Genomic DNA, 52,856 nt, shown 5'->3' with positions numbered 1-52,856 from the left:
CGCGGGTTCGCCGTGTAGACCGACGTCCCGGAGAACCCGGTGGCGTCGACCTTGCTCTCGATGGTGGTGACGATGGTGTCCCGCGTCGTCTCGGTGACGCCCGTGCGGACGTTGTCGGGTTCGTAGCCGAGGTCGGTGAGCGCGGCCTCCACCTCGCTCGTGGAGGCGTTCGAGTACACTTCCACCACGTCGGTCCCTTCGCGGGCGCGGACGCTGTCGCGTTCGAGCCCCAGCGCCGACGAGACGTTCGCCTCGATGGCGTCCTCGTTGGCTTGGGTCACGTCGACGCCCTCGGCGGTGACGCCGACGACGGACGCCCGCAGGCGGACGCCACCAGAGAGTTCGAGACCGTACTGGAGGTTCGTCGGGGAGGACGCCTCGTTCCCGCCGCCGCTGTCGCCCGCGCTCGCGCCGATACCGGGCGCGAACAGCGCGACCGAACTCGCGAGCAGGAGGACGACGAGGAAGCCGACCCGCCAGTTCTCGCGGAACCAGCTCATCGTTTCACCCCCTCGAACTTGTACCAGCGAAGCAGTGTGACGTTCAACATGTACGTGTTCATCAGGTCAGTCGCGAGGCCGAGGACGAGCACGATGGCGATGGACGTGAGCAGTTGGATGCCGAAGAAGTAGGAGACGGCGGCCATCACGGTCATCGCGGAGATGGAGGTCAACGTCATCGTGACACCGGTGCGCATCGCGCGGTGGACGCTCTCCCAGAAGCCGCCGGAGCGCCGGAGGACGTGGTTGTTCAGGAGGATGTCGGAGTCGACGCTGTAACCGATGAGCATCAGGAGGGCGGCGACGGTGCCCAGCGAGAGTTGGATGCCGAAGAGGTTCATCAGCGCGACGGGCACGACGATGTCGCTGAACGCCGAGAGGACCACGGCGATACTCGGCACGAACGACCGGAACAGGAGGAAGACGACGATGCTCATGCCGACGAAGCCGCCCACGACGCCGAGTACGGCGAGTTGCTGGGTGGAGCCGCCGAACGTCGCGGACGTGGTCTGTGACTGCACGATTGTGATGTCGGCGTCGGCGTCGTCGCGGACGTCGGGCACGTTCTCGGACTGGAAGGTGACGATGTACGTGCCGCCGCCGGTACCGACACTGCGAATCGAAGACGGGTCGGAGACGAACGCGTCGGCGACGGCCGACTGGGACGCACTCGAGTCGACGACAGCCTCCGAACCGCCTGTGAACTCGATGCCGAGAGCGACCGGCGACCCCGTGAGGGCGAACGTCGCGCCGATGACGGCGAGCGCGACGACCAGCACCGCCAGCGGGGGGGCGACGAGTTCCCGCATGGAGTACTGGCTGAGGTCGACCTCCGGGACCTCGAATTTGGGCATGGGTGCCGGTCGGGAGCGCGCGAGGATAAGGCTTCTTATACCTGTTCGCCGGCGTTCGAGAACCGGTCAGGGACGCGCCGACGGACGCCCTCGGGGACGACGGCGACCAGTCGCGTGGCGACCGTCGGGAGGTACTTGCGGACGGCGGCGTACCCCGCGGAGACGGCGAGCGCGGCGGCGACGACGCGGTGAGTCGGCGGCCCGAGCGCGAGCGCGGCGGGGACGCCGAGGACGGCGGCGACGGCGACGTCCTCGGGCGCGCCGTCGTACCGGACGAGACGCCGGGGACGAATCCAGCGCCCGTGGAAGTGGCTGTAGACGGCGCGTTCGCTGGTGGCGCGCCACGGTTCGAGTTCGAGGCCGCCGCCGAGCGCGTCGCCGGCGGCGTGGAGCGCGGCGGCGGCGAGGAAGACGGCGGCGCCGACGGTCAGCGCGCTCGGGGAGACGACGGCGAGCGCAGCGGCGAGCGCGGCGGCGACGCCGTAGTAGACGGGGAAGTGGAGGGTGCGGCGGTGTCCTGCGTAGAGGTCGAGGTCGGGGAAGACGCCGCCGGCGAGCCCCGCCGCGGCGATGGTCGGCGCGTGTTCGGGTGCGACAGGTGCGACAAGCGCCGCGAGCGCGAGGCCCGCGAGCGCGTGCGTCGTCGCCATCATGGATGAGGGGGTAGGCCGCGGGCCTATTTCAGTTTGTCGTCGCCTATGGGACAGAATTCCGCCCCGGCGGCCGGGACGCCGCGGCGGATTTACGAGGCTGCCGCGTCAACGACACGTATGGACGAGTCGGTGTCCCGGAACCTCGTGCGCGCCCTCCAGGCCGGCATCGCGGCGACGCTCGTCTTCGGCCTCGCCACGCAGAACGTGAGCGTCGTCGTCAACGCCGCGCTCGGCCTCCTCGTCACGTTCGTGCCGGCGGTCGTCAGGCGCGACTTCAGCCTCCGGCTCTCGCCCGGCGTGTCGGTGTGGGTCGGGGCCGCCGTCTTCCTCCACACCGTCGGGATGACCGGGCCCTACCACACGGTCTGGTGGTACGACCACCTCACGCACGCGTTCTCCGCGGCGCTCGTCGCCGCCGCCGGGTACACGACGGCGCGCGCGCTGGACTACCACCGCGAGGACCTCTACTTCCCGCGACCGTTCCTCGCGGTGTTCATCCTGCTCGTGACGATGGCGTTCGGCGTGCTCTGGGAGGTCGTGGAGTTCGTCGGACGGGAGGCGGCGTTCGCCACGAACCTCGACCCCGTGCTCGTGCAGTACGGCATCGACGACACGCTCCTCGACTTGGTGTTCGACGCCGTCGGCGCGGTGCTGGTGGCGACCGTCGGTGCGCGCCACCTGCGGCCCGACGTGGCGGCGCTCACGGCGTGGCTGGACAGCGCCGACGACTAACCGGCGGCAGACCTATCCAGTTCTCGCGCGTACCTCCGGGTATGACCGAACGCGTCACGCTCTCGTTCCCGGCGGACGTGAGCGACTGGGGTCGCGACCAACTCACGACGAACCACATGAAGGCGTACCTCCGGAAGACGAAGGGGCCGGCCCGCGAGGGCGACGTGTGGGACGTGTTCCTCGACGTCGGCTGTTGTGGCGACAGCCCGGACGTGCCGCTGCGCGTCGAAGCAGTGGAGGGAGACGGCGAACTCACCGAGGAGACCGAAATCGAGTTCGTCGAGCGGGAGGCCTGCGGCGTGCAGTCCGGCTGGGAGGTCCAGAGCGAGGCCGGGCCGTCGTAGTCAGGGGAGATACCGGACGCTCAGGAAGTCCTCGCCGTACCGAATCTCGACGCGAGCGATGCCGATGCGGGCGGCGCGAGCGACGGTCGCGGAGTCCTCGCGCACGTCGTCGACCGCGTCCTCGACGCCGTCGGCGGGCACCGCGAGCACGTGGACTTCGCCGACGCCGGCGCGCTCCGTCGTCGCGAGGTCGCCTTCCGGCAGGTCCTCGGCCATCTCGACGGCCTGCGGGGTCGGCGACTCGTCGCTCACTTCGACCGGAATCTCCTTGCGCTCCTCGACCTCGACGACGCTGTACGTGACGCCCATCGGCGGGTCCGGCGACACGGTCGCCTCCAGCACGTCGCCCTTCTCGACGCCGGGGTTCTCGGAGAGCGTGTGTACCTGTGCGTCCGACACGTCGGAGAGAATCGCGGAGCCGTCGCCGGCCTCCGTCACGAGGAACGTGGCGGTCTTCTCGTCGGTCATCGCCGCCGCCTACGCTCGCTCGCTGTTTCCGTGTTTCGACCCGAAGCGGCGGTGGGCGGCGTAGACGGCGACCGCGCCGACCAGCGGGACGACCGGCGACGCCACCGCGGGCAGTTCGTAGAGGAGTTCGACGACCGGCGCGAACAGCCCGGAGGGCGGCGGGCGGGCGACGACCTCGCCGTTCGTCTCGAACGTCGGCGGCATCGACGCCACGACGCCGAGGTACACCGACAGCACGAACAGGTAGCCCGCCGCCGCGAGGCCGGGGTCGTAGCGCTCGCCGACCGGCGTCTCGCGGCGGTGGCGGCGCGCCACCAACAGCACGGGCGCGACCAGCGGGATGAAGACGAACAGCCCCACGACGACGTAGAACGTCCGGGAGAGCGTCAGCGACCCGCCGCGCGCGCCCGCCGTGTTCCCGATGAGCACGAACAGCGCGCCCGCCATCAGGAACGCGAACAGCGCGCCGAGGACGCCGCTGACGACGACGTAACTCCGGAACAGCCGGGAGTCGGACTGCCGGAACGCGTACGGGAACGCCGTGAGCAGCCCCGAGTAACTGTCGAACCGTCCCATCGTCGGAGACTCGGCGCGCACGGAGCAAAAGCGCGGCGACTCGCTTCCGGGTCACGCCCGCCAGCCCGCGACGCCACCGGCGGCGAGGGCCTGGGCTGGAACGAAGGCGACGACGGCGAGGAAGACGCCCGCGGAGAGGCTCTCGACAGGAAGGGAGGGGACGAGTGCGAGGTCGCGCGCGAGCAGGACGACGGCGGCGAATCCGAGAATCACGAAGCCGCGCCCGCGGAAGCCGATGGCGTCGAACCACGCGCCGGCGCGTTCGCCGAGCGCGGACCGCGCGAGCGGGCCGAGCGCGAGGAGTGTCGCGGCGAACGCGAGGCCTGCGGCCGGCAGAGAGAGCGCTTCGACGCGCCGGAGCGTCGCGACGAGGAGCCACGCCGAGAGCACGCCCGCCGCCACGTCCATCCACGTCGCCGGTCGGTCGGGGAGCAGTCGCGTCACGGGCGAGTGTGCGTCCGGCGACGCCAAGAGTCTGTCCGCGGGAGACCAACCACGCTTAAGCGCTCGCGCGTCCCGGTCGTTGGCATGTACGTAGACGTGGGGAACGCGCTCGCTTCGGCCGCGAATCCGGGCGTCCCCGAGGACGCCCTCGAACGCTTAGACGACCGCGTGGCCGACGCGCACGACCGCATCGCCGCCGGGATGGACGCCGACGAGTTCGGGTACGCCGCGCTCAATCTCCCCGAGACCGCCGACGCCGACGCAATCGAGGCGGCGGTCGAACCGTTCGCGGACAGCGAGACGCTGCTGACGGTGGGCATCGGCGGGAGCGCGCTCGGCGCCGCGACGCTCACCGAGGCCGTCGGCGGCGACATCGACGCCCACGTCCTCGACAACGTCGACCCCGAACACGTCGAGGACCTGCTCGCGGACGTCGACCTCTCGGAGACCGCGGTCCACGTCGTCTCGCGGTCGGGGACGACGGCTGAGACGCTCGCGAACTTCCTCGTCGTGCGCGAGGCGATGGCCGAGGCGGGCGTCGACTGGACCGACCGCACGTTCGTCACGACCGGTCCCGAGGGGAACCTCCGGGACCTCGCGGACGAACACGACCTGCCCGCGCTCGACGTGCCCGAGGGCGTCCCCGGGCGCTTCTCCGCCCTCTCGACCGTCGCGCTCCCCGCCGCCGCGCTCGCCGGCGCGGACGTCCACGAGATTCTCGCCGGCGGCCGCGACGGCATGGACGCACTCGCCGGGTCGCTGTTCGACTGCCCCGCGTACGCCTACGGCGCGACGGCGTACGCCCTCGACGTGCGCGGCGCCGGCGTGAACGCGATGATGCCGTACGCCGAGGGGTTGGAGACGTTCGCCGAGTGGTTCGCGCAACTGTGGGCCGAGAGCCTCGGCAAGGACGGCCTCGGGCAGACGCCCGCCCGCGCGCTCGGCGCGACCGACCAGCACAGCCAACTCCAACTCTACCGCGCCGGCCCCCGCGACAAACTCGTGACGCTCGTCCGCCCCCGCGAGCGCGCCGACCGCGGGATTCCCGACAGCGACCTCGACGGCCTCGACTACCTCGCCGGGAACACGCTCGGCGGCCTGCTCGACGCCGAGTTCGAGGCGACCGAAGCCAGCCTCGCGGAGTCCGGCGTCCCGAGCGTTCGCGTCGAGATTCCCCGCCTCGACGAGCGCGCGCTCGGCCGTCTCCTCTTCGACTTCGAGGCCGCCTGCGTGCTCGCCGGCGAACTGTACGGCGTCGAGACGTTCACGCAGCCCGCCGTCGAGTGGGGGAAAGACGCCGCACGCGGCCTGCTCCGGGGCGACGAGGCGCTCCCCGAGAAGACCGAACTCGGCGTCGGCGACGCGAACGACAGCACCTAAGCCCGCTCGCCCCTCATCCCCGGGCGTGAACGACCGGTACGCGCAGACCGTCGGCTTCGTCGTCGCGGGCGTCGGCCTCGCCGCCGCGTTCCTCGACTGGACGCCCGCGCCAGCGCTCGCCGCGCAGGCCGCGGGCGGGTTCGCGGGCGCCGCGCTCCTCGCGTTCGCGGCGCGCCGCCACGGCTCCGGGCCGGCGTGGCTCGACTACGCCGCGACCGCCGCCAGCGCCGGCCTCGCGCTCGCCGCGGCCGCCGGCATTCTCGACGTCTCCGGCGCACTTTCGGCCGGCCCGCTCGTCGCGCTGTTCGCCGGACTCGGCGCCGTCGCGGCGGGCGCCGCCGCCGTCGCTGGCGTCGAGAAATCGGGGGTGAGAGCGCGCGAGCGACGCACGGTCGTCGCAGTCGTCGCGTCGCTCGCGGCGCTCGTGTTCGGCGGCCTGCTCGCCAGCGTCGCCGTCGCGTTCCTCCCCGAGGACCCGCTCGTCACCGTGCCAGTGAACACCGCCGTCGCGAGCGCCGGCTACGGCATCGCGGGCGTCGCGTTCGTGCAGTGGTTCGACGGGGGCATCGACGTCAGCAAGCCCGGACGGCGCGACGTGGCGGTCGCGGGCGTCGGCGTCGTCGCCATCTTCGCGTTGCACCTCGCGATGAACGCCGTCGTCACCGTGTTCTCGCTCCCGCAGAGCACCCACGGCCTCGTCGAGACGGCGAAAGCCCACCCCGGCATCCTCCCGCCGCTCGCCGTCGTCTCGCTTTTGTTCATCGGGCCGGGCGAGGAACTGCTCGCGCGAAACGGCGTCCAGAAGTACCTCTACGGGTCGTACTCGCGGTACGCCGCGGTCGCCGCCGCGTCGCTCGTGTTCACGGGGAGTCACGTGCTCGCGTACACCGCGACGGGCGTGCCGCCGGGCGCCGTGCTCGTCACGCTCTCCCGCGTGTTCGTCGTCTCGCTGGTGCTCGGCGTCACCTACGAACGCACCGACGACCTGTTCGCGCCGGTCGTCGTCCACGGCGTCTACGACGCCGTCCAGTTCATGCTCGCGTACGCCGCGTTCTCGTGAGCGTCTGACGCGGGGCTGACTAAGTATTACGTCCCCGGTCCGCGAATGGAAGGGGTATGCCCCAGAAGTACTCCGTCGTCTGCGAGGACTCGCTGGCGGCGGACATCGACGAGTTGGCCCGCGAGTACGGGCTCTCGGAGCAGGAGGTCCTGCGACAACTCATCGAGAACGGGCTGGAGTGCGTGGACTAACGGGGGTTCTTCCGCGACAGGTCGCTGCCACAGACCGGGCACCGGGGTTTCGACTCGTCGAACTCCCGGCCACAGCCCGCACACTGGAAGCGCCAGTCTCGGCGCTCCGAGATGCCGTCCTGCGCGATGACTTCGACGTCGACGCCGAGTTCGTCGGCGACGTTCTGCATCGCGTAGTCGTCGGTGACGAGCGTCCCGCCGAGTTCGCGGGCGGCCGCCAGCAGGCGGCGGTCCGTCTCGGACAGTTCGCGGTCGTCGCCCGTGCGCTCGGCGGCGTACCGGACCGCCCGCAGCGACTCGTTGCCGGGGACGTGGACCTGCATGCCGCCGCCGGACGCCGCGTCGAACCGGAACGCCGCGGAGTCGGTGAGTTCCTCGCGGACCTCGGGCACCGACGCCGTCGGGCCGTCGGCGTCGTAGTCGTGGATGAACGCCGACGAGTCGAGGACGCGCACTATCGCTGGACGACGATGTAGTCCTTCACGGCCTGCACGCGGTTGACCGGGACGCGATACCGGCCGTTCTCGTCGGTGGGGAAGTCGATTGCGACCGTCGACTCCTCGTGTTGCTCCACGAGGAGGTCCTGGAGTTTCCCGGACTTCAGGTCCATCGTGATGTTGTACAGCATCCCGAGTTCCGTGCCGTCGGACCCCATCACGGCCTTCCCGGAGAGGTTCTCGGCGAGGATGTCGGCCATACCCGGTGTGACTCTCGGGATTCACATAAACCCCGCGGGGTCGTCGGACGGGCGCGTGACGAACTCCGGTGGGATTTGGGAGAATCCTCTTGTGAGGGCTCGCCCACCTCGAACTATGCATCGACGCGCACTGCTCGCCGCCGGCGCGACCGGACTCGCCGCCGCACTCGCCGGGTGTGCTGGCGACGGCGCGGACGACGAGGCGACCACGGCGACGGAAACGACGACGACGGCCGAATCGACCACCACGGCATCGACGACGGAGCCGACGACGACAACGGTGGGCTCCGGCGGCGACGAAACCGAGACGACGGTCGTCACCGTCGCACCGGGCGGTGACTTCGAGTTCGCGCCACGGACGGTCACCGTCGACGCCGGGGCGACCGTTCGCTGGGAGTGGGACGGCGGCGGTCACAACGTCCGACCGGCGGGCCAACCGGCGGACGCCGACTGGACGGGGACGGCGGGCGACGACGGCGAGACGTACGGGAGCGAACACGTCTACGAGCACACGTTCGACGTTCCGGGGCAGTACGACTACTACTGTGCGCCCCACCGTTCTATCGGGATGCGGGGCACCGTCGTCGTGGAGTAGTCGCGGCGTGACGATGGAATTAAACCACGTGGCCCGCTCTGTTCGGGTAACAACCGTTCTCTCGGAGGATTACATCTATGCCCGACGAATCCGAATCCCCCGGGGACCTCCGCACGCCAATCGTGGCGGTTCTCGGTCACGTCGACCACGGGAAGACCAGCCTACTCGACGAAATCCGCGGCTCCGCGGTCATCGACGGCGAAGCCGGCGCCATCACCCAGCACATCGGCGCGACCGCCGTGCCCCTGGACGTGGTGTCCGAAGTCGCCGGAAGCCTCGTCGACCCCACGGAGTTCGACCTGCCCGGCCTGCTGTTCATCGACACGCCCGGCCACCACTCCTTCTCGACGCTCCGGTCGCGGGGCGGCGCGCTCGCCGACATCGCCGTCCTCGTCGTGGACGTCAACGACGGCTTCCAGCCCCAGACCGAGGAGGCCATCCGCATCCTGAAGGACACCGGGACGCCGTTCGTCGTCGCCGCGAACAAAGTCGACACCATCCCCGGCTGGAACCCCACGGAGAATGCGCCCATCAAGCAGACCTACGAGGCCCAGACCGACCGCGTGCGCTCTCAACTCGACGAGAAACTGTACGAACTCATCGGCGAACTCTCTGGCGCGGGGTTCTCCTCTGACCTCTACTGGCGCGTGCAGGACTTCCAGGCGAACATCGGCGTCATCCCCGTGTCGGCGATGACCGGCGAGGGCGTCCCCGACCTGCTCACCGTGTTGATGGGGCTCGCCCAGCGCTACATGAAATCGGAGATGGAGGTGAACATCGACGGGCCGGGCGCCGGCACCGTCCTCGAAGTCAAAGACGAGCAGGGCTTCGGGAAGACCCTCGACGTGATTCTGTACGACGGCACCGTCCGCAAGGGCGACACCATCGTCGTCGGCGCGAAGAACCAACCCATCGTCACGGAGGTTCGGGCGCTCCTGAAACCGCGCGAACTCGCGGAGATTCGCACCGAGAAGCGCTTCGAGGACGTGCCCGAGATGCAGGCCGCCGCCGGCCTGAAAATCGCGGCGCCCGACCTCGACGACGCGATGGCGGGCGCGCCGGTGCGCGTCGTCGGCGACCGCGACGTGGCGACGGTCGTCGAGGAGGTCGAGGCCGAACTCGCGGAGGTCGCCGTCGAGACGGCCGAGGAGGGCGTCGTCGTGAAGGCCGACACGCTCGGCAGCCTCGAAGCGCTCGCGAACGCGATGCAGGAAGCCGAGATTCCCGTGATGTCCGCGGAAGTCGGGGACATCGCGCCCCGGGACGTGGCGATGGCGACGACCGCCGACGACGACAAACACCGCACCATCCTCGGGTTCAACGTCGACGTGCTCGCGGACGCCGAGCGCAAGGCCGACGAGGAGAACGTCCGCCTGTTCGACAGCGACGTCATCTACCAACTCGTCGAGGACTACGAGACGTTCGTGGAGGAACGCGAGCGCGAACAACAGCAAGCCATCTTCGAGAACATCGTGCGCCCGGCGCGCTTCCGCATCCTCAAGGACCACGTGTTCCGGCAGAACGACCCCGCAGTCGTCGGCGTGGAGGTCGTCTCCGGCACCCTCAAGCGCAACACGCCGGTCGGCCTCGTGGAGGGCAACGACCTCGACCGCGTCGGCGTCGTCAAAGGGATTCAAGACCAGGGCGAGGACGTGGACGAGGCCCGCGCGGGCAACCGCGTCAGCGTCTCCATCGACGGCCCGACGGTCGGCCGCGACATCGAGGAGGGCGACGAGCTCTGGGTCGACCTCCCCGAGAAACACGCGAAAGTCCTCGAACAGGAACTCTCCGACGAGATTCCCGCCGACGAGCGCGAGGCACTGAAAGCGTACCTCGAAATCATGCGGAAACGCGACCCCTTCTGGGGGAAGTGACCGTCACGGACGAACGACGGCGTACGACGTCTTCCTCACGCCGCTAACCACGGCAACCGGCTACGAACGAAAGAACTAGCGCGCCGTCTTCGGCACGTCGTCGCCGAGCGCGTGCTTGACTTGGAGCGCTGCGCTCGCCGCGAGGCCGCGAGCGACCTCCTCGCGGTCCTCGGAGGGGATGAGGTCGTCGTCGGAGACGTCCTCGAACTCCGGGGAAAACCCGGCGCTCACGGGACTGCCGACCGGCGGCCGGACGGCGACCGTGACCTGCACGCCCGCGGTCGACGACGAGATTTCGGAGCCGACGACGTACTCGTCCGGGAGGAAGTCCCGAGTCCGCGCCGCGATCTGGTTGATGCTGTGCTTGAGCGCGCGGCGCTGTGTCCCGGTGAGTTCCGGTTCCGGGTCCGACGGTTCCGACCCACTGTACGGCGAGTTCCCGTGCATGCCCAGCCGATTAGTGGCCACCACGTAAAGGCCTTACACTGTGGGAAGCGCTCGCACTCAGAGAATCGACTCGCTGTCGCCGTAGGCGGCGACCACCACGGCGGCGGCGTACTCGCCGGGGTCGGCGTCGGCGCTCGCGGTACGAACCGACACGTCCGCGGGCGTCCAGTCGCGAAGGTCCATCCCGGCGTCGATGCCGGCGCGCACGCGCGCCTCGACGTCCTCGGCCGCCGTCTCGTCGGCGACCTCGTAGAACAGGCCCGGACCGGCGTCGCTTTTCCCCCACGCCAGCGCCGCGCTCACGCGAGAGGGGCCGGCGGCGTTCGCGTGCGCCTGCACGACGGTCAAGCGATTGCCGGCCGGCCCCAGGTCGGGTGCGGTGCCGACCGCCTCGACGTCGGCGTCCGCGGGAATCACCGACGAGACGGAGACGAGGTTGTAGTTGTGGAGGTTCGCGGCCGCGAGCGCGGCGTCGTACGCCGACATCTCGGTCGGGCCGGTGCCGGTTCCCCACGCCACTCGAATGGTCATACCCGGAGTAGCCCGCTCACCGAAAAGAGCCTTCGCTATTGGATGTAACTCGGGTAACTCGCGCCGAACTCCTCGTCGTCGCCCTCCGCGACGAGTTTCTCGTAGGCGTCGTCGAAGTCCTCGCGCCGGACCTCGCGGCGGTCGTCCCGAATCGCGAACATCCCCGCCTCAGTCGTGAGGCTCGCCAACTGCGCGCCCGAGAAGCCGTCCGTGTCCCGCGCGAGGTCCGTGAAGTCCACGCTCTCCGCGACGTTCATCTCGGCGGCGTGGATTTCGAGGATGCGCTCGCGGGCCTCCTCGACCGGGTTCGGCACCTCGATGAGGCGGTCGAAGCGGCCCGGGCGGAGAATCGCGGAGTCCAGCATGTCGAAGCGGTTGGTGGCGGCGATGATGCGCACGTCGCCGCGCTCGTCGAAGCCGTCCATCTCCGAGAGCAACTGCATCATCGTACGCTGAACCTCGGCGTCACCCGACGTCTTCGAGTCCGTGCGCTTCGCGGCGACGGCGTCGATTTCGTCGATGAAGATGATGGCTGGCTCCTTCTGGTCGGCGAGTTCGAAGAGGTCCCGGACCAGCCGGGAGCCCTCGCCGATGAACTTCCGCACCAACTCGGAGCCGGCCATTTTGATGAAGGTGGCGTCGGTCTGGTTCGCGACCGCCTTCGCGAGCATCGTCTTCCCGGTGCCCGGCGGCCCGTGGAGCAACACGCCGCTCGGCGGTTCGACGCCCACCGCGTCGAACTTCTCGGGGTTGACGAGCGGGTCCTCGACGGCCTCCCGGACCTCACGGAGTTGCTCGTCGAGGCCGCCGATGTCGTCGTACTCGACGGTCGGCGACTCGTCGACCTCCATCGCCTGCGCGCGGGCGTCCGTCTCGTCGCTGAGCACGCGCTGGACGCTGAAGGAGTCGTTGATGGCGACGCGGTCGCCGACCTCCAGTTTCTCGGCGAGGCGCGGCGACAGTTCGGTCAGCACTTCCTGGTTGTTGCCGTGTTGCTTGATGACCGCGTTGCCGTCCTCGGGCAGGTCTTCGACCGTCGCGAGGTAGAGCGACGCCGTCTTCAGCGTCTCGTTCTCCCGCTGGAGGCGGTTGACCTCCTCGCGGAGTTCCTCCCGACGCGACTCGACTTCGTCGAGTTGGTCCTGGAGTTGTTCGTGGACTTCGAGAATCTCCCCGTAGTGGTCGTGGAGCGCGTCGAGGTGTTCCTCCGGCGTCGACTCGGGGTCGACATCGAGCGTCGGCCGGTCCGGCAGTGAGGGACTACGCGACATTCGTTGCCCGTCCTAGGGCCCGGGCGTAGAAGTTCCTTTGGGTAGGCTGAACGCCTACCGACTGGCGCGTTTCAGACGCGCTGGCCGCCTCAGACGAGGTCTTCGGCCTCGCCGAGGTAGTCGTCGTAGACGGAGAGCGCGCGCTCGATGGGCTCGCTCGTGGACATGTCCACGCCGGCGTGCCGGAGCAGCTCCAGCGGGTACTCGCTGGAGCCGCGCTCGAGGAACTCCAGGTAGCGGTCGGCGGCCGGCTGACCCTCTTCGAGGATGTCCTGCACGAGCGCGACGGCCGCGGAGATGCCCGTGGAGTACTGGAACACGTAGAAGTTGTAGTAGAAGTGCGGGATGCGCATCCACTCGCGGGTGATGTGCTCGTCCACGTCGGCGGGCTCGTAGTACGCGCGCTTGCGCTCGCCGTACACCTCGTCGATGCGGTCGGGCGTCAGCGCCTCGCCCTCCTCGGTGAGTTCGTGGAGGCGCTGTTCGACGTCCGCGAACAGCGTCTGCCGGTAGAGCGTCGACCGGAACCGCTCGAGGTACTCGTTGAGGATGTGGCGGCGGAAGTGCTCGTCTTCGACGGTGTCCAGCAGGTGGTTGACGAGCAGCGCCTCGTTGACCGTCGACGCCACCTCGGCCACGAAGATTTCGTACTGCGAGTAGACGTAGGGCTGCTCGTCGCTCGTGTACTGGCTGTGGAGGCTGTGCCCGAGTTCGTGGGCCAGCGTGAACATCGAGGAGATGTCGTCCTGGTAGTTCATCAGGATGAACGGCTGGGTGTCGTACGTGCCCCCGGAGTACGCGCCCGAGCGCTTCCCGCGGTTCTCGTAGACGTCCACCCAGTTCGATTCGAGGCCTTCGCGGACGCGGTCCTGGTAGTCCTCGCCGAGCGGCGCGACGGCCTCGACGACGTGTTCTTTGGCCTCGTCGTAGGTGACCTCCGGGCTCTCGGAGTCGACGATGGGCATGTAGAGGTCCCACATCTTCAGTTCGTCCACGCCGAGGGCCTCGCGCTTGAGGTCGGCGTGCCGGTGGAGCTTGTCGAGGTTGTCGTCGACCGTGTCCACGAGGTTGTCGTAGACGTCCGTCGGGATGTTCGAGCCGTCGAGGGCGGCCTCGCGGGCGGTGTCGTAGTTCCGCGCCTCCGCGAGTTTCACGTCCTTTTTCATCTGGCTCTTCATCGTCGACCCGATGGTGTTCCGGACGTCGCCGATGGTCTCGTAGAACTCCTCGTGGACGGTCTCGCGGAACTCGCGGTCCTGGTGTTTGAGGAGTTTCGTGAGGTTCGCCTGCGAGATTTCGACGGCGTCGCCGTCCGGCTTCTCGACGGTCGGGAACTCGAGGTCGGCGTCCGTGAGCATGTTGTAGGCGTCACTCGGCGCGCCGAACACCTCGCTCAGGTCGCTCAGGAGTTCCTCGACCTCCGCGGAGCGCGTGTGGGGCTTCATCCGGAGGACGTCGTCGAAGTAGTGCTCGTACTCCTCGAGGCCCTCGGTGGACTCGACCATCGACTGGAGTTCCTCGCGCGTGCAGTCCTGCAGTTCGGGGTCGAAGTAGGAGGTCGCACTCGACACGTCGGCCATCAGGCTCGCGCCGCGAGCGCGGAGCGCCTGGTATTCCTGGTCGCGCGTGTCCTCGTCGGAGCGCATCCGGGCGTACGACGACACCTTCTCGGCCTGCCGGTAGATGTCGTCGCGGAGTTCGAGGGCTTCGAGGAGGGTGTCGCCGTCCTCGGTCAGCCGGCCCTCGTAGGCTTCGAGGTCGTCGAGTTTCGACTGGAGGTCGTCGAAGGCCGCCTCCCAGTCCTCGTCGGTGGCGTAGATGGACTCCAAGTCCCACTTGTAGTCGTCGTCCAGGTCGTCTCGTTCGGGGACGCTGCTCATACCCGATTGCTCCGCGGCGGGTCGGTTAAACGTTGGCAAACGGCGTCGCGCTTGCCGACGACCGCCCGCGAAATTAACTGTCCGCCGCGCGTACCGCGAGCCATGACCGACGACGAAGCGCTCGCGCTGGGGCGGGCGTGGACCGACGAGACGCCGTGGGACGTGCTCACCGCGCTCACCGAACTCGACGACCGCTTCGCCGGCCACGACGGCGAGCGACGGGCCGCCGAAATCGCCGCCGACGCCTTCGCGGACGCCGGCGCTCGGGACGCCACCGTCGAATCCTTCGACCTCCCGGTGTGGACGCGGGGCGACTGCTCGCTGCGCGTCACGGCGCCGACGGAGCGCGCGTTCGAGGCGATTTCGCTCCCCTACGCGCCGAGTGCCGAGATAGCAGGACGGCTCGTGGACGTGGGCTACGGCACCGAGGACGACTTCGAGGACGCGGACGTGGAAGATACCGTGGCACTCGCGTCCACGGACAGTCCGCCGGGCGGCCGCCTCGTCCACCGGATGGAGAAGTACGGTCGGGCAGTCGACCACGGCGCCGCCGGGTTCGTCTTCTACAACCACAAGGACGGCCAACTGCCCCCGACGGGCTCGCTGCGCTTCGGGCGCGAGGGCGAGATTCCGGCCGTCGGCGTCTCCACCGAGACGGGCGACTGGCTCTGCGAGTACGCCGACCGCGACGGTGCGGTCGAACTCGCGGTGGACGCCGACACGGCGCCGGGCGAGGGAGCCAACGCCCACGCCATCCTCGGCCCGAACACCGACGAGGAGGTCGTCGTGCTCGCGCACCACGACGCCCACGACATCGCCGAGGGCGCGCTCGACAACGGGTGTGGCGTCGCCACCGTGGTCGCCGCGACGCGCGTCCTCGCGGACCTCGACCTCGACTGCCGGGTCAGAGTCGCGACGGTCGGTGCCGAAGAAGTCGGCCTGCAGGGCTCGCACGCGCTCGCAGAAACGCTCGACCCCGAGTCGGTGCGCGCAGTCGTGAACGTCGACGGCGCGGGCCGCTACCGGACGATGCGCGCGTTCACCCACGGCATCCCCGAGTTCGGCGACGCGCTGGATGCCGTGAGCGAGCGCACCGGCCACCCAATCGAAGTCGAGGAGACGGTCCACCCGTACAGCGACCACTGGCCGTTCCTGCGCGCCGGCGCGCCAGCCGTCCAATTGCACAGCGTCACGCCCGAACGCGGCCGCGGCTGGGGCCACACGCACGCCGACACCCGCGACAAGGCCGACTCGCGAGTGATTCGCGAGCACGGGATGCTCGCCGCGCTCCTCGTCCGGCGGCTCACCCGCGAGTCCGTGCCCCGACCCGACCAGTCCGCGCTCCGCGAGCGCCTCCTCGACCGCGAGATGCGTCCGGGCATGGAGGCCGCGGACGTGTGGCCCGCGGACTGGGATTAGAGGTCGGCGAGGTCGCCGGCGACGCGAGCGCCCGCCAGCCGGTCGTCCCGTAGCGCTCGGAACGTCCGCCGCGCGCGCTCGGCGGCGTCCTCGTCCACTTCGAAGTCGAGGTCGTAGCCCACGTCGTGGAGCACGAGCGGCTGGGGATTCGCCGGCTGGACGCCCGCGTTGCCCTGAATCGGCTCCTCGGAGAACACGCGGTCGATGCGGTCGAAGTCGCCCGAGTCGGTGACTTCCTGTGCGAGCGAGACGACCCGGCGCACGAGTTCCCGAGAGAAACCGCTCGCGCGAACCGTGACGACGAGGAAGTCGCCGTCGCGTGCCACGTCGACAGCGAGGTCCCGGACGGTGTGGTCGTCGTCGGGCGTGAGGTTGTGGAAGTCGTGTTCGCCAGCGAGCGCCGCCAACGCCCGGCGTGCCCGGGTGTCGTCGGCCTCCGAGGCGAGCCAGTAGTACCGGTACTCCCGGTACTCGGCGTCGTGGGTCGCGTGGAAGTCCGCGGGCGCGTCGGCGGCCGCCCACGCCTGAATCGGGTCCGGGAGTTCGCCGTTCAGCGCGTACGGCGTCAGCCACTCCGGGGCGTCGAGCGCGATGGTCTGCGCGCGCGCCGAGACGCCCGCGTCGGTCCGACCCGCCGCCGCGTAGCCGGGTGGCTTCTCACCAGAAAAGGCGTCGAGGCGCCGGAGCGCGCCGAACAGTTCGCCTTCCACGGTCGTCACGTCCGGCTGGCGCTGGAACCCGTAGTACGGCCGGCCGTCGTAGGCGATTCGGAACGCGCGGCGGGGCATCCGCTTACTGGTAATCTTCGAGTGTCGGGCGGTCGCGGTCGCCGGGGAAGTCCTCGAACGGCGCAGTCGTCTGGTCGCCGCTCTCCATGTCCTTGACCGTGACCTCGCCGTTCGCGAGGTCCTGCTCGCCGACGATGACGACGGTTTCGGCGCCGATGCCGTCGGCGTAGTTCATCTGCGCGCCGAAACTCCGCCCGGAGACGTCCGTCTCCACGACGTTCCCGCGGTCGCGGAGCGCGGTGGCGACCTCGGCCGCCTCGGCCTCCGTGTCGCCGACCTGCAGAACGTAGTAGTCCGCGGTGAACTCGCCCTCGGGGAGGACGCCGGCGCGTTCGAGCAGGAGATTCAGGGGCGCGTGGCCGGGCGCGACGCCGACCGCGGGCGTCGGCTGGCCGCCGAACTCCTCGATGAGGTCGTCGTACCGCCCGCCGCCGAACACCGAGCGCCCGACCTCGCCGGTGGAGTCGAAGCACTCGAAGACGACGCCGGTGTAGTAGTCGAGCCCTCGGGCGGTCGTCAGGGACACGTCGCAGTACTCGCGCACGCCGAGGTTCTCGGCGGCGGCGAGGACGTTCCGCAGGTTCGAGACGGCGTCGTCGACGCGCTCGGTGCCCGCGAATTCAGTGAGTGCGTCGAGGTCGTCGCCCGCGAGCAGGTCGTCGAAGCGCTCGGCCTGGTCGTAGGAGAGGCCCGCCGCCGCGAGGCCGTCGAGGTACTCCGCGCGCTCGATTTTCTCGCGCTTGTCCACGGTGCGAATCGCTTCTTCGACGTCCACGTCGGCGTCGAACGCCTCCAGCAGGCCGCCGAGGATGTCCCGGTGCGAGACGCGGAACTCGAAGTCCTCGCTCGTCAGGCCGAGTTCGGTGAGGCCGTCGGCCGCCACCGCCAGTACCTCCGCGTCGGCGCGCGGGTCGCTCGACCCGAAGATGTCCACGTTCGTCTGGTAGAACTCCCGGAACCGCCCCTGCTGGGGCTCCTCGTAGCGCCAGAACGCCCGCGTCGAGTACCACTTGATGGGCTTCGAGAGTTCCTGCTGTTTGGCCACCACCATCCGCGCGACGGTCGGCGTCAGTTCGGGCGTCAGCGCCACATCACGGCCGCCCTTGTCGGTAAAGGAGTACAGTTCATCGACGATTCCCTCGCCGGACTTGTCCACGTACATCTGCGTAGACTCCAGCGCGGGCGTGCCAATCTCCCGAAAGCCGTACCGGGCGGCCGCGCCCTCCAGCGCGTCCATCGCCACCCGACGCGGCCCCATCTCGTCGGGGTAGAAGTCGCGAAATCCCTTGAGTCGGTCGTACATGGAGCGTGCTACTCGCGTCTCGCGCTTCAATGCTTCCGTTCCGTGTTTCGTGTCGGGGGAGTCCAGCTGTTGGTTCTGTGCTTGGAGACGCCGTGTCCTCGAAAGCCCCGTCCGGCTACGCTCGCGCGGCTCGCTGTGCGCTTCACTCGCTTCGCTCGTTCCAGTGCTTGCGTCGCCGTGCTTCGCGTACCCGGCCGCCCCTTTCGAATTCCCACCCCACACGGCTACCGGATGGCTACCGAGCGCGCTGCTACCGACTGGTCAGCCGGCAGGGCAGGAATCCGAAAGGGGCGGCGCGCTCGCGTTCACGTGGTCGTCTCACGAAGCAAGCACTGCAGCGACCGCCGGGAGCGAAGCGCACAGCGAGTGAGCGACCGCGAGCGCGCCGGGGCTTTCGAGGACGCGTCGCCACGAACCACGCGAGAGCGTACAGACGAAACGAGGGCAACACAACCGAACAGAATCAAATCGCAATCAGTCCGACGCCCACGACCGCCAGCACAGCAGCCCCGAGTCGCCGACGCAGTCCGGGTTCGTCCAGGAGGACACAGCCCATCAGCACGGCGACGATGGCCTGCGCGTTCACGAGCGTCGAGACGATGCTGGCGGGGGCGCTGGCGAACGCGAGCGCGGTGACGTGTTCGCCGACGGCGACGCCGGACCCCGCGAGCACGAACTTCGGGAGATGGGGCCGGACGCCCTCGCTCGGCCACCGGCGGAGCGCGAGCGGGAGGACGGCGATTGCGACGCCGCCGAGGAACGTCGGCACCCAGACCTTCGTCGGGAACGTGAAGCCGTCGAGGACGAGGCGGCGGCCCACGTCGCTGACGGCGTACAGCATCGCCGAGACGACCGCCAACTGCGCGGGGCGGGCGTGGACGGCGCGCCGGAGCGGCGCGAGCAGGTGGCCGCCCTCGTAGTTCGCGAGGTAGACCGCGGTGGTGGCGACGCCGATGCCGACGACGGCGGTCGGGTCGAGGCTGGCGCCGAGGCCGAGCACCTCGATGGGAACGACGAACACGGGCACGATTTTCGCGATTGGCGCGACGTAGGACACGTCGCCGACGGCGAGCGCGCGCACCGACAGCAGGAATCCCGCGCCGCCGATGACGATGGTGCCCGCGAGGACCGCGAGGGCCGCGGTGTCGAGCGTGGGGAACGCCGGCATCCCGTCGCCGGTGCCGACCGCGTACGGGAGGTACCACGCGATGGCGGCGGCGTTCACGAACACCGTGAGGACGGCGCCGTGGATGCCCGCGAAGTAGCGTTTCAGCGCGAACAGGTAAGTGCCCCAGATGCCGGCCGCGACGAGCGCGTAGACGAGCCCCGACTCCATTCACGCGAACGGAGCGGGCGCCCGGAGAAGAGTAATTCGATTGCGGCGAACTCAGTCCCGGAGACCGTGGACGTACGTCTGGTCGTGGTCCGGGAACACCTCGCGGATGGCGTCCTCGCCGTACTCCTCGGCGAGGACGGCGCGCAGTTCGGCCTCGTAGTCGGCGCGCGGAATCTCCTCGCTCGGCCCGACCTCCACGTCGAGTTCGGCGTCCACGAGGCGGTCGACCGCGCCACGACCGAACCCCGACAGCGGCGAGAGGTAGTCCACCTCGTGGCGGTCTTCGAGGCTCTGGGCTTGCGCCCGCGACACCGTGGGAACGCGGTCGTCGCGGCGCGTGCCGTCGGCGATGGCGTCGAACCCGAGGTCGGCGACCGCCTCCAGCGCGTGCTCGTGGACGTGCTGGATGCCGTTGCGCGGGTAGCCGTCCTCGCGCATCGCCTCCACGGCGTCCGTCGCCACGTCGCGGTCGAGTTCCAGCGCCTCGAACTCGAAGTCCGTCGCGGCCGCGGCGTCACGCGCGTGTTCCCACTCGTCGGTGACGCCGAAGTGCGCCGTGACGAGCGTGATGTCGTAGAAGCGCTCGAGGACGAGCGCCGCGAGCGTGGAGTCCTTCCCGCCGCTGTAGAGGAGTCCTAACTCCATCTATCGGCGGCTGATGTTGAAGCTCTTGGAGTCCGGCTTGAGTTCCTTGAGGAGTTCTTTCATCTGCTCCTCGTCGATGCGGTCCTGCAGGCGCCCGGACTGCGCGAGCGCGACGACCTGCTGTTCGACCTTCTCCGCGAACTGCGGCTTGCTCATCTTGATGGTGTTCAGGCGCTTGCGCGCGCCGTCGGTCAGGTGCTGCTTGAGCAGGGCCTGTTTCTGCTGTTCGGCCTGCTGTTGGGCCTGTTGCTGGGCTTCCTGCTGGGCGTCGCCGCCGCCCTGCTGTTGCTGTTTCAGCTCTTCCATCTTCTGCTGGCGCAGCTCGTCGAGCCGTTCGTCGTCTGGGTTCCCACTCATGTTGCTCGGTAGTTGGCCGCGAATCCCGTTAATTGTTGCGCACCCAGGCAATGTCGCGGGAGCACGCGACGCCCGAAGCCGGCGGAGCGCGCCCGAGACGGCGGCGCCGCTGCCCGAGTGGAAGACGGCTCGCTCTCTCGAACGAGCGAAGAAGCGTTACGCGTAGCGCTCGAGTTCCGGACGGTCGAGGTTCTCGATGACGTCGTTGGCGGTGTCGTCGAGGAGGCTGCGACCCTCGCCCGTGACGACGCGACCGCGGTCGTGTTGCTTCTCCACGAGGTCCTCGTCTTCGAGTTGCTGGAGGATGGTACGGACGATGTTCCGCGAGCCGTTCGTGGAGTCCGACGGCGAGACGACGTAGCGGTTGGAGCCGTCGCGGGTGTCGCCGTACGCCGAGGAGAGTCGCTTCACGCCGATGGGGCCGTCGACCGCGACCTTACGCAGGAGGCTCGCGGCGCGGCGCGCCCAGAAGTCCTCCTGCTCGGGGGGGAGTTCGCGGCCGACGCTGGTCTTCGCGAACTGCGCCCAGTCCGGTTCGTCGAGTCGCTCTTCGAGTTCCGCGGCGAGCTCGTCGAGGAGCTCGTCCGTGGGGGCGTCGTAGAGGGTTGCCATTGGGCGGAATTCTCGTCGGATTCGTTTAAAGCCATCGTTAGCCGGCCGAGCGACCGGGCGGCGAGCGGCCCCAGACCCGCCGCGTCCGGCATCCGCGGTCTTTTGAGGAGGGACAGCGAAGGCGGTGGCATGGACGAACGGGCGGCGCTGTCTCTCGTCGGCGGGCTCGTGTCGAGCGCGGGCGACGACGCCGCAGTCGTGGACGGCACGGTGGTCACCATCGACATGCTCCACGAGGCGACGGACTTCCCCGGCGGGACGACGCGGTACACGGCCGGCTGGCGGGCGGTCGGTGCGAGCCTCTCGGACGTGGCGGCGATGGGCGCGTCGGCGTCGGCGGCGGTCGCGGTGTACGGCGCGCCCGACTTCGACGAGGACGAACTGACGGGGTTCGTGGACGGCGCGAGCGAGGTCTGCGAGCGCGTGGACGCGGAGTACGTCGGCGGCGACCTCGACGGCCACGACGAGTTCACGGTCGCGACGGCAGCCATCGGCGACGTGGACGAGCGCATCGGGCGGGACGGCGCGAGTCCGGGCGAGCGCGTGGTCGTGACCGGGACGCTCGGACGGAGCGCGGCCGCCCTCCGACTGTTCGAGGCCGGCGAAATCGAGCGCGCGAACGACCTGTTCCGATTCGACCCGCGGGTGGCGGCGGGGCGCGCGCTCGGCGAGCACGCGACCGCGATGATGGACTCCAGCGACGGGCTCGCGCGCTCGCTCCACCAACTCGCGGAGGCCAGCGACTGCGGGTTCGAAATCGAGGCCGGCGCCGTCCCCGTCGCCGACGAACTCCGGGGGCTCGCGGACGACCCGCTGGACGAGGCCATCTCGTTCGGCGAGGACTTCGAACTCGTGGCGACGGTGCCCGCGGACGCCGTGAGCGGGGTCGAAGCCGCCTGCGACGTGCCCGTGTCGGTCGTCGGCGAAGTCACCGAGTCGGGCGTCTCGATGGACGGCGACGAGCTCGCGGACCGCGGCTGGACACACTGATTCTGTCGGCGACGTTCAGCCGACGATTTGGATGGGGACGGGCATGAAACAGAGCGCGCCGAGTGCGAACGTCAGCACGCCGACGGCGACCCGGCGCTTGTCGAGGGGTCGGTCGTCGATCGGTTCGACGCTCCCCATGAACGTCACGACCGACGCCATGATACCCCACATCACCCAGATGCCGGCGGCGTTCCCGGCGTCGTTCGTGAGGTAGAGGTAGCCGGCGAGCGCGAACAGGCTGGTCGGGACGAGGGGCGCGATGCGGTCGGCGGTGTCGCCGACGAGCGACCGCAGAATGTGGCCGCCGTCGAGTTGGCCGACCGGGATGAGGTTCAGGAACGTGATGAACATGCCAATCCACCCGCCCATCACGACGGGGTTGATGGACTTCGTCGGGTCGCTGTACGCCAGCGGTTCGCCGAGCACCGCCGCGACCGCCTGGAGGAGCGGCGGGTAGCCGAACCGGATTTCGACGGCGGACGCGGAGTTGACGACCTCCGGCGGCACCGACACCGGCGGGAGCACGAGGCCGATGGCGCCGACGACGACAGCGGCGACGAGTCCGGCGAGCGGGCCGGCCGCGCCGATGTCGAAGAGGGCGTCGCGGTCGGGCATCTGGCCGCGCATCCGGATGACCGCACCCATCGTCCCGAACAGCGACGGGAACGGGATGAAGTAGGGGAGGCTGGCGTCCACGTCGTGGTACTTGCTCATCACGTAGTGGCCGGCCTCGTGGACGCCCAGAACGCCCATCACGGCGACGGTGAACGGGAGCGCGCGCAGAATCTCGGGGGAGAACGGGTCGACGTAGTACCACTGCGCGCCGACGAACAGCGTCGAGAGCAGCGTCGCGACGAACAGGGCGGCGTTCTTCCACGGCACGCCGCCGGAGTCCGCTTCGTGGGGTTGGGCGACGAGTACGAGTTCGCCCGTGCGCTCGGCCAACTGGACGTCGTAGCCGTGGTCGCGGAACACCGGCCAGACGGTGCGTTCGAGCGTTCGCTGGTCGGTCGTCGGGTCCCCGAAGTAGAGCACGGCGCCGTCGGTCTCGCGCACCTCGTACACGTCGAAGACCGACTGGAACGCCGACGGGGCGGGCGCGTCGTCGGGCGGCTGAGCCGACATCGTGGTATCGTTGCGGCCACAGCCGTTTAAACGCTTAGTCGGGGGAAGTGGGGGAGGAAAGCGGGGAGTGGTGGGGCACGCGAGGGGACGCGTGCGGGAGCGGTCGATTCGACGACGGGTCGGCGCGGTAGGCCGGCGTTACGCGGGCTGGACGCGCCACGTGGTCGCGCTCGTGTACGACCACTTCTCGACGTCGAGGTCCTTCGCGGAGTTCGAGAGTTTCACCATGAGCGCGCCGATCTCCTTCGGGGACATGCCCACGTCGTCCGCGATGAACTTGCTCTTGAAGTAGAGCTCGCCGTCTTCGGCCTTCTCGCGGAGGTAGGACTTCAGGCGGGATTCCTTGTCCGTCGGTTCGGCGTCAGTGGAGGGCTGTTGGGTTGCGCTCATTGTCGTTGGCCTCGCTCACCCCTACTGGCCGGACGGGGTTATAAAGGGGTGAACGTTCGGGCAGATTCGCGCGTTTTCACCCGAAAATCGATTCCGTCGGACGTTTCACCACAGTTCGAAATTCGCTTAGACATTTTATCGAGCGCTCTGAGAGTTTCTTTCACTATAGACACGTGCGATGGAGTTAATGGTGGTGAACGCGCGTCGAGTCCCGAAATCGGGCCGATTCGGGGGTGGGTCGCGGCGAGGGCGCGCCGTCACTCCCGGTCGTGGACCCAGAACTCCTCGTCGACCGTCACCTCCTTCTTGAAAATCGGCACTTCCGCCTTGAGGCGGTCGATGCCGTCCGAGACGGCCGCGAACGCCTCCTCGCGGTGGCCCGCGAGCACGACGACGAACACGATGTCCTCGCCGGCGTCCACGCGCCCGACCCGGTGGTGCAGACGCACGCCGAGCACGCCGTCTCGGGCCTCCAGTTCCTCGCGAATCGTCTCGCTGCGCTCCGCGGCGACGGCGTCGTACTTCTCGAAGGTCAGCGACTCCGTCCAGTCGTCGTCCTCGTCTTCGAGCGCTCGGACCCGCCCGGTGAACGTCGCGACGGCGCCCGCGTAGTCTGCTTCGGAGGTGCGTTTCAGGTCCGCGACGAGCGAGGACAGCGTCTCGAACGGTTCGGCGTCCTCGACGGCGTCGACCGCCGAATCGAGGTCGGGGTTCACCGGGTCGAGTTCGAGTGCGGGGGCGGCAACGTCGGCGTCCCCGACTGCGATTTGCGGGACGCGAGCGTCGGGGAAGTCCACGAGGAGCGCGTAGTCGTGGTCGCGAGCGAGTTCGTCGAGTACGTCGTCCACCGAGCGGTCGCCGCCGACGCCGGTCCACCCGTCGCCGACGACGTACGCCGTCCAGTCCGGGGCGTCCGTCGCGCCCTCGCGGACGACGCCGACGCGCCCGCGGTCTGCGAGGCGCTCGGCGACGCGGTCCGCGACGGCGTCGGCCTCCGGGCCGGTGATGCCCACCAGTTGCATGGAGAAACGTGGGGCGGCCCGCCGCTTGTAGGTGTCGCCGCTACGACCGGACGCGACGCCACAGGCGACGGGCGAGGCCGGACGCGAGCAAGACCGCGACGGCCGCAACGACCGCACTTTCTGCCGGGTCGTCGCCGGCCTCGGCGGCGAATCCGGGGAGCGACGCGACGCTGTACGCGACCACGAGCGACCCGAGTGCGACCGCGGCGGTAGCACGGACGGGCGGGAGGGAGTCGAACTGGGCGCGCCAGCCGGCGACGAAGCCGACCACCAGAACGAGCGCGGACGCGAGGACGACGTGAGTGGCGAGTGCGACCACGCCTGCAGGTCGATTCGCGGACGCTTAGGCGTTGTGCGCAGCCGCGCCGCGCGCGAGTTGACAACCCTTAAGACCGCATCTCGGCTATCACGGTGTAGTATGCGAGTCGTGGTTTCTATCGGCGGTAGCGTCCTCGCGCCCGACCTCGCCCACGAGCGCGTCGAGGGCCACGCCGACGCAATCGAAGAACTCGCCGACGCCGGCTGTGAAATCGGTGCCGTCGTCGGCGGTGGGGGTGTCGCCCGGGACTACATCGGGACGGCGCGCGAACTCGGTGCCAACGAGATCGAGTTAGACGACATCGGCATCGACGTGACGCGCCTGAACGCCCGCCTGCTCATCGCCGCGCTCGGCGGTCGAGCGGCGCCGAGTCCCGCGAAGACCTACGAGGACGCCGGGGAGGCGATGCGCCGGGACGACGTGGCCGTGATGGGCGGCGTCGTCGCGGGGCAGACGACCGACGCCGTGAGCGCCGCGCTCGCGGAGTACACGGACGCCGACCTCCTGTTGTACGCGACGAGCGTTCCGGGCGTGTTCTCCGCGGACCCGAACGAGGACGAGGACGCGAAACACTTCGAGGAGATGACCGCCGGCGAACTCGTGGACATCATCGCGGACGTGGAGATGAACGCCGGGTCGTCGGCGCCCGTCGACCTGCTCGCCGCGAAACTCATCGAGCGCTCGGGCGTCCGCACCATCGTCCTCGACGGCACCGACCCCCAGCGCATCGTGGACGCCGTGCTGCGCGGCGAACACGACGGCACGGACGTCATCCCGGAGGGCACCGACGACCAGATGACGTACTGGGCGGACGGATAGATGCACCCCGACGACGACCCCTACGCGGACGACGACGGCCACGTCTTCTGGGCTGACGCCGCCGCGGACCGCATTCTCGCGCGAAACCCCGAGGAGCCGATCGTCGTGAAGGGCGGCATCTCGCCCTCCGGCGTCCCCCACCTCGGGAACATGAACGAGATCGTGCGCGGCTACTTCGTCGCGGAGGTCCTCCGAGAGCGCGGCTACGAGGTCCGGCAGGTGTTCACGAGCGACGACCGCGACCCGCTCCGGAAGCTCCCGCGGAAACTCGCGGACCTCGACGGCGACATCGTCGACCTCGGGGACGTGAACGCGGGCGCGCTCGGTCAGAACCTCGGCGCGCCGTACACCGCGATTCCGGACCCGTTCGGGTGCTGTGACTCCTACGGCGAGCACTTCTCGAATCTCATCCAGTCCTCCGCGGACCTGCTGGGCGTGCCCGTCGAGATGGTGTCGAACACCGAACTGTACGAGGACGGCGACTTCGAGAACGTGACGGAGTTCCTACTGGAGAACCGGGAGACCGCTCGGGAGGTCCTCGGCGAGTACCAGGACAAGGTCGACGAGGACTACGTCCCGTTCAACCCCATCTGCGAGGAGTGCGGGAAGGTCACTGAGACGGTGACGGCAGTCGACACGGACGCCGGCACCGTCGACTACGTCTGCACGGACATGGAGGCCGGCGACCAGACCATCGACGGCTGCGGGCACGAGGGCACCGCGACCCTGCGCGAGGGCAAACTCCCGTGGCGCTTCGAGTGGCCGGCGCAGTGGCGCGTCCTCGGCGTCGACTTCGAGCCGTTCGGCAAGGACCACGCCGAGGGCTCGTGGCCCTCCGGAGCGGACATCGCGCGGAACGTCCTCGGCGACGAACCGCCCGTGCCGATGGTGTACGAGTGGTTCACGCTCGACGGCGAAGCGTTCAGTTCCTCGTCGGGCCACGTGATTCTCGTCCAGGACGTGCTCCGGATGCTCGAACCCGAGGTCGTCCGCTTTTTCTTCGCGAAAGACCCCCGGAAGGCGCGGGACTTCTCCATCGAGCACCTCGACCAACTGGTCGACGAGTTCGACCGGATGGAAGCCGTCTACTTCGGCGAAGTGGACGCCGACGAGGACGAGACCGAGCGCGCCGAGCGCGTCTATCCGTTCCTCGTCGAGGACGCGAACGCGGACCGCGTGCGCATCCCGTTCACGTTCGCGGCCGTCCTCGGGATGACCGACGACCCCGACCTGCGCGAGGAAATCGCGCGCCGCGAGGGCCACATCCCCGACAACGCCAGCGACGACGTGGTTGAGGCGGCGCTCGCGCGCGTCGAACTCGCCCGCGAGTGGGCGCGACGCACGGACAACGAGTTCAACTACGACCTCAAGCGCCAGGCGATTCCCGACCACGACTTCGACGCCGCCACCGAGGCCGCACTGGACGACCTCGCGGACTTCGTCGAGCGCGAGGACCCGGACGGCGACGCCCTGCAGGGCGAAGTGTACGAGTCCGCGAAGCGCCACGACGTCGACGTCGGTGCGTTCTTCTCGGCGGGCTACCGGCTGTTCTTCGACGAGGACCAGGGCCCGAAACTCGGGCAGTTCCTCGCGAAACTCGACCGCGAGTTCGTGCTCGCGCGCCTCCGCCGCGAAGCGTAGGCGTCGCGTCCCCGAACGGCTTTTGTCGCGCCGTCCCTGACTGTTCCACCAATGGATATCTGGCAGGTGCTCTTGGTCGCGCTCGCCGTCTACTGGGCGGGCGTGGCGTGGGCGCGCAACAGCGGGCTGTTGCCGTCGTTCGTCTCCACGACGGGGCCGATACTGACCCTCCACACGAAGCGCGGGCGCCGGTTCATCGAGTGGGCGTCACAGCCCAAGCGGGCGTGGCGCGCGTGGGGCAACTTCGGGCTCGGCCTCACTGCGGTCGTCCTCGTCGGCGTCCTGTTCGCGCTGGTGCTGTCGGCGGTCGCGACGCTCGCGAACCCGCCTGAGCCGACGGCGGTGAACCAGCCGCGGAACACGCTCGTGATTCCGGGCGTCAACGACTTCCTGCCGCTGTCGGTCGCCCCCGAAATCGTCGCGGGGCTGTTCATCGGCATCGTCGTCCACGAGTTCGGCCACGGCCTGATGTGCCGCGTCGAGGACATCGAAATTAAGTCGATGGGGCTCGCGTTGCTCGCGATTCTCCCGATGGGCGCGTTCGTCGAACCCGACCAGGAGAGCGAACAGCAGGCCGACCGCGGGGCGCGAGCGCGCATGTTCGCGGCGGGCGTCACGAACAACTTCCTGGTCGTCGTGCTGGCGTTCGGCCTGCTGTTCGGCCCCGTCGCAGGCGCGGTGGCGGTCGCGGACGGCGGCCTCGTCGGCACCGTCTACGATGACTCGCCGGCGGCCGAAGCCGGCATCTCGGGCGGCGACCGCGTCGTCGAGGTGGCGGGGACGCCCGTCGAGAACAACTCCGAGTTCCAGCGCGCAATCGAAGCGTCCGACGAGCGCTCGGTCGCGGTGACGCTCGCCAACGGCGACAGCGTGACCGTCGACCGGCGGCTGTTCGTCCTCGGGAACGCCACCGAGTCGCCGTTCGCCGGCATCGCCACGGGCGACACGGTGACCACCGTCAACGGCACCGCCGTCTACACGGAGCAGAGCCTGGAGCGCGAACTGGAGAACCGCACGATAGCCACGCTCGAAACCGACGACGGCGACTCGGTGACCGGGCCGGCGGGCGCGTTCATCACCGTCTCGCCGGACGGCCCGGCCGCCGACAGCGGCTTGGCCGCCGAGACCGACGCGGTCGTCGTGTCGATGGCGGGCGAGCGCGTGACCACCGGCGACGACCTCGCCGACCTCATCGACCGCCTGTCGCCCGGTGACAGCGTCGACGTCGTCGCGTACGTCGACGGCGAACGCGAGACCTACGACGTGGAACTCGGCCAGCAGGCCGACGGGTCGGCGTACCTCGGCGCGTTCATCGCGCCCGGCGTGAGCGGCGTCGAGACCTCCGGGTTCGGCGCGGAACTCTACCCCGGACAGGAGTTCCTCTCGATGCTCTCCGGGAACACCGACGACTCGGCGTACCTCACGGCCATCTTCGGCGGCGCGAACAACCCCGTCACCGGCTTCCTGCAGGCCGTCGTCGGCGCGCTCTACCTGCCGCTGCTCGGCCTGCTTGACCCCAGCGTCGGCTTCAACTTCCCCGGCTTCGCGGGGACGAACACGAACTTCTTCGTGGTCACCGGCGCGCTCGGCGCGCTCCCCGAGAGCGTCGTGTTCCTGTCCGCGAACCTCCTGCTGTGGACGGGGTGGGTGAACCTCAACCTCGGGTTCTTCAACTGCATTCCGGCGTTCCCGCTGGACGGCGGCCACCTGCTCCGGTCGGGCGCCGAAGCCATCACGTCGCGGCTCCCGGTCGGCGACAAACACGCCATCACGCGCGCCATCACGACGAGCATCGGGCTGTTGATGCTCGCGAGCCTGGCGCTGATGTTACTCGGCCCGCAGCTCCTGAACTAGAGGCCCATCCGGTCGGCGAACTCCTCGGGGGTGTCCTCGACGCGCTCGAAGTCGTCGAAGTAGTACTCGTGGTGGCGAATCAGTTGTTCGACGATCCACGCCGAGAACGCCTCGTCGAACCGCCATCCCTCGCCCTCGTCGGGGTTCTCGATTTCGAAGCGCTCGTCGGTCCCGAGCACCGCGAAGACGTGGTAGAAGCCGAGAATCACGTCGATGAAGTCGTCGCCGGTGTCCCCGACCTCGTCGCGTTTCTCCGCGAGTTTCTCGCGGCCGTCGTCGGTAATTTCGAAGTACTTCCGGTCGGGCTCGTCTTCGACCTCGATTCGCTGGGCGTACCCCTCGTCCTCGAACTTGTAGAGGATGGGGTAGACCGACCCGTAGGAGGGCTCCCAGTGGCCGCCGGACAGCGACTCGATTTCCTTCAGAATCTCGTAGCCGTACCGGGGCTGTTCGTCTAAGAGTTCGAGAACGAGGTAGGAGACGAGTCCCTTCGGCGGCCCACTCTTGCGCATCTGGGGTGACGTTCCGCAGGTCAGCGGGAAAGGGTTTCGGTCCCGGTCATCGCGGCGTCGGGCGCTCGCACCGCCGCCAGAACGGTCCGGCGGCGGTTCCCACGAGTCGGTTTGGGAAAGCCCTTCTACGCGCAATACGAACCCACGCGCATGGCAGAGGTTCCACCCACCGACGAGGGCTGGTTCGTGCTCCACGACTTCTACACCGTGGACTGGGACGCGTGGCGGGCGGCGCCCGAGCGCGACCGGGAGGCCGCACTCGACGAGGTCGAATCGTTCGTCGCGCACCGCGAGGCGCTCGCGCAGGCCGACGAGGGCGATTCGGCGGTGTTCTCGATCACCGGCCACGAGGCCGATTTGATGTTCGTCCACTTCCGGGAGTCTCTGGACGAACTCGACCGCATCGAGCGCCAGTTCGAGCAGACGGCGTTCGCCGACTACACGGACCACGCGGACTCCTACGTGTCTGTCGTCGAAATCTCGGGGTACACGGCGCCGGACTACTTCGAGGACCCGGAGTCCGTCGACACGGGCCTCCGCAAGTACTTCGAGAGCAAGCTCACGCCGGAGATTCCCGAGGACACGTACGTCTCGTTCTACCCGATGAGCAAGCGCCGCCAGCCCGGGCAGAACTGGTACGACCTCGACATCGAGGAGCGCGCCGAGATGATGGAGGTCCACGGCGACCTCGGCAAGCAGTACGCCGGCAAAATCGAGCAGGTCATCGCGTCCTCCGTCGGTCTCGACGACATGGAGTGGGGCGTCACGCTGTTCGCCGACGACCTCACGGACGTCAAAGACATCGTCTACGAAATGCGCTTCGACGAGGTGTCCGCGAAGTACGGCGAGTTCGGCTCCTTCTACGTCGGTCGTCGCTTCCCGCCGGAGGACTTCCCGGCGTTCATGGCGGGCGAGGAAGTGCCGACGCCCGAGGACGACCACCCGCACGGTGACGGCCACCACGGTGACTCGGAGAGCCACCATCACGGCGACGATGGCGGTCACCACGGTAGCGACTCGGACGACGACGGCGGCGACGCCGACCACGGTCCGGACGGCGACCGCGCGGGCGACGTGGACAGCCTCCGCGAGGAACTCGACGACCTCGACGTGTACGCCGGCCAGCCCCACGGCGAGGACGTGTACGCCACCGTCCTCTACTCCGAGGCGGACGCCGACGACCTCTTCGAGGAAGTGGACGGGCTCCGCGGGAACTTCGAGCACTACGACACGCACGTCAAGACCGCCGTCTACGACGGCCGCGAGGCCGACCGGCGCGCCGTCGTCTCAATCTGGGACACCGCGAGCGCCGCCGACACCGCCTCCGGCTTCCTCGCCGACCTCCCCGGAATCGTCGACCGGAGCGACGAGGAGTCCGGCTTCGGCACGATGGGGATGTTCTACACCGTCAAACCCGAGAAGCGCGAGGACTTCGTGGAGAAGTTCGACGTCGTCGGCGGCGTCCTCGCCGACATGGACGGCCACTTCGACACGGACCTGATGGTGAACGTCGAGGACGAGAACGACATGTTCATCGCCAGTCAGTGGCGCTCCAAGGAGGACGCCATGACGTTCTTCCGGAGCGACGATTTCGCCGACACCGTCGACTGGGGCCGCGACGTGCTCGCCGACCGGCCGCGCCACGTCTTCCTAGCGTAAATTTTTCCTCGGGGTTCGCGAGCGAACCCCGCTCGCAAGAAGTAACATAAAAATCCGCGCTCGCTCCGTTCGCGCGGTGAAACCCTCGCTCCGCTCGGGGACTGCTTGCTAAGTCCGCGACACCCGAAAGTACTTGCTCGCGTCCGCCGACAGAACGGGTATGTTCGAAGCCCTCCCCGGTCCCCAGGAAGCCGCCATCCTCGTCGCAATCGTCGTCCTCCTCGTCGGCGTCGCGCGCGTCCTCCTGCAGTTCGTTCGCGGTTCGGCAGGCTCGTAACGTCCGCGCCCCAACACTTTCACCGTCCGCCCGCGTTTCGAGAGTCGATGCGGTCGAATGCCCTGCACCTCGCGGTCGCGGCGTGCCTGCTGCTCGCGGGCTGTTCGGCCGCCGCACCGAGCACCGACCAACCGACTACGCCGACAGACACCACCACGCAGGAGCCGTGCCGGACGATAGACTACGAGCCGAAGCCGCTCCCCGACCCGCCGGCGAATCTCACCGCCGAGCGCGCCGCCTCGTTCACCGCGGCGTACGAGAACGCCACGGTCTGGAACGAGAACGCCCCGGAGGCCGACCACGCCCTCCGCGTGTCGACCGAGGCGTCGGTCGTGAACCGCACCGATACCGGGTTCGTCGTTCACGTCTCCGGCGGCGGCAGTTACGCCGCCTGTCACGGCGAAGCCGAAGCGGTCGCGGACATGTTCCTCCACACCAACTACTTCGTGAACGAGACCACCGTCGTTCGACTCACCCACCCCGAGAACAAGACCGACGACCCGCGCCGCCACGGCGGCGAAGTCCTCACGGGAAGCGGGTAACCTACCTCAGTCCGCGGACAGCAAGCCCGCGTCTTCGAGGTCGTCGCCGTCGACGCTCGTGCGGTAGTCCTCCTTCTCCATGCCATCGAAGCGGTCGACGCCGAAGTCGTCGGCGTACAGCGCGGCGACGCGCTCGGTCTCGTCCTCGCTGAGCGCGGGCGTCTCGGAGGCGGCGGCCCACTCGTCGATGTCGTCTTTCGAGCGGAACGTCGGCGTGACGCTGGCGACCTCGTCGAACGAGAGGAGCCACTGGATAGCGGCCTGCCCCATCGTGCGCTCGCCGTCGCGTTCGAGGAAGCGCAGTTCCTCGATTTTCTCCCACCCGGTCTCGTACCACTCGTCGGGACGGAAGCCGCGGTGGTCGCCCTCGCCGAGTTCGGTGTCAGGCGTCACCTGCTCGTTCAGGAGGCCCGAGGAGTGCGGGACGCGCGGAATCAGGGACGTCGCGGCGCCCTCCTCCCGGACGGTGTCCACGAAGTGGTTGTGTACGTCCTGTTCGAGCATGTTGCCGACGTACTGCACGCCGTCGAACTCCTGCTCGATGGCGAAATCGCCCTCCGCCAGCCAGCCGATGGAGGGACCGAGCGCGACGCCGATGGCGTCCGCGCGCCCGTCCTCTCGGAGTTCGTCGAGGAATTCGAGCACGTCCGGCGTCATCTCGCCGACGTCCGGGTTGTGGAGTTGGAGGTAGTCGACGTGGTCGACGCCGAGGCGGTCCATCGACTTGTCGACGGCGTCACGGAGGTAGTCGACGTCCATCTCCTTCGGGAGTTCCCCGTGGCCGGCCTGCGGGTTGTTGTAGAAGTCGTAGCCGACCTTCGTGGCGACGGTCATCTCGTCGCCGCGCTCGGCGAGCACCTCGCCGAGCAGTTCCTCGCTGCGGCCGTGGCCGTACACGTCGCCGGTGTCGAAGTACGTGATGCCGGCGTCGAGCGCGTACTCCACCATCTCGATGGCGTCGTCCTCGTCTCGGTCGCCCCACCAGTCGGTGCCGACGACCCACGCGCCGAAGCCGACTTCGCTGACCTCGACCCCGGAGTCCCCGAGTTCGCGGTGTTGCATGCGCCAGTCTTGGTGACTCTGTCACTTAGCGCGTGCGGTTCCGGTGGGGCCTCCCGCGAGCCGAGAACGACCGAAACATGTGTTCGCTGGGCGACCGGAGCGGTATGGACGACGCCCTCCGCACGCGTCTCACCACCGTCGAAGTCCTGCTCGCCGTCGTGGCCGTCCTCGGCACCTCGCTGTCGATTCTCGAATCGTAGCACTTCCGGCGCTCCCCGTCGGGACGGAAACCACTATCAGTGCAGGCGGCCCACTTCGGGGCATGACCAAGCGACACGTCTCCCTGCCGGACGACGCGGAGGCGACCCTCCGCGGGTTCGTCTCGGCGGTGGACGACCGACTCGCGGCCGCGAGCGACCCGGACGAACTCGCGGACGCGGTCACGGAGACGCTCGTGGACCTGCACGGCGCGCGGGACGCCTACGAGTCGTGGCAGAACGACGACGCGGCGTCCCCCGTGGAGGCCGCGCGGTTCGCGAACTTCGACCCGCGGAACGCCACGCTCGAGTCCGAGTACTACGCCGAGAAAGACGAGGGCGCGTTCGCGCGCTCGAAGCCCCTGCAGTGGCTGTGGCGGCAGTTCGACAACACGCCGCTGGCGGACAACGTCGCGTTCGCGCTGCGGTTCCGGCGGATGCTCGCGGGCCACCTGTTCGCGGACGTCGGCGAGGGCGTGCGCCTGTTCAAGGGCATCTCGATGACGTACGGCCACAACATCGAACTCGGGGACAACGTCGTGGTTCACGACGACGTCCACCTCGACGACCGCGGCGAACTCGTAATCGGGGACCGCGCGAGCGTGAGCGACGCGGCCCACGTCTACACGCACGACCACGACCTCGTCGACCAGACCGAGGTGACGAACTTCCGCACGGAAATCGGGGCGGACGCGCGCGTGACCCAGGGCGCGCTCGTCAGGGCCGGCGTGCGCGTCGGCGAGAACGCGGTCGTCGGCTCTCGCGCGGTCGTGCAGGCGGACGTACCCGACCACCACGTCGCGGTCGGGATGCCCGCGAAGAGCGTCCGCGTGAAGCCGGGCTGGGAGTCGGTCGCCGACCCGGTCGAAGCCGACCACGAGCGCCGGCAGGACGAGCGCCGCCTCGACAGCGAGATGCCCGAGGACCTCGACGCGTTCGACGAGTTCCAGCGCGACCTGACGCCGCCGGACGCCTGACGGTGCCAAGGCTGAATAGGCTCGCCGTGTTACGTAGGCACATGGAGTGGGGTCTGTTCGTCCTCGCGCTGGTGTTCATCGCCGTCCTCCAGTTGGTGGTGTGGCGGCGCCTCCAGAGCGGCGACGTCGGCGTCACCGAGAACGCGGCGTCCCGCGAGCACGGCTACCCCGCTGACGTCCCCGCCGCCGACGACGAGGAGCGCACCGCCGCCGACCCGGACGTGACGCTGTGCCCCGAGTGCGGCAGCGAGAACGAGACCGGCTACAGGTTCTGCCGGGAGTGTGTTGGGATGCTCCACGCGTGACCCGCGCCGTCGCCATCAACGTCGCCGCGAACACCAACGAGCCGGGCGTCCGCGGCCCGCTGTACGCGGACGGCTCCTTCGAGTACGTCCCCATCCCGGAGTCCGAACCGACGAGCGAGCCGCTGCCGACGTACGCCGACCTCGACCTCGCGGTCGACCTCCCGGACGGCGCTGCCGACCGCCCCGTCCACCTCGACCCGACGTTCGCCGAGTACCCCTGTTGTGACCGCTACACGTACGGCGACCCGCACGGCGTGAAGGCCCGCCCCCTCCTCGATTTGTCGGCGGGCGACCGCGTCTACTTCTACGCGACGCTCGACGCGCCCGACGCCCCCGCGGACTGGATGGCCGACGACTGGGGCGCGTACCTCATCGGGGAGTTCGTGCTCGCCTGCGACCCCGTAGACGGCGACGAGTACGCCGCCCTGCCGGCGGGCGAACGCGAGCGCTTCGCGGGGAACGCGCACCTGAAACGCGACCCGTTCGACGCCGCCGTCCTGCTCGCCGGCACGGACGCCTCGCGGCTCTACGACACCGCGGTTCCGCTGAGCGAGGGCCGAGGCATCGACGCCAACCGCGCGGTCACCGAGTGGTCGGCGGACTCGGGGAAGGGACCGTGGTGGCGCCGCCCGCTCCGGTACGACGACGACAGCGCGGCGCGCCTCCGCGAGTGGGTGCAGCGGGAGTCCTATCCGCCGGTACGCTGACCCTTACGTGGCGTCCGGGCGAACGTCGACGCGTGCTCGAACTCTACCAGTCCGAGGGCTGTCCGCACTCCCAGACCGTCCGCGAGCGGCTCTCCGAACTCGGCGTGTCGTACGTCGCGCACAACCCCCGGCTTCCGGGGAGCGAGGGCGGCGACGTGACGAACGAACTCACGCACGGCGAACTCGTCGACGCCGGCGGCGACGACCAGATTCCCTGTCTCGTGGACACCGACCGCGGCGAGGTCGTCTACGAGAGCGAAGCCATCGTCGACTACCTCGACGAGCACTACGCCTGACTACCGCAGTTCCGCCGTCACCGGCGCGCCGCCGGCGCGCTCGTACCTACGGTCGCCGGTCACGCGAAACACCGCGACGGTGACGACCAGCCGCCCGCCGTCCAGCGTCGCGCGCAAGACCGGTCCTCTGCTCGTCACGACGACGTAGGGCGGTGCGGCGACCGGCGACGCCTGCATCGTCCCGCCGGCCGCGTTCACGGCATCCGCGAGCACCCCCGGGAGCGCGTCGAGCACGCCGCGCTCCGCGAGACACGATTCCAGTCGGTCGGCGACGGCGCTCGCGTCCTCGGTCGCGTCGCCGCCCCACGACGCCGCCACCGCGTCCGCGCACGCTCCGACGGCAGTCACCACGTCGGCGTACTCGGTCTCGACGCACTCGCGGGCCGCCGTCGCGTCCAGTTGCACGCCCCGACGTGGACGGAGCGCGGCAAAGAGGGTTCTGGACGGGTATCGCCAGTAACACCAACAAAGGGGCGCTGGCCGGGGACTCACGCGAGCGAAGCGAGCGTGAGGACGGCCAGCGCACGAGCTGTCGAACGAAGTGAGACTGCGAAGTGCGCTGGCCGGGAATTGAACCCGGGCTATGAGCTTGGGAAGCTCATGTCCTACCACTAGACCACCAGCGCGGGCGCTCCGCGCCCGCGCTGAGGCTCGCAAACCCGAGGGGTTTGCTCACCACCAGCGCTTACGCGGAGTGGCTTCGACTCCTGCTTGTCTGCGCCCGCACTTGAACGTAGCGTTTCGGAAAGTGGACGAACGTCCACGAACGCGGGGCGGGCGAGTGGGTTTTAGTCGGCGTGCGCCGAATCGCGGGACGATGACCGGCCCAGACGTTATCGAGCCACTCGACGTGCGGTTCTCCGAGGCGGAGTTGACCGAGCGACGCGACCGCATCCAGTCGTTTCTCCGGGAGACGGTGGAGGCGGCTGGCGCGGAGCGCTGTGTCCTCGGGCTCTCGGGAGGCATCGACTCGACGACCGTCGCGTACCTCACCGTCGACGAACTCGGCGCGGACGCGCTGCACGGCCTCGTGATGCCGGCGGCGGCGTCCGACGAGGAGAACATGAGCGACGCGGAGCGCGTCGCCGAGGACCTCGGCATCGAGTACGACGTAATCGAAATCGACCCGTTCGTCGACCGGCTCACGGACCTCTATCCCGAGGCGGGCGACGACCAACTCGCGGTCGGGAACGCGAGAGCGCGGACGCGAGCCGTCCTGAACTACTTCGTCGCGAACCACGAGAACGGCGTCGTGCTCGGCACCGGGAACCGCACGGAGGCGGCGACCGGCTACTTCACGAAGTACGGCGACCAGGCGGTCGACTGCAACCCCATCGGGAACCTCTACAAGATGCAGGTGCGCCAACTGGCCCGCGACCTCGGGGTGCCCGAAGGCCTCGTGACGAAGACGCCGACGGCGGGGTTGTGGCCGGACCAGACCGACGAGGGCGAACTTGGCGTGGGCTACGACACCATCGACGCGGTGCTCGCGTTGCACGTCCACGGCGGCGCGCCCGCGAGCGCGACGGCTGCCCACCTCGACGTCCCCGAGTCGGTCGTCGAGACGGTCGTCGAGTTACACGAGCAGAGCACGCACAAGCGCTCGATGCCGCCGGCGCCCTAGAACGGGTCGTCGGCGAGCAGGCGACCGAACGCGTCGGCCTCCCTCCTGTCGGTCTCCTCGCGGTCGGCGTCCACGCTGAGGAGGGGTTTCAGTTCTCGGAGCGCCGCGGCGTCGTTTCCCGCGATTTCGTCGGCAACGGCGCGCGGGTCGTCGACGACACGGGAGACGAGTCCCGTCTCGCGAGCGTCCGCGGCGTCGACGGTGCGCCCGGACAGCGAGAGGTCGGCAGCGTGAGTCGCACCCACGGCTTCGCGGAGGCGCCGCGTGCCGCCCCACGCGCCGAACAGGCCGAGCGTGACGCCGGTCTCCGCGAACGAGGCGTCGGGCGTGCAGACGCGGAGGTCACAGGCGAGCGCGAGTTCGACGCCGCCCCCGCGGGCCGCACCGTCGACACCCGCGACGACGACGCTGTCGGCGTCTTCGATGGCGTTCATCGTGCGCTGCCCGCGGCGCGCGAACTCGCTTCCGGAGTCGCCGTCGAGGCCGCGGACGGTGTCGAGGTCGGCGCCAGCACAGAACGCGTCGCCTGCACCGTGGACGTAGACGACCGGCTGGCTGGCGTCCGCGACGGCGTCCCGGAGCGCGTCGAGGCCGGCGGGCGTGAGCGCGTTCCGACGGGCGGGTCGGTCGAGCGCGACCACCCGGACGGCGTCGGTGTCGGTGACGTCGAGCATGGCGGAGGGACGAGGGGGTTTCCAAAGGTCTTTGCCGTTCGCACCGCAATCTCCGGCCGATGGAGGAGGCCGAGCAGGCACGCGTCGCCGCCCTCGAGGCCGTCGAGGACATCGAGCCCGACGGGCTCCGCGCGGTCATCGACGACCACGTCGCGTCGTCTTCGATGCTGCCGGGTGTTCTCACCGTGTTGAGCGCGCGCGTCGTCGACGGCTCCGTCGACCCCGGCGCCGTCTCGCGGCGCGCCGCGGGCGTGCAACTCATCTACGAGGGGCTGCGCGTCACTCGCGACCTCGTCGCCGACGAGCCGTGGGCGTACACCGACGACCCGGACCCGGACGACGACCTGGACGTGCTGGCGGCGGACGTGCTGGTCGCACGCGGCTTCCGGTTGCTCGCGCGCACCGAGGCCGCGGGTCACGCGGTCCAGACCGTCCGCGAGTTCGGCCACGAGCAGACCGACGTACAGGAGGGCCGGACGTCGACGGCCCGCACGCTGGAGGCGAACGTCTTCGAGTTGGCGGCCATCGCTGGGGGGACGGCCGCCGGCGGCGAGACGCCGGTCGCGCTCCGCCAGTACGTCGTCGGCCTCGCGGACAACCACGGCGCCCCGCCGCTCCCGCCCGCGGCCGACGCGCTCCCCGACGGCATCGAGGACGTGATGGCGCGCGTCGGCCGCCCGTCGGGCGACGAGCGCGTCGGCACCACGTCGGTCGGCGACCGATAATCGAAACGCCTAAAGAAGTCGCGGGGCCTTCGTACGAATGCGTGCCTGGGTAGCTTAGCGGTAAAGCGCGTCCTTGGTAAGGACGAGACCCCGGATTCAAATTCCGGCCTAGGCTTCTTGCGAGGAACGAACGTGACGAGCAGAAGCCGGTCCGGAATTTGAGCCTGTCAGTCGCAGCGCGACCGTAGGGAGCGACCGTCTGACACCGTTCAAATTCCGGCCTAGGCTTTCTACGAAGCGACCAACCGCGGAGTTTCATCTCCGCGGGTACCGAGCGACGGTGTACGCCGACCGGGATTTGCATCCCTGCGAGCCGACGCATCCATCCACCGTTTCGACGCTACGTAGCCGGGGCTCCGTCGGACCCGGAGGTTTCACGTCGGTGGTCCGAGACGGCGACGGCATGGGACTGTTCGACGGTGGCTCGGGCGACGAGCGGATCGAGGCGTTGGTCGAGGGGGCGCGCGGCGACTCGGTGACGGAGACGAAACTCACGCGCACCGGGTCGAAGGTGCTCGGGACGGGGACGTTCGAGAACCACGCGTTGGCGGCGTTCCTCCGCGAGGACGAGCAGCCACACTACGCGCTGTTCAACACGGTGTACGACGTGGAGTTCGGGGACGAGACGGTGGATTCGGAGACTGGGTACTGGCAGGTGTTGGTGGCGACCGACCAGCGACTGCTGGTGCTGGCCGGGGGTGAGGACGGGGACGTCGGCGAGGTGGTTCCGTACGGCGTCGTCGACCCCGAGACGGTCGTCGGGGAGAAAGACGGGCTCGCGGAGCGCGAACTCGGGTTCGTCGCGGGCGGCGTGGGCTTCGAGTTCGAAATCGACGGGGAGGTCCCCGTGAGCGAGGTTCGCGAGGCCGCCGAGTACGTCGCCGAGCGCGCCGACCGTGAGGACGTAATCGAAGCGGAGCGGTCGCGGGGGTTGGTGTACGACCTCCCGAACTTCGACGTCGAGACGCCCGTGTGGCGGCCCGAGGCCGACGAACCGATTGCGGCGGCCCGCGGCGGGGACGTGGAGGTCGCCGTCTTCGACCGCGAACTCGACGTCGAGGGCGGCGAGCGAACCGCGTCCATCCCGCTGGCGCACGTGCTGGAAGTCGACGTGGAGGGGAGCGAGGCGGAGTTCGAGTTCGGGTTCGCGGACGGCGACGGCAGGGAACTCGAAGTCGAGCACGCGGAACTGGACGTCGAGTTCGAGTCGGCGGCGGCCGCCGAACGCGTCGCCGAGGCCGTCGAGAGCCAGCGGAACGACGTACCGGACGGAGTGACGCCGGACGACGTGCTGACGGACGGCGTCTCGGCGGCGCTGCGGGAGCGATTCGACGCGCTCGCACGCCTCGCAGAGGAGTGACCGGGCGTCAGAACAGTTGTTCGAAGCCGTCGTCGTCCATCGACTCGATGACGTCGTCGGTCTCGGCTTCGAGTTCGCGTTCGCGTTCGAGCAGGCGCTGGTAGCGGTCGCTGTCTTCGAGTTCGCTCTCGGGGAGTTCGGCTTCGAGCGTGACGCGCTTCTGGACGACGCTGTAGAGGTCGTCGATGCGTTCGTCGTAGCGTTCGAGGTCGGCGAGCCGGTCGATGAGTTCGGTGAGTTCGGCTTGGTCGACCGGCTTCTGGACGTACTCCTCGAAGGGCATGTCGACGATGTCGAAGTCCGGGTCGACGCCGGTCACCATCGCGACGCGGCAGTCGTAGCCGCGCTCGCGGATTTCCTCGAGCACTTCGTCGCCGGACATGTGGGGCATGTGGCGGTCGAGCAACACCACGTCGACGTCGTCGTCGATGGCGTCGAGTGCGTCCTCGCCGCCGGTGGCGGTGCGGACGTCGTAGTCCTCGAGCCAGAGGGAAAACGCCTGTACGACTCGTTTCTCGTCGTCTACTGCGAGGACGACCGGGCGGTCGTCGCCGTCGGGGGTTGTCGTGTCCATCGTGGGTCACCTCGTGTCTATCTCGAAGCGCGCGCCGCCGTCGTCGCTCTCGGTCGCGTCGACCGTCCAGCCGTGTGCGGTGACGATGTCGCGCACGATGCTGAGGCCGAAACCGGTGCCGTCGGTGTCGGTCGTGTAGCCGTACTCGAACAGTTGGTCGGTGTCGGCGTCGCCGAATCCGGGGCCGTCGTCTTCGACGTAGAAGCCGGCGTCGTCGCCGAGCGCGCCGATGCGAACGGTGACGGCGTCGCCGCCGTGGGTCACAGCGTTCCGGAAGAGGTTCTCCAGCAGCGACCGGAGGCGTTCGCCGTCGGCCTGCAGGGTCGGGAGGTCGTCGTCCACGACGAGCGTGGCGCCCTCGACTTCGGTCGTGCACCACGCGTCGTCGGCGACCGATTCGAGCGCGACAGGTTCGGTCTCACCGACGGTCTGGCCCTGTTTCGCGAGCGTGAGGACGTCCTCGACGAGTTCCTCCATGCGGTCGAAGATGTCGTCTAAGTCGTCGAGTGCGGACTCGTCGCCGGCCTTCGCGACGGCGGCGGTGGCGCGCGCCGACTGCAGGGGGTCGCGGATGTCGTGGCTGACGATGCTCGCGAACCGTTCGAGGCGCTCGTTCTGTCGCTCGCGTTCGGCTTCGCGCTCGGCGCGTTCGAGCGCGGCTTCGGCGTTCGCGGCGAGAATCCGGACGAGGTTCCGGCTCTGCTCGTCGAAGGTGACGGCTTCCGTGTCGGAGACGAGGAGACAGCCGCGGTCGCCCATCGGGACGACGTACTCGGATGCGACGTCGCCGTCGGGCCGGTGGAGCGGGACGTCCTCGTCGCCGGCGTCCTCGTCGGCCTGGTAGACGCGCGGTTCGCCGTCCTCGAAGGCCGCCCACGCGAGTGTCCCCTCGTCGAACGTCGGCGGGTCGGCGACGAGGTCGTCGACGGCGTCGGTGTGCGCGACGGGTCGGAGGACGTCGGCGGCGTCGTCGTAGACGTACAGCGAGGAGACGGGGAAGCCGATGCTGTCCTCGACGGCGGCGACGACGCGTTCGCCGATGGCTTCCGGGTCCGGCGCCTGCATCAGGTCGCGGGCGGCGCCCTGCAGCGTCTCCAGCGTGTCCTCGTAGGCTTTCCGTTCGGAGATGTCCCGCATGATGCCGGAGAACACGCGCTCGCCCTCGTAGGCGTGCTCCTCGAAGGTAATCGAGAGCGGGACCTCGTGGCCGTCCTTGTGTTCGGCGGGGAGCTCGATGGCGTTCCAGTCGAGTTCGCGTTCGCCCGTGTCGAGGTAGCGGTCGATGGCGCCGAAGTGCGCGCTCCGGAACCGCTCGGGCATTATCATCGTGAGTTTCTCGCCGACCATCTCCTCCGGTTCGTAGCCGAAGACGCGCTCGACGGACCGGTTCGCGTAGAGGATGGTGCTGTCCTCGTCGATGGAGACGATGGCGTCGGAGCCGTTCTCGACGAGCGACCGGAAGAACTCGGTGTCCTGAACGAGCGCGTCCAACTCGGTCGTCGAGATGCGGCGGTCGTCCGTTGGTCCCGATGCGGCCATTGTACCGATTAGGGGCGCGTTAGGGTGTTAAATCTGTGGCTACCGAGACGAGTGGGGTGCGGCGCGGTCCGAGCGCCGCGAATGCGGGAAAGGGGAGTGGGGAGTGCCGGACGCGCGGGGGGATGGGAGTGCGCGTCCAGTCGGCAGATTCCCGCATTGTCACTTAAAAGTTCGTCAGACGGACACCCCCACCGGAACCGACAATGCGCGGGGCTGTGTGGCCCCCCACATGAACGGACTCGGCGTTCCCCTGGCGACCCCCTTCGACGACGCTGGCGACGTAGACCACGGCGCGCTCGCGGACCTGACGGCGTGGGTGACCGACCGCGGCGTCGACTTCCTCGTGCCCTGTGGCTCGAACAGCGAGGCCGAACTGCTCACCGCCGAGGAGCGCGCCGCCGTCGTCGAGACGGTGGCGGACGCCGCGCCGGACGGCGTCCCCGTGCTCGCCGGCACCGGTAGTCCCGGACTCCGCGAGACCCTCGACGCGACCGAGCGCGCCGCCGACGCGGGCGCGGACGCGGCGCTCGTCGTCACGCCGTTCTACTACGACCACGACGACGCGGACGTGGAAGCCTACTACCGGGAGGTCGCGGACGCCTCGCCGCTCCCGGTCTACCTCTACAGCGTCCCGAAGTACACCGGCCACGCGCTCGCGCCGTCGACGGTCGCGGCGCTCGCGGACCACCCGAACGTCGCCGGGATGAAGGACTCGACCGGCGACCTCGGCGGCTTCCAGCGCCTCCGCGAGCGCACCGCCGACGCCGACTTCGACCTGCTCGTCGGGAGCGGGAGCGTGTTCGCGCCCGCCCTCGACGCGGGCGCCGACGGCGGCGTCCTCGCGCTCGCGAACGCCGCGCCGGAGCGCGCGAGCGAAATCTGGGACGCCCACGCCGCGGGCGACGACGAACGGGCGCGCGCCGTCAACCGCGACCTCGTAGAACTGAACCACGCCGTCACCGCCGGCCACGGCGTTCCCGGCCTGAAAGCCGCGATGCGCTCACGGGGCGCGCCCGCAGGCGCCGTGCGCTCGCCTCACCGCCCCGTCCCCGAGGCGGTCGCCGCCGACCTCGCGGCGCTCGTCGAGGACACGATTTAGCGCTCGACCGCCCGCGTCGCCGTCGCCTTCCACGTCGCCACGACCCGACTCCCGGCTTCGAGGCCGAGTCTGTCGACGCTGTCCACCGTCACCAGCGCCGCCAGCGCGTCGTCGCCCCCGACGTCCACGCTCACGCGAGCGACCGCGTCCCCGCGCTCCACCCCTGCTACCTCGCCGTCGAGGCGGTTCCGCGCGCTCGTGCCGCCAGCGTCGGGCGCGTCGGCGGGCGCGTGGAGCGTCACCGCGTCGGCGCGCACCGGCACCGCCACGCCGTCGGCGTCGGGTGGCACGAGCGCGCGCAGGCGACCCACATCTGTCTCCACGGTGCCGAGTTCGCCCTCGCGGGAGCGCACCTCGCCGTCGAAGACGGTCTCCGCTGCCGCCGCGACGCCCTCGTAGCCCGCGCGGAGGCGTGCGAACCGGTCGAGGAGCGCGCGAGCGCGGTCCGTGAGTTCGCTCCCGCCGCCGTCCGCGCCGCCGCGCTCGCGGGCGACGAGGGCGCCGAACGCCGCTTCGAGGTCGCCGAGGCGGCGGTGGGCCCGCGAGTACGACCGGCCGAGCGACTCGGCGCCGCCGCTCAGCGACCCCTCGCGGTCGACTGCGCGCAGGAGGGCGGCGTCCCGCGCGTCGAACACCACGCCGTCCGCGACGAGCGTCGCGTCGAATCCGGCCTCGGGTTCCGATTCCACACGCTCTCTCGCGCGCCCCGGCACAATGATTATGTCGCCGTCGCCCGCCAGTTCGATGTGTCCATGCGAACACATCGGTCGATGGGGCGGTCGCCGTGAACCTCGGCCAGCGACCCGGTGCGACCGTCGTCTTCGCCGTTCTCGCGGTCCAACTGGTGGCGTTCGCGGTCTGCGTCGCGCTCGGCTACCCGACCGCGTACGCCGCTTTCGCGCTCGCGAGCGCCGCCGCCCTCGGCTACGGGAGCGCCCGCGGCGGCTTCGAGACGGTCGCCGCCGTCCTCGCCACCGGCCTCCTGCTCGTGCTCGGGCTGCCGCTCGCGCTCCTCGTCGCCAACCAGCACCCCGGCGACCTCGCGGCGCGCGCGCTCGACCCCGCCGTCCAGCGCTCGCTGTACCTCTCCGTCTACGGCCCCCTGCTCGCCGCCGGCCTCGCGGTCGGACTCGGGGTTCCACTCGCCTACCTGCTCTCCCGGGGCTTCCCGGGGCACGCGGTCGTCGAGAGCCTCGTCGACCTCCCGCTGGTCGTCCCGCACAGCGTCGCCGGCATCGCCGTCGTCTACGGGTTCGGGCGCGACGGCCTGTTCCCCGGCGTCTCCGTCACCGAGACGATGGCCGGCCTCGTGCTCGCGATGGCGTTCGTGAGCGCGCCGTTCGCCGTCAACGCCGCCCGCGAGGCCTTCGAAGCCGTCGACCGGGACGCCGAGCGCGCCGCGCGCTCGCTCGGGGCCTCGCGCTGGGAGACGTTCAAGCGCGTCACCGGCCCGCTCGCCGCGCGCGGCATCCTCACCGGGGGCGTGCTGTCGTGGGCGCGCGCCGTCTCCGAGTTCGGCGCCGTCGCCATCGTCGCGTACAACGTCGAGTTCTTCTACCCGCCGGCGGGCGACGCGGTCACCGCGAGTCACGCGCCCGTCCTCATCTACCGGACGTTCACGACGAGCGGCATCGACGGAAGCGGGGCGGTCGCGACGCTGTTGCTCGCGCTCTGTGCGAGCGTCTTCCTCGCGGTGCGAACGTACGCCTACGACGGGGAGGGGTGGCCGTGACCCTCGCGTTCGACGTGGCGGCGGCCTTCGACGCGAACAACGGCGAGACGTTCGACGTAGCCGCCGACCTCACGGTCGCGGACGGCGAGACGCTCGTCCTCCTCGGGCCGAGTGGCTCCGGGAAGACGCTGCTGTTGGAGACGCTCGCAGGCTTCCACGACCACGACGGCGAGGTTTCGCTCGACGGCGACGACCTCACCGGTTCGCCCCCCGAGGACCGCGACCTGGGGTTCGTGTTCCAGGACCACGCGCTGTTCGAGCACCTCACCGTCCGCGAGAACGTCGCGTTCGGCGAGCGCTACCACGACGACGTCCGCGACCCCGACGACCTGCTCGACGCGCTCGGCATCCCGGACCTCGCGGAGCGCGAACCCCCGACGCTGTCCGGCGGCGAGAAACAGCGCGTCGCGCTCGCCCGCGCGCTCGCCGTCCGGCCCCGAGCGTTCCTGCTGGACGAACCGCTCTCGGCGCTCGACGCGCCGACGCGCGCCGCGCTCCGCGCCGACCTCGCGGACGTCCTCGCCGACGAGACCGCGGTCTACGTCACCCACGACCGCACCACGGCGCGCGCGCTCGCAGACCGAGTCGGCGTCGTCCGCGACGGCCGCATCGAGCAGGTGGGACCGACCGAGGCCGTCTTCGACCGGCCCGCCACCGCGTTCGTCGCCGCGTTCACGGGCGCGAACGTCCTCCGAGAGCGCGAACTCGGCGTGTCGCTGCCGGCCGACGTGGTGGCGATTCGCCCGGAACGCGTCGGCCTCGACCCCGACGACCCCGACGCCGTCGGGAGCGTCGAGCGCGTCGCCCGCGAGGACGCCGTCTACCGCGTCACCGTCCGCGTCGGCGACGCCACCGTGGACGCGTTCACCGACGACCCGCCGACCGGCGAGCGCGTCGGCGTCGCGTTCCCGGCCGCGGCGTGTCACGCGCCGGAAGACACATAGTCTCGGAGTGCCGGCTTCCGAGCATGAAACGCCGCACGTTCCTCGGGAGCGCGGGTGTCGCCGGCGTCGGCGCGCTCGCCGGCTGCATGAACGCCATCGGAACCGTCGCCCCGCCGGAAGTCCCACAGGGCGACCTCGACGACGGCGGATGGACGCGAACCGACCGCACCGAGGAGACGGTCTTCCAGGAGTCCTACGGCCCCGTGGACATCACCGCGAAGTCCACGACGCTGACGTTCAGCGACGAGGAACTCGCGGCGAGCGTGACCGACAAGACGCTCGGTCGAATCGACGGGACGCTCGCGCTGTACGCGGCCTCCCACATCAACTTCTCTCCGGACCTCAACAACCTCCCGGCGGCCGTCGGGCGCGAGGAAGTCCTCCAGCAGACGAAAAAGCAGGCCCGCGACCAGTTCGAGCAGCGCATGAAAGACGAGGGCCTGGAGAACGTCGCCCAGACCGGCGAGGTCGCGTTCGAGACCGACTCCGGGAAGACGCCGGGGCTGACGACATTCTCCGCCGAGTTCCCTGTCGGCACGCTCACCTACGAGACGAGCGGCGAGTCCTTCGACATCGACGTCGGCTCCATCGAGGTGGCGGGCGACCTCGCGGTGTGGAACGAGGGCGACTACGTGGTCGTCGCGGGCGGCGCGTACCCCGCCGAGAACTACGCCAAGACCACCGAGAAGCAACTCTCCGAGGCCATCACCGTCACCGTCGACGTCGACCTCGGGCTGACGCCCGAACAGTACCGCGAGGAAGTTCGGAGCCTCATCGCCGGCACGAGATGACCTGGCGGGAGTTGTTCGACCGCGCGAGCGACCGCGGCGTGGACGTCGAAGCGGTGCGGGACGCACTCCGAGAGCGCCGCGATGAGTGACCCGAACCCCGCGCGGGTCGCCGCCGACGCCGACGTGCTCGCCGCCGACCTGTTCGTGGACGGCGACGCGCGCGACGCGCTCGACCACGTGCGCTCGCACTCGTGGGTCGAACTGGTCGCGAGCGACCCCCTGTTGGACGACGCGGAAGCCGTCGTCGCCGACCTCGGTGACGACGGTCTGGCCGCGGACTGGCGGGAGAAAATCGAGGGACTGGCGACGCTGGTCGACCACCCCGCGGGCGACCACCCGGCGCTCGCCGCCGCCTACCACGGCGACGCCGCGCACGTGCTCACCTACGACGAGCGCCTGCGCTCGGCGAAGGCCGGCGTCGAACTCAAGAAGCGCGTCGACCTCAGCGTGAAGGCGCCGGACGCGTTCGCGCGCCTGTTCGACCCCGAACGCCTCTACCCGGAAGTCGTCGGCGGCGACTACCCCGGTCCCGACCGCGACCCGCGCGCGTAACTACTCGCGCTCGGCGAGCCAGTCAGCGAGTTTCGCGAGCGCGCGACCCCGGTGGCTCAACGCGTTCTTCTCCGCGGTGTCCATCTCCGCGAACGTCTCGCCGTCGTGCTCGAAGATGGGGTCGTAGCCGAACCCGCCGTCGCCCCGCGGCGCGACGAGACGGCCCTGCACCGCGCCCGAGAACGTCTCGGTCGTCTCGCCGTCGGTGAACGCGACCGTACACCGGAAGGCCGCACGCCGGTCGTCTAGGTCCTCCGCGACGTTCCAGACGCGTTCGATGCCGAGCGTGTCCTCGACGTACGACGAGTACGGCCCCGGGAAGCCGTCGAGCGCGCGAACGAACAGCCCCGCGTCGTCCACGATGACGGGCGCGCCGTCGTCCTGGGCGTCGTAGGCCTCCTCGGCGCCGCGCGCCGCGATGGCGGCGAGGTCGTCGCTCTGTATCTCCGCGTAGTCGTAGTCGAACTGCTCGACCGCGTAGCGGGCCGCGAGGTAGTCCTCTGCCTCCCGCACCTTCCCGGGATTCGTCGTCACGAACCGGAGCGTCTCCATGCGAGAAGCGAGCGAGTCCAGAGAGAAGGGTGCGTCGGTCTAGTCGTCGACGACGACTTCCACGGCCTCGTCGACCGCGCTCTCGTCGCCGTCGCCGCTGCCCTGCTGTTGCCAGAGCAGGACGCCCGCGACCGCGAGCACGATCCACGACCGCCAGTTCGCCAGATTCAGCGTGTACCCGATGCCGAAGGGCTTCTCCACGAGCATCCCCTCGCCCGGCTGCCAGTACGAGGAGAGCATCCGGCTGAGTTTCGGGCGCTCGAAGTTGTACGGCACCCCGAACAGTTCGCCACTCGTCGGTTTCTCGGCCATGGTACGTCGTTGGTCGGGACTCGTCAAATCACTTTGGGCGGCCCGCGGCTACGCGTCGTCGCCCTGGTACCGGCCCCGCCCCTCGATTTCGCGCAGTTGGTCGAGCACGTCGGGGTCGCCAACGTCGCGGTAGGCGTCCTCGAACGCCGCCGCGAGGCCCGCCGCGTCGTCGGCGGTGCCCGCGAGGCTCTGCTCGAAGACGTGGCAGTCCATCGCGTAGTCCTCCACGTCGTCCGTGTAGTAGCCGAGCCCGAAATCGATGAGGAACGTGCGGTCGTCGCCGCGCTCGCGGGACGCGTCGCTCACCCGCACGTTCCGCGTCGTCGGGTCGCCGTGGACGAACCCGGCGTCGTGAATCGCGGCGAGGTGGCGGCCCACGTCGCGCACTCGCGACTCGGTGAGTGCGTCCCGGAGGTCGCTGTCGCCGACGAACTGGAAGACGAGCGTCGACTCGGGCACGTCCACGTCCCAGACGAGCGGCGTCGGCACGCCCGCCGAGCGCGCGTCGCTCGTCAACCGGGCTTCGAGGACGGTGCGGTCGCGGCGCAGGCGCGCGTCCAGTTCGGCGTGCCGGTAGGTCTTCGGCGCGCGGGACTTCACCACGCGGTCGTCCTCGAAGGTGACCGTCGCTTCGGCGCCCCGAATCACGTCGCCGTCGCGCGCCGGCGGCGACTCGGGCGTCCGCCACGTCACCGGCACCTCGTCCGGCCGGAAGTTCGAATCGATGCCCGACTCCTCGACTGCGAGCGTGTCGCCCGCCTCGGCCATCTTCGCGCCGAGGACGGCAATCATCCCCGCGTTGTCCCGAAGGAATCGGGGTTCGGGCGCGTAGAAGTCGGCGCCGCGCTGGTCGCACATCTCCGCGAGCATCCCCCGCAGGCGGTCGTTCTGCCCGACGCCGCCCCCCAACACGAGTTCGTCGCGGCCCGTCAGCGAGAGCGCGCGCTCCGCGACCTCGGTCAGCATCGCGAAGACGTTCTCCTCGAGGCCGCGACAGACGTTCTCCACCGGCTCGCCGTCGTCGACAGCCTGCTTCGCGGCGCTCATGATGCCCGAGAAGGAGAAATCCATCCCCTTCACGACGTACGGCAGGTCGGTGTACTCGCCCTCCTTCGCGTGGGACTCGACCTTCGGGCCGCCGGGGTGGCTCCACCCGACGTGGCGCGTGAACTTGTCCAGCGCGTTCCCGACCCCGGTGTCCATCGTCTCGCCGAGCACGCGGTACCGGCCGTTCCGGTACGCGAGGATGTGGGCGTTCGCACCGCTCGCGTTCAGGCAGACTGGCGCAGAAAAGCCCGAACGGTGGCGGCCGATTTCGAGGTGCGCGACCATGTGGTTCACGCCGACGAGCGGCACGTCGAGGGTCTGGGCGAGCGCTCGCGCCGCCGACCCGACGATGCGCAAACACGGACCGAGGCCCGGGCCGCGAGAGAAGGCTACTGCGTCGACAGGCGCCGCCTGTCTGCTCGACGAACCTCGTTCGTCGGCGTCGATGTCGCCGTCGGCCTCGTCCAGCACCGTCCCGACGACCGAGGGAATCGCCTGCCGCATGTGCTCGGCAGCCTCGCGCGGGTGGATGCCGCCGCTCTCCGGTTGGTACGCGTCTGACTCGATGACGACAGAATCAGTCTCGGAATCGTACAGCGCCGCGCTCGCACACCACGCAGTGCCCTCGATTCCGAGAACCCGCATCTACCGCGTCAGTTCCACTCGGTGTAGCCGCACTTCCCGCAGTGCTGGCGGTCACCGTGGTCCGCGAGGAACGTGTCGCCACAGCGCGGACACTGCTCTTTCTCCGTGGACCCGTCGTCCTCGTAGTAGTCGCCTCGGGGCATTATTCGGCCTCCTCCGCGTCGGCCTCGGCGTCCTCGCCGATCTTGTTCCGCTCGAGCATGTGCTCGTGTTCGACCTCCGCGGCCTCGTCGGGCGAGTCGTAGACCTTCGCGCGGCCCGCGGTCTTCCGCATCCCGAACTTCGTGTCGAGTTCGTGGACGACGACCTCCTCGGAGTCCTTGTCGAGTTTCGCCGCGAGACTGTCGCGAACGGAGAGTCGCGACGGCGTCGCGTCCTCGTGTTCGATCTCGAACGTGACCTCAGTCCGGTGGAGCAGGGGGTTGTCCTCCTGCTCCAGAATCTCGATTTCCATGGTCAGTTGTCCGTACATGAGCGCGAAATCTGTAAAAGCATTTCGAACGACCGGTACGGCGCGTCACTCCAGCGTCGTCCAGAACGCCTCGGTCGTCTCCAGCAACTCCGCGAGTTCGACCACGCGCTCGCGCAGGTCGGGGGTGACGTTCGCCAGCACCATCCCCTCCCCGGGTTGGCCGTAGACGACGCTCCCGCCGTCGGGCACCGCGAGCACCGCCGGCACCGTCGCGAGGTCCTCCTCGCCGACCACCGAAATGACGGTCGAACCCTCGAATTCGACGGCCGCGACCAGCGCGTCCAGTAGTGCCGCCGAGACGGTCGCCGGCTCGCTCTCGACTTCCACCTCGCGGTCGGCGTCCGGCACGCCGCCGCGGACCTCGTCGCTCACCTCCTCGCGCTCGGTCTTCCCGTCCACCACGGCGACCTTCGGCGGCGCCCCCGCCTCGACGAGGTGGTAGGTCACCACGTCGCCGACCGCCACCACGGGGTCGCCGGCGTCCGCGAGCAGTCGCTGCGTGTCCGTGTAGACGGGGCCGAGTGGCTCCTTGAACGCCTCGCGGGCGTCCGCCGGGAGCGTCGCCACCGGGTCGACCACGCTATCTGACCTTCAGCGCGTACTCGCCCGCCTCGCGGACCTCCATCTTCTCCGCGATCTCGGACTCCTCGGGGTGCGTGATGACCACGTAGCCCGCCCAGTCCTCGGTCAGGCTCGTCGACGAGCAGTACGGACACATCTCCTCGTCCGGCTCGACGATGCGGTGGCAGTCGTGACACGCCAGTCGGTTCGACGCCATCTAGTCCTCACCCGCCGCCTGCTCTTGCTCTCGCGCCTCGCGGAGCCAGCCGTGCTTCCCGAGGCCGGGCTGTTTGGCCGTGAGCCCGATCTTGGACTCGCGGGGGTTGCGCTCGTCGATGCTCTTCGTGACGATGCGCGCCCGCACCGCGTCCCCGGTGCCGATGACGCTGTTCGACTCGCGGGACGCCAGTTGCTGGTTCTCCTCGTCGAACGCGAGGTACTCGTCGCTAATCTGGGAGACGTGGAGCAGTCCGTCCACCGGGCCGATGCCGACGAACGCGCCGAAACTCACCACTTCGACGATTTCGCCGTCCACGACCTCCTGCATCTCGGGGTCGAACGTGACCGCGTCGAACTCGGCCTCGTAGTAGACGCCCGGACGGTTCGGCAACACCGCGCCCTCGCCGAGGTCGTGGACCTCGGTGACGGTGACGATGCTCCCCACGTCCTCGTCCATTCGACCCTCGAGTTTGTCCTGTAGCAGTCGCTTCACGAGGTCCGGACTCACGTCCCCGAGGTGCTCGGGCGGAACCTCTACCGTGTCCTTCAGCCGTGCTCGCTTGTACATCTATGGTTGAGTGATAGTCAGTTGATTCCGGCCCCTTAAATGAATTACCGGCACGCCCGCGTCGAGCAGGCGTTCCTTCAGGGGGGCGTCGTTCGTCACGACCGCGTCCACCTCGCCGTCGGCGGCGAGCGCACAGAGCGCGTCGTCGGCGTACGATTCCTCCGTCGCCACGGTGTCACAGCGCTCCGCCAGGTCCGCCGCCACGCTGGCCGCCGTTCCCTGTTCGCCGCCGCTGTCGCCGAGTTTCGACAACTCGGCGCGGACGGATTCGGGAACGACCGCGTCGTAGTCGCCGAGCAGGGAGTCGAGTTCGTCGAAGACGCGAACTCCGACCCCGGCCGGCATCATCAGCGCGTTGGCGTCCATGGCGATTCGCATCACTCCGTGAGCGTTCCGACGCCGATGAGCCGCCACCGCGCGCCGACGCGGCGGTTGATGGCGATTTTCGCGCCCGCCGGCGCACAGACGGGGCGTTTGAGCGCGACCTCGCACTCGCCGTCGCGCGCGCTCGTCACCGAGCCGACCGTGGTCGCGGTGCCGACGGTGAGCATCAGCGGTTCGCCCGTGGAGATGTCCTCGATTTCGTCGCCCTCCTCGGCGCCGACGAGGCGCTCGAGGAGTTCCACGTCCATCTCGAAGGAGTCCCACGTCGGCGGCAGGCTACCGGGCGGCCCGGCGACCTGTCCCGCGAGCGCGTCGCCCTTCGTCAGGCTCGGGTCGAGCCCCGTGCCGACGCCGAGCAGGCCACCGGGGGAGACCGTGTCGACGGACTCGCCGCCCGCCTGCAGGCTCCGGACGTCCGTGGAGACGGACCGCCACTCGGTCTGTCCGCCCTCGTCGACCTCGCGGCCGGGGCGCAACTCGATTTCGTCGTCGACGTCGAGTTCGCCCTGCACGAGACTGCCGCCGAGCACGCCGCCGAGCAGGCCGTCCCACGTCGTGCCGGGACGGTTGATGTCGAACGAGCGCGCGACGTACATCCGGGGGTCGGCGTCCGGGTCGCGGTCGGGCGTCGGAATCTCGCGTTCGAGCGCGTCGATGACGAGGTCGACGTTGATCTCCTGTTCGGCCGACACGGGGACGATGGGCGCGTCCTCGGCGACGGTGCCCTCGACGAACTCCTTGATCTGCTCGTAGTTCTCGCGGGCCTCGTCGGCGTCGACGAGGTCGACCTTGTTCTGCGCGATGACGATGTTGTCGATGCCGATGATGTCC

The 52,856-nt window shown here is 69.6% G+C and carries 65 protein-coding genes and 2 tRNA genes (2 of these 67 cut by a window edge); 27 read left to right on the top strand and 40 right to left on the bottom strand.

Going from position 1 to position 52,856, the window contains the following annotated elements:
* The 3 genes in view from LT972_RS01520 to LT972_RS01510 are tightly spaced (at most 35 nt apart) and all read right to left on the bottom strand, a layout consistent with a single transcriptional unit that may run on beyond the window.
* On the bottom strand, positions 1–500 hold the 5' end (the start) of the coding sequence (locus tag LT972_RS01520; protein ID WP_232571432.1) for a preprotein translocase subunit SecD. 1,021 nt of this gene lie to the left of the window's left edge; the window shows 500 of its 1,521 coding nt (coding positions 1–500); its start codon is at positions 498–500; its stop codon lies off the left edge, out of view.
* Complete coding sequence (gene secF / locus LT972_RS01515; protein WP_232571431.1) at positions 497–1,354, bottom strand: protein translocase subunit SecF; 858 nt, start codon at positions 1,352–1,354, stop codon at positions 497–499. Before secF ends, LT972_RS01520 begins: the two co-directional genes overlap by 4 nt.
* Positions 1,355–1,389: 35 nt before the next feature.
* Complete coding sequence (locus tag LT972_RS01510) at positions 1,390–2,007, bottom strand: metal-dependent hydrolase (RefSeq protein ID WP_232571430.1); 618 nt, start codon at positions 2,005–2,007, stop codon at positions 1,390–1,392.
* 117 nt (positions 2,008–2,124) lie between these two features.
* Between LT972_RS01510 and LT972_RS01505 the strand changes: the two genes are divergently transcribed.
* The gene (locus tag LT972_RS01505) at positions 2,125–2,739 is read left to right on the top strand and encodes a hypothetical protein (RefSeq protein WP_232571429.1); all 615 of its coding nucleotides are present in this window, start codon (positions 2,125–2,127) and stop codon (positions 2,737–2,739) included.
* 41 nt (positions 2,740–2,780) lie between these two features.
* Entirely contained in the window at positions 2,781–3,083 is a 303-nt protein-coding gene (locus LT972_RS01500) for a hypothetical protein (protein WP_232571428.1), read from the top strand.
* On the opposite strand, the gene LT972_RS01495 is transcribed toward LT972_RS01500, so the two are convergent.
* From LT972_RS01495 to LT972_RS01485, 3 genes are read right to left on the bottom strand one after another with little or no spacing between them, the layout of a single operon-like run.
* Positions 3,084–3,551: a DUF5812 family protein gene (locus LT972_RS01495; protein WP_232571427.1), complete on the bottom strand. Its 468-nt coding sequence runs from the start codon at positions 3,549–3,551 to the stop codon at positions 3,084–3,086. It lies immediately after the preceding gene.
* 9 nt (positions 3,552–3,560) lie between these two features.
* Positions 3,561–4,127 (bottom strand): hypothetical protein, encoded by a 567-nt coding sequence (locus LT972_RS01490; RefSeq protein WP_232571426.1) that lies wholly within the window; start codon positions 4,125–4,127, stop codon positions 3,561–3,563.
* A 51-nt stretch (positions 4,128–4,178) separates the two neighbouring features.
* Positions 4,179–4,571 carry a hypothetical protein gene (locus tag LT972_RS01485; protein WP_232571425.1) on the bottom strand — a complete coding sequence of 131 codons (393 nt, stop codon included), beginning with the start codon at positions 4,569–4,571 and terminating at the stop codon, positions 4,179–4,181.
* Positions 4,572–4,655: 84 nt separating this feature from the next.
* Between LT972_RS01485 and LT972_RS01480 the strand changes: the two genes are divergently transcribed.
* Genes LT972_RS01480 through LT972_RS01470 form a run of 3 tightly spaced genes read left to right on the top strand, consistent with a single transcriptional unit; the run spans position 4,656 to position 7,202 of the window.
* The gene (locus tag LT972_RS01480) at positions 4,656–5,951 is read left to right on the top strand and encodes a glucose-6-phosphate isomerase (RefSeq protein WP_232571424.1); all 1,296 of its coding nucleotides are present in this window, start codon (positions 4,656–4,658) and stop codon (positions 5,949–5,951) included.
* Between the two features lie 25 nt (positions 5,952–5,976).
* Positions 5,977–7,011, top strand: coding sequence for a CPBP family intramembrane glutamic endopeptidase (locus LT972_RS01475; RefSeq protein WP_232571423.1), 1,035 nt, complete (start codon positions 5,977–5,979; stop codon positions 7,009–7,011).
* Positions 7,012–7,067: 56 nt separating this feature from the next.
* Entirely contained in the window at positions 7,068–7,202 is a 135-nt protein-coding gene (locus LT972_RS01470) for a ribbon-helix-helix protein, CopG family (protein WP_232571422.1), read from the top strand.
* Here the strand turns inward: LT972_RS01470 and LT972_RS01465 are convergent.
* The gene (locus LT972_RS01465; protein WP_232571421.1) at positions 7,199–7,657 is read right to left on the bottom strand and encodes an NOB1 family endonuclease; all 459 of its coding nucleotides are present in this window, start codon (positions 7,655–7,657) and stop codon (positions 7,199–7,201) included. The genes LT972_RS01470 and LT972_RS01465 overlap by 4 nt on opposite strands.
* Positions 7,657–7,899: a PRC-barrel domain-containing protein gene (locus LT972_RS01460; protein WP_232571420.1), complete on the bottom strand. Its 243-nt coding sequence runs from the start codon at positions 7,897–7,899 to the stop codon at positions 7,657–7,659. The genes LT972_RS01465 and LT972_RS01460 overlap by 1 nt, the downstream gene beginning before the upstream one ends.
* Before the next feature lie 115 nt (positions 7,900–8,014).
* Between LT972_RS01460 and LT972_RS01455 the strand changes: the two genes are divergently transcribed.
* Both LT972_RS01455 and infB read left to right on the top strand, forming a co-directional pair.
* Positions 8,015–8,494 carry a plastocyanin/azurin family copper-binding protein gene (locus tag LT972_RS01455; RefSeq protein ID WP_232571419.1) on the top strand — a complete coding sequence of 160 codons (480 nt, stop codon included), beginning with the start codon at positions 8,015–8,017 and terminating at the stop codon, positions 8,492–8,494.
* 77 nt (positions 8,495–8,571) lie between these two features.
* Positions 8,572–10,368, top strand: a complete 1,797-nt coding sequence (infB, locus tag LT972_RS01450; RefSeq protein WP_232571418.1) for a translation initiation factor IF-2 — start codon at positions 8,572–8,574, stop codon at positions 10,366–10,368.
* Positions 10,369–10,443: 75 nt separating this feature from the next.
* Here the strand turns inward: infB and LT972_RS01445 are convergent, their stop codons facing one another.
* The 4 genes from LT972_RS01445 to pepF all read right to left on the bottom strand — a co-directional run bounded on the left by LT972_RS01445 (position 10,444) and on the right by pepF (position 14,497).
* A complete protein-coding gene (locus tag LT972_RS01445; RefSeq protein WP_232571417.1) occupies positions 10,444–10,815 on the bottom strand; it encodes a DUF5811 family protein in 372 nt (123 codons plus the stop codon).
* A gap of 57 nt (positions 10,816–10,872) precedes the next feature.
* On the bottom strand, positions 10,873–11,346 hold the full coding sequence (locus LT972_RS01440; RefSeq protein WP_232571416.1) for a pyruvoyl-dependent arginine decarboxylase: 474 nt from the start codon (positions 11,344–11,346) through the stop codon (positions 10,873–10,875).
* A gap of 35 nt (positions 11,347–11,381) precedes the next feature.
* Positions 11,382–12,617 carry a proteasome-activating nucleotidase Pan2 gene (gene pan2 / locus LT972_RS01435; protein WP_232571415.1) on the bottom strand — a complete coding sequence of 412 codons (1,236 nt, stop codon included), beginning with the start codon at positions 12,615–12,617 and terminating at the stop codon, positions 11,382–11,384.
* Positions 12,618–12,706: 89 nt separating this feature from the next.
* The gene (pepF, locus tag LT972_RS01430; protein ID WP_232571414.1) at positions 12,707–14,497 is read right to left on the bottom strand and encodes an oligoendopeptidase F; all 1,791 of its coding nucleotides are present in this window, start codon (positions 14,495–14,497) and stop codon (positions 12,707–12,709) included.
* Between the two features lie 102 nt (positions 14,498–14,599).
* Here pepF and LT972_RS01425 point away from each other — a divergent pair, with 102 nt between their 5' ends.
* Positions 14,600–15,916, top strand: a complete 1,317-nt coding sequence (locus LT972_RS01425; RefSeq protein ID WP_232571413.1) for a M28 family peptidase — start codon at positions 14,600–14,602, stop codon at positions 15,914–15,916.
* On the opposite strand, the gene truA is transcribed toward LT972_RS01425, so the two are convergent.
* The 6 genes from truA to LT972_RS01395 form a co-directional block, all read right to left on the bottom strand.
* On the bottom strand, positions 15,913–16,704 hold the full coding sequence (gene truA, locus LT972_RS01420) for a tRNA pseudouridine(38-40) synthase TruA (protein ID WP_232571412.1): 792 nt from the start codon (positions 16,702–16,704) through the stop codon (positions 15,913–15,915). The two genes, LT972_RS01425 and truA, sit on opposite strands and share 4 nt — an antisense overlap.
* Positions 16,705–16,708: 4 nt before the next feature.
* Positions 16,709–18,007 (bottom strand): histidine--tRNA ligase, encoded by a 1,299-nt coding sequence (gene hisS / locus LT972_RS01415; protein WP_232571411.1) that lies wholly within the window; start codon positions 18,005–18,007, stop codon positions 16,709–16,711.
* A 463-nt stretch (positions 18,008–18,470) separates the two neighbouring features.
* Positions 18,471–19,343 carry a DMT family transporter gene (locus LT972_RS01410; RefSeq protein WP_232571410.1) on the bottom strand — a complete coding sequence of 291 codons (873 nt, stop codon included), beginning with the start codon at positions 19,341–19,343 and terminating at the stop codon, positions 18,471–18,473.
* A gap of 51 nt (positions 19,344–19,394) precedes the next feature.
* Positions 19,395–19,988 (bottom strand): DUF7411 family protein, encoded by a 594-nt coding sequence (locus LT972_RS01405; protein ID WP_232571409.1) that lies wholly within the window; start codon positions 19,986–19,988, stop codon positions 19,395–19,397.
* Positions 19,989–20,345, bottom strand: coding sequence for a DNA-binding protein (locus LT972_RS01400; RefSeq protein ID WP_232571408.1), 357 nt, complete (start codon positions 20,343–20,345; stop codon positions 19,989–19,991).
* 156 nt (positions 20,346–20,501) lie between these two features.
* Complete coding sequence (locus LT972_RS01395; protein WP_232571407.1) at positions 20,502–20,957, bottom strand: 30S ribosomal protein S19e; 456 nt, start codon at positions 20,955–20,957, stop codon at positions 20,502–20,504.
* A gap of 129 nt (positions 20,958–21,086) precedes the next feature.
* Here LT972_RS01395 and thiL point away from each other — a divergent pair, with 129 nt between their 5' ends.
* A complete protein-coding gene (gene thiL, locus LT972_RS01390) occupies positions 21,087–21,947 on the top strand; it encodes a thiamine-phosphate kinase (RefSeq protein WP_232571406.1) in 861 nt (286 codons plus the stop codon).
* A 15-nt stretch (positions 21,948–21,962) separates the two neighbouring features.
* On the opposite strand, the gene LT972_RS01385 is transcribed toward thiL, so the two are convergent.
* The 4 genes from LT972_RS01385 to LT972_RS01370 form a co-directional block, all read right to left on the bottom strand.
* A complete protein-coding gene (locus LT972_RS01385; RefSeq protein WP_232571405.1) occupies positions 21,963–23,072 on the bottom strand; it encodes a site-2 protease family protein in 1,110 nt (369 codons plus the stop codon).
* 138 nt (positions 23,073–23,210) lie between these two features.
* Positions 23,211–23,462: a DUF7123 family protein gene (locus LT972_RS01380; RefSeq protein WP_232571404.1), complete on the bottom strand. Its 252-nt coding sequence runs from the start codon at positions 23,460–23,462 to the stop codon at positions 23,211–23,213.
* A 257-nt stretch (positions 23,463–23,719) separates the two neighbouring features.
* Entirely contained in the window at positions 23,720–24,484 is a 765-nt protein-coding gene (locus LT972_RS01375) for a molybdopterin synthase (protein ID WP_232571403.1), read from the bottom strand.
* Between the two features lie 40 nt (positions 24,485–24,524).
* On the bottom strand, positions 24,525–24,803 hold the full coding sequence (locus LT972_RS01370; RefSeq protein ID WP_232571402.1) for a hypothetical protein: 279 nt from the start codon (positions 24,801–24,803) through the stop codon (positions 24,525–24,527).
* A 99-nt stretch (positions 24,804–24,902) separates the two neighbouring features.
* Here LT972_RS01370 and pyrH point away from each other — a divergent pair, with 99 nt between their 5' ends.
* From pyrH to LT972_RS01355, 3 genes are read left to right on the top strand one after another with little or no spacing between them, the layout of a single operon-like run.
* Positions 24,903–25,622 carry a UMP kinase gene (pyrH, locus tag LT972_RS01365; RefSeq protein WP_232571401.1) on the top strand — a complete coding sequence of 240 codons (720 nt, stop codon included), beginning with the start codon at positions 24,903–24,905 and terminating at the stop codon, positions 25,620–25,622.
* Positions 25,623–27,263: a lysine--tRNA ligase gene (gene lysS, locus LT972_RS01360; RefSeq protein WP_232571400.1), complete on the top strand. Its 1,641-nt coding sequence runs from the start codon at positions 25,623–25,625 to the stop codon at positions 27,261–27,263.
* Positions 27,264–27,314: 51 nt separating this feature from the next.
* Positions 27,315–29,117, top strand: a complete 1,803-nt coding sequence (locus LT972_RS01355) for a site-2 protease family protein (RefSeq protein WP_232571399.1) — start codon at positions 27,315–27,317, stop codon at positions 29,115–29,117.
* Here the strand turns inward: LT972_RS01355 and LT972_RS01350 are convergent.
* Entirely contained in the window at positions 29,114–29,629 is a 516-nt protein-coding gene (locus LT972_RS01350) for a PadR family transcriptional regulator (RefSeq protein ID WP_232571398.1), read from the bottom strand. The genes LT972_RS01355 and LT972_RS01350 overlap by 4 nt on opposite strands.
* A gap of 150 nt (positions 29,630–29,779) precedes the next feature.
* Here LT972_RS01350 and LT972_RS01345 point away from each other — a divergent pair, with 150 nt between their 5' ends.
* Positions 29,780–31,288, top strand: coding sequence for a heme-binding protein (locus LT972_RS01345; RefSeq protein WP_232571397.1), 1,509 nt, complete (start codon positions 29,780–29,782; stop codon positions 31,286–31,288).
* Between the two features lie 324 nt (positions 31,289–31,612).
* Positions 31,613–32,107, top strand: a complete 495-nt coding sequence (locus LT972_RS01340) for a hypothetical protein (RefSeq protein WP_232571396.1) — start codon at positions 31,613–31,615, stop codon at positions 32,105–32,107.
* A gap of 6 nt (positions 32,108–32,113) precedes the next feature.
* On the opposite strand, the gene LT972_RS01335 is transcribed toward LT972_RS01340, so the two are convergent.
* On the bottom strand, positions 32,114–33,169 hold the full coding sequence (locus LT972_RS01335) for an aldo/keto reductase (RefSeq protein WP_232571395.1): 1,056 nt from the start codon (positions 33,167–33,169) through the stop codon (positions 32,114–32,116).
* 262 nt (positions 33,170–33,431) lie between these two features.
* Between LT972_RS01335 and LT972_RS01330 the strand changes: the two genes are divergently transcribed.
* Genes LT972_RS01330 through LT972_RS01315 form a run of 4 tightly spaced genes read left to right on the top strand, consistent with a single transcriptional unit; the run spans position 33,432 to position 35,651 of the window.
* A complete protein-coding gene (locus LT972_RS01330) occupies positions 33,432–34,343 on the top strand; it encodes an acyltransferase (RefSeq protein WP_232571394.1) in 912 nt (303 codons plus the stop codon).
* Positions 34,344–34,384: 41 nt separating this feature from the next.
* Positions 34,385–34,648: a zinc ribbon domain-containing protein gene (locus LT972_RS01325; protein ID WP_232571393.1), complete on the top strand. Its 264-nt coding sequence runs from the start codon at positions 34,385–34,387 to the stop codon at positions 34,646–34,648.
* A complete protein-coding gene (locus LT972_RS01320; protein ID WP_232571392.1) occupies positions 34,645–35,355 on the top strand; it encodes an Nmad3 family putative nucleotide modification protein in 711 nt (236 codons plus the stop codon). Before LT972_RS01325 ends, LT972_RS01320 begins: the two co-directional genes overlap by 4 nt.
* A 32-nt stretch (positions 35,356–35,387) precedes the next feature.
* Positions 35,388–35,651, top strand: coding sequence for a glutathione S-transferase N-terminal domain-containing protein (locus tag LT972_RS01315; RefSeq protein WP_232571391.1), 264 nt, complete (start codon positions 35,388–35,390; stop codon positions 35,649–35,651).
* Here the strand turns inward: LT972_RS01315 and LT972_RS01310 are convergent, their stop codons facing one another.
* Together LT972_RS01310 and LT972_RS01305 are read right to left on the bottom strand one after the other, a co-directional pair.
* Entirely contained in the window at positions 35,652–36,056 is a 405-nt protein-coding gene (locus tag LT972_RS01310) for a hypothetical protein (RefSeq protein WP_232571390.1), read from the bottom strand.
* 150 nt (positions 36,057–36,206) lie between these two features.
* Positions 36,207–36,277 (bottom strand) — tRNA-Gly (locus LT972_RS01305).
* Between the two features lie 191 nt (positions 36,278–36,468).
* Between LT972_RS01305 and LT972_RS01300 the strand changes: the two genes are divergently transcribed.
* Entirely contained in the window at positions 36,469–37,275 is an 807-nt protein-coding gene (locus LT972_RS01300; RefSeq protein WP_232571389.1) for an NAD+ synthase, read from the top strand.
* Here LT972_RS01300 and LT972_RS01295 read toward each other — a convergent pair.
* Positions 37,272–37,949: an enoyl-CoA hydratase/isomerase family protein gene (locus LT972_RS01295; RefSeq protein ID WP_232571388.1), complete on the bottom strand. Its 678-nt coding sequence runs from the start codon at positions 37,947–37,949 to the stop codon at positions 37,272–37,274. The two genes, LT972_RS01300 and LT972_RS01295, sit on opposite strands and share 4 nt — an antisense overlap.
* 59 nt (positions 37,950–38,008) lie before the next feature.
* Here LT972_RS01295 and LT972_RS01290 point away from each other — a divergent pair, with 59 nt between their 5' ends.
* The 3 genes from LT972_RS01290 to LT972_RS01280 all read left to right on the top strand — a co-directional run bounded on the left by LT972_RS01290 (position 38,009) and on the right by LT972_RS01280 (position 40,034).
* Complete coding sequence (locus LT972_RS01290) at positions 38,009–38,674, top strand: DUF7114 family protein (protein ID WP_232571387.1); 666 nt, start codon at positions 38,009–38,011, stop codon at positions 38,672–38,674.
* Between the two features lie 43 nt (positions 38,675–38,717).
* Positions 38,718–38,789: transfer RNA gene (locus tag LT972_RS01285), tRNA-Thr, on the top strand.
* Between the two features lie 267 nt (positions 38,790–39,056).
* Positions 39,057–40,034, top strand: coding sequence for a hypothetical protein (locus LT972_RS01280; RefSeq protein ID WP_232571386.1), 978 nt, complete (start codon positions 39,057–39,059; stop codon positions 40,032–40,034).
* 7 nt (positions 40,035–40,041) lie between these two features.
* Here LT972_RS01280 and LT972_RS01275 read toward each other — a convergent pair whose 3' ends face one another.
* Both LT972_RS01275 and LT972_RS01270 read right to left on the bottom strand, forming a co-directional pair.
* Positions 40,042–40,608: a response regulator gene (locus LT972_RS01275; RefSeq protein WP_232571385.1), complete on the bottom strand. Its 567-nt coding sequence runs from the start codon at positions 40,606–40,608 to the stop codon at positions 40,042–40,044.
* A 6-nt stretch (positions 40,609–40,614) separates the two neighbouring features.
* Positions 40,615–42,147 carry a PAS domain-containing sensor histidine kinase gene (locus tag LT972_RS01270; protein ID WP_232571384.1) on the bottom strand — a complete coding sequence of 511 codons (1,533 nt, stop codon included), beginning with the start codon at positions 42,145–42,147 and terminating at the stop codon, positions 40,615–40,617.
* A 229-nt stretch (positions 42,148–42,376) separates the two neighbouring features.
* Here LT972_RS01270 and LT972_RS01265 point away from each other — a divergent pair, with 229 nt between their 5' ends.
* Entirely contained in the window at positions 42,377–43,246 is an 870-nt protein-coding gene (locus tag LT972_RS01265; protein ID WP_232571383.1) for a dihydrodipicolinate synthase family protein, read from the top strand.
* On the opposite strand, the gene LT972_RS01260 is transcribed toward LT972_RS01265, so the two are convergent.
* On the bottom strand, positions 43,243–43,935 hold the full coding sequence (locus LT972_RS01260; protein ID WP_232571382.1) for a TOBE domain-containing protein: 693 nt from the start codon (positions 43,933–43,935) through the stop codon (positions 43,243–43,245). The genes LT972_RS01265 and LT972_RS01260 overlap by 4 nt on opposite strands.
* 95 nt (positions 43,936–44,030) lie before the next feature.
* On the opposite strand from LT972_RS01260, the gene LT972_RS01255 reads away from it, so the two are divergent.
* From LT972_RS01255 to LT972_RS01240, 4 genes are all read left to right on the top strand, one after another.
* A complete protein-coding gene (locus tag LT972_RS01255; protein ID WP_232571381.1) occupies positions 44,031–44,978 on the top strand; it encodes an ABC transporter permease in 948 nt (315 codons plus the stop codon).
* Entirely contained in the window at positions 44,975–45,922 is a 948-nt protein-coding gene (locus tag LT972_RS01250; RefSeq protein ID WP_232571380.1) for an ABC transporter ATP-binding protein, read from the top strand. Before LT972_RS01255 ends, LT972_RS01250 begins: the two co-directional genes overlap by 4 nt.
* Positions 45,923–45,945: 23 nt before the next feature.
* The gene (locus LT972_RS01245) at positions 45,946–46,713 is read left to right on the top strand and encodes a DUF6517 family protein (RefSeq protein WP_232571379.1); all 768 of its coding nucleotides are present in this window, start codon (positions 45,946–45,948) and stop codon (positions 46,711–46,713) included.
* 81 nt (positions 46,714–46,794) lie between these two features.
* Positions 46,795–47,265, top strand: a complete 471-nt coding sequence (locus LT972_RS01240; protein WP_232571378.1) for a DUF7384 family protein — start codon at positions 46,795–46,797, stop codon at positions 47,263–47,265.
* Here the strand turns inward: LT972_RS01240 and rdgB are convergent, their stop codons facing one another.
* The 10 genes from rdgB to LT972_RS01190 all read right to left on the bottom strand — a co-directional run.
* Positions 47,266–47,817: an RdgB/HAM1 family non-canonical purine NTP pyrophosphatase gene (gene rdgB / locus LT972_RS01235; protein ID WP_232571377.1), complete on the bottom strand. Its 552-nt coding sequence runs from the start codon at positions 47,815–47,817 to the stop codon at positions 47,266–47,268. It abuts the gene before it with no gap.
* Between the two features lie 39 nt (positions 47,818–47,856).
* Positions 47,857–48,129 (bottom strand): DUF5808 domain-containing protein, encoded by a 273-nt coding sequence (locus LT972_RS01230; protein WP_232571376.1) that lies wholly within the window; start codon positions 48,127–48,129, stop codon positions 47,857–47,859.
* A 48-nt stretch (positions 48,130–48,177) separates the two neighbouring features.
* Entirely contained in the window at positions 48,178–49,821 is a 1,644-nt protein-coding gene (locus LT972_RS01225) for a bifunctional N(6)-L-threonylcarbamoyladenine synthase/serine/threonine protein kinase (RefSeq protein WP_232571375.1), read from the bottom strand.
* An 8-nt stretch (positions 49,822–49,829) separates the two neighbouring features.
* Complete coding sequence (locus tag LT972_RS01220) at positions 49,830–49,964, bottom strand: 30S ribosomal protein S27ae (protein WP_232571374.1); 135 nt, start codon at positions 49,962–49,964, stop codon at positions 49,830–49,832.
* The gene (locus tag LT972_RS01215; RefSeq protein WP_232572623.1) at positions 49,964–50,275 is read right to left on the bottom strand and encodes a 30S ribosomal protein S24e; all 312 of its coding nucleotides are present in this window, start codon (positions 50,273–50,275) and stop codon (positions 49,964–49,966) included. Before LT972_RS01215 ends, LT972_RS01220 begins: the two co-directional genes overlap by 1 nt.
* Before the next feature lie 63 nt (positions 50,276–50,338).
* Positions 50,339–50,872, bottom strand: a complete 534-nt coding sequence (locus LT972_RS01210) for a GTP-dependent dephospho-CoA kinase family protein (RefSeq protein WP_232571373.1) — start codon at positions 50,870–50,872, stop codon at positions 50,339–50,341.
* Between the two features lies 1 nt (position 50,873).
* Entirely contained in the window at positions 50,874–51,071 is a 198-nt protein-coding gene (gene spt4, locus LT972_RS01205) for a transcription elongation factor subunit Spt4 (protein WP_232571372.1), read from the bottom strand.
* Positions 51,072–51,641, bottom strand: coding sequence for a DNA-directed RNA polymerase (locus LT972_RS01200; RefSeq protein WP_232571371.1), 570 nt, complete (start codon positions 51,639–51,641; stop codon positions 51,072–51,074). It lies immediately after the preceding gene.
* Complete coding sequence (locus LT972_RS01195; protein ID WP_232571370.1) at positions 51,642–52,019, bottom strand: twitching motility protein PilT; 378 nt, start codon at positions 52,017–52,019, stop codon at positions 51,642–51,644.
* Positions 52,019–52,856, bottom strand: the 3' portion of a protein-coding gene (locus tag LT972_RS01190; protein WP_232571369.1) for a translation initiation factor IF-2 subunit gamma. The gene runs 401 nt beyond the window's last position; 838 of the gene's 1,239 nt are visible here — the last part of the coding sequence; the start codon falls outside the window, past its right edge; it ends in the stop codon at positions 52,019–52,021. Before LT972_RS01190 ends, LT972_RS01195 begins: the two co-directional genes overlap by 1 nt.

This window comes from Halobacterium litoreum, assembly GCF_021233415.1.
GTDB lineage: Archaea > Halobacteriota > Halobacteria > Halobacteriales > Halobacteriaceae > Halobacterium > Halobacterium litoreum.
This window is presented reverse-complemented; position numbering and strand designations above follow the sequence as displayed.

Coding starts and splice junctions, on each gene's coding strand:
- secF (WP_232571431.1), bottom strand. CDS start 1,354: ATGCCCAAATTCGAGGTCCCGGAGGTCGACCTCAGCCAGTACTCCATG.
- LT972_RS01510 (WP_232571430.1), bottom strand. CDS start 2,007: ATGATGGCGACGACGCACGCGCTCGCGGGCCTCGCGCTCGCGGCGCTT.
- LT972_RS01505 (WP_232571429.1), top strand. CDS start 2,125: ATGGACGAGTCGGTGTCCCGGAACCTCGTGCGCGCCCTCCAGGCCGGC.
- LT972_RS01500 (WP_232571428.1), top strand. CDS start 2,781: ATGACCGAACGCGTCACGCTCTCGTTCCCGGCGGACGTGAGCGACTGG.
- LT972_RS01495 (WP_232571427.1), bottom strand. CDS start 3,551: ATGACCGACGAGAAGACCGCCACGTTCCTCGTGACGGAGGCCGGCGAC.
- LT972_RS01490 (WP_232571426.1), bottom strand. CDS start 4,127: ATGGGACGGTTCGACAGTTACTCGGGGCTGCTCACGGCGTTCCCGTAC.
- LT972_RS01480 (WP_232571424.1), top strand. CDS start 4,656: ATGTACGTAGACGTGGGGAACGCGCTCGCTTCGGCCGCGAATCCGGGC.
- LT972_RS01470 (WP_232571422.1), top strand. CDS start 7,068: ATGCCCCAGAAGTACTCCGTCGTCTGCGAGGACTCGCTGGCGGCGGAC.
- LT972_RS01460 (WP_232571420.1), bottom strand. CDS start 7,899: ATGGCCGACATCCTCGCCGAGAACCTCTCCGGGAAGGCCGTGATGGGG.
- LT972_RS01455 (WP_232571419.1), top strand. CDS start 8,015: ATGCATCGACGCGCACTGCTCGCCGCCGGCGCGACCGGACTCGCCGCC.
- infB (WP_232571418.1), top strand. CDS start 8,572: ATGCCCGACGAATCCGAATCCCCCGGGGACCTCCGCACGCCAATCGTG.
- LT972_RS01445 (WP_232571417.1), bottom strand. CDS start 10,815: ATGCACGGGAACTCGCCGTACAGTGGGTCGGAACCGTCGGACCCGGAA.
- LT972_RS01440 (WP_232571416.1), bottom strand. CDS start 11,346: ATGACCATTCGAGTGGCGTGGGGAACCGGCACCGGCCCGACCGAGATG.
- pan2 (WP_232571415.1), bottom strand. CDS start 12,617: ATGTCGCGTAGTCCCTCACTGCCGGACCGGCCGACGCTCGATGTCGAC.
- pepF (WP_232571414.1), bottom strand. CDS start 14,497: ATGAGCAGCGTCCCCGAACGAGACGACCTGGACGACGACTACAAGTGG.
- LT972_RS01425 (WP_232571413.1), top strand. CDS start 14,600: ATGACCGACGACGAAGCGCTCGCGCTGGGGCGGGCGTGGACCGACGAG.
- truA (WP_232571412.1), bottom strand. CDS start 16,704: ATGCCCCGCCGCGCGTTCCGAATCGCCTACGACGGCCGGCCGTACTAC.
- hisS (WP_232571411.1), bottom strand. CDS start 18,007: ATGTACGACCGACTCAAGGGATTTCGCGACTTCTACCCCGACGAGATG.
- LT972_RS01410 (WP_232571410.1), bottom strand. CDS start 19,343: ATGGAGTCGGGGCTCGTCTACGCGCTCGTCGCGGCCGGCATCTGGGGC.
- LT972_RS01405 (WP_232571409.1), bottom strand. CDS start 19,988: ATGGAGTTAGGACTCCTCTACAGCGGCGGGAAGGACTCCACGCTCGCG.
- LT972_RS01400 (WP_232571408.1), bottom strand. CDS start 20,345: ATGAGTGGGAACCCAGACGACGAACGGCTCGACGAGCTGCGCCAGCAG.
- LT972_RS01395 (WP_232571407.1), bottom strand. CDS start 20,957: ATGGCAACCCTCTACGACGCCCCCACGGACGAGCTCCTCGACGAGCTC.
- thiL (WP_232571406.1), top strand. CDS start 21,087: ATGGACGAACGGGCGGCGCTGTCTCTCGTCGGCGGGCTCGTGTCGAGC.
- LT972_RS01385 (WP_232571405.1), bottom strand. CDS start 23,072: ATGTCGGCTCAGCCGCCCGACGACGCGCCCGCCCCGTCGGCGTTCCAG.
- LT972_RS01380 (WP_232571404.1), bottom strand. CDS start 23,462: ATGAGCGCAACCCAACAGCCCTCCACTGACGCCGAACCGACGGACAAG.
- LT972_RS01375 (WP_232571403.1), bottom strand. CDS start 24,484: ATGCAACTGGTGGGCATCACCGGCCCGGAGGCCGACGCCGTCGCGGAC.
- pyrH (WP_232571401.1), top strand. CDS start 24,903: ATGCGAGTCGTGGTTTCTATCGGCGGTAGCGTCCTCGCGCCCGACCTC.
- lysS (WP_232571400.1), top strand. CDS start 25,623: ATGCACCCCGACGACGACCCCTACGCGGACGACGACGGCCACGTCTTC.
- LT972_RS01355 (WP_232571399.1), top strand. CDS start 27,315: ATGGATATCTGGCAGGTGCTCTTGGTCGCGCTCGCCGTCTACTGGGCG.
- LT972_RS01350 (WP_232571398.1), bottom strand. CDS start 29,629: ATGCGCAAGAGTGGGCCGCCGAAGGGACTCGTCTCCTACCTCGTTCTC.
- LT972_RS01345 (WP_232571397.1), top strand. CDS start 29,780: ATGGCAGAGGTTCCACCCACCGACGAGGGCTGGTTCGTGCTCCACGAC.
- LT972_RS01340 (WP_232571396.1), top strand. CDS start 31,613: ATGCGGTCGAATGCCCTGCACCTCGCGGTCGCGGCGTGCCTGCTGCTC.
- LT972_RS01335 (WP_232571395.1), bottom strand. CDS start 33,169: ATGCAACACCGCGAACTCGGGGACTCCGGGGTCGAGGTCAGCGAAGTC.
- LT972_RS01330 (WP_232571394.1), top strand. CDS start 33,432: ATGACCAAGCGACACGTCTCCCTGCCGGACGACGCGGAGGCGACCCTC.
- LT972_RS01325 (WP_232571393.1), top strand. CDS start 34,385: ATGGAGTGGGGTCTGTTCGTCCTCGCGCTGGTGTTCATCGCCGTCCTC.
- LT972_RS01300 (WP_232571389.1), top strand. CDS start 36,469: ATGACCGGCCCAGACGTTATCGAGCCACTCGACGTGCGGTTCTCCGAG.
- LT972_RS01295 (WP_232571388.1), bottom strand. CDS start 37,949: ATGCTCGACGTCACCGACACCGACGCCGTCCGGGTGGTCGCGCTCGAC.
- LT972_RS01290 (WP_232571387.1), top strand. CDS start 38,009: ATGGAGGAGGCCGAGCAGGCACGCGTCGCCGCCCTCGAGGCCGTCGAG.
- LT972_RS01275 (WP_232571385.1), bottom strand. CDS start 40,608: ATGGACACGACAACCCCCGACGGCGACGACCGCCCGGTCGTCCTCGCA.
- LT972_RS01270 (WP_232571384.1), bottom strand. CDS start 42,147: ATGGCCGCATCGGGACCAACGGACGACCGCCGCATCTCGACGACCGAG.
- LT972_RS01265 (WP_232571383.1), top strand. CDS start 42,377: ATGAACGGACTCGGCGTTCCCCTGGCGACCCCCTTCGACGACGCTGGC.
- LT972_RS01245 (WP_232571379.1), top strand. CDS start 45,946: ATGAAACGCCGCACGTTCCTCGGGAGCGCGGGTGTCGCCGGCGTCGGC.
- LT972_RS01240 (WP_232571378.1), top strand. CDS start 46,795: ATGAGTGACCCGAACCCCGCGCGGGTCGCCGCCGACGCCGACGTGCTC.
- rdgB (WP_232571377.1), bottom strand. CDS start 47,817: ATGGAGACGCTCCGGTTCGTGACGACGAATCCCGGGAAGGTGCGGGAG.
- LT972_RS01230 (WP_232571376.1), bottom strand. CDS start 48,129: ATGGCCGAGAAACCGACGAGTGGCGAACTGTTCGGGGTGCCGTACAAC.
- LT972_RS01225 (WP_232571375.1), bottom strand. CDS start 49,821: ATGCGGGTTCTCGGAATCGAGGGCACTGCGTGGTGTGCGAGCGCGGCG.
- LT972_RS01220 (WP_232571374.1), bottom strand. CDS start 49,964: ATGCCCCGAGGCGACTACTACGAGGACGACGGGTCCACGGAGAAAGAG.
- LT972_RS01215 (WP_232572623.1), bottom strand. CDS start 50,275: ATGGAAATCGAGATTCTGGAGCAGGAGGACAACCCCCTGCTCCACCGG.
- spt4 (WP_232571372.1), bottom strand. CDS start 51,071: ATGGCGTCGAACCGACTGGCGTGTCACGACTGCCACCGCATCGTCGAG.
- LT972_RS01200 (WP_232571371.1), bottom strand. CDS start 51,641: ATGTACAAGCGAGCACGGCTGAAGGACACGGTAGAGGTTCCGCCCGAG.
- LT972_RS01195 (WP_232571370.1), bottom strand. CDS start 52,019: ATGCGAATCGCCATGGACGCCAACGCGCTGATGATGCCGGCCGGGGTC.